Annotated in this window: 53 protein-coding genes (1 of these 53 running past the window's edge); 27 read left to right on the forward strand and 26 right to left on the reverse strand. The window is 66.8% G+C overall.

Going from position 1 to position 57,671, the window contains the following annotated elements; genetic code table 11:
- Positions 1 to 249: 249 nt before the first annotated feature.
- Positions 250 to 597, forward strand: a complete 348-nt coding sequence (locus QM806_RS29805; protein WP_283293783.1) for a hypothetical protein — start codon at positions 250 to 252, stop codon at positions 595 to 597.
- A 73-nt stretch (positions 598 to 670) separates the two neighbouring features.
- The gene (locus QM806_RS29810; RefSeq protein ID WP_218960726.1) at positions 671 to 1,678 is read left to right on the forward strand and encodes an Lrp/AsnC family transcriptional regulator; all 1,008 of its coding nucleotides are present in this window, start codon (positions 671 to 673) and stop codon (positions 1,676 to 1,678) included.
- A gap of 177 nt (positions 1,679 to 1,855) precedes the next feature.
- On the opposite strand, the gene QM806_RS29815 is transcribed toward QM806_RS29810, so the two are convergent.
- Positions 1,856 to 2,125, reverse strand: a complete 270-nt coding sequence (locus QM806_RS29815) for a hypothetical protein (protein ID WP_043793924.1) — start codon at positions 2,123 to 2,125, stop codon at positions 1,856 to 1,858.
- A gap of 98 nt (positions 2,126 to 2,223) precedes the next feature.
- A complete protein-coding gene (locus tag QM806_RS29820; protein ID WP_133985298.1) occupies positions 2,224 to 3,729 on the reverse strand; it encodes a PAS domain-containing sensor histidine kinase in 1,506 nt (501 codons plus the stop codon).
- Positions 3,730 to 3,927: 198 nt separating this feature from the next.
- Between QM806_RS29820 and QM806_RS29825 the strand changes: the two genes are divergently transcribed.
- The 7 genes from QM806_RS29825 to QM806_RS29855 are packed head-to-tail and all read left to right on the forward strand — an operon-like array spanning position 3,928 to position 9,570.
- Positions 3,928 to 5,088, forward strand: coding sequence for an acyl-CoA dehydrogenase family protein (locus QM806_RS29825; protein WP_005255969.1), 1,161 nt, complete (start codon positions 3,928 to 3,930; stop codon positions 5,086 to 5,088).
- A gap of 29 nt (positions 5,089 to 5,117) precedes the next feature.
- Entirely contained in the window at positions 5,118 to 5,495 is a 378-nt protein-coding gene (locus tag QM806_RS29830; RefSeq protein WP_005255968.1) for a hypothetical protein, read from the forward strand.
- Positions 5,496 to 5,500: 5 nt separating this feature from the next.
- Positions 5,501 to 6,001 carry a nuclear transport factor 2 family protein gene (locus QM806_RS29835; RefSeq protein WP_005255967.1) on the forward strand — a complete coding sequence of 167 codons (501 nt, stop codon included), beginning with the start codon at positions 5,501 to 5,503 and terminating at the stop codon, positions 5,999 to 6,001.
- A complete protein-coding gene (locus QM806_RS29840) occupies positions 6,001 to 7,290 on the forward strand; it encodes an aromatic ring-hydroxylating oxygenase subunit alpha (protein WP_005574578.1) in 1,290 nt (429 codons plus the stop codon). Before QM806_RS29835 ends, QM806_RS29840 begins: the two co-directional genes overlap by 1 nt.
- The gene (locus tag QM806_RS29845) at positions 7,280 to 7,783 is read left to right on the forward strand and encodes an aromatic-ring-hydroxylating dioxygenase subunit beta (protein WP_005255965.1); all 504 of its coding nucleotides are present in this window, start codon (positions 7,280 to 7,282) and stop codon (positions 7,781 to 7,783) included. The genes QM806_RS29840 and QM806_RS29845 overlap by 11 nt, the downstream gene beginning before the upstream one ends.
- 41 nt (positions 7,784 to 7,824) lie before the next feature.
- Complete coding sequence (locus QM806_RS29850) at positions 7,825 to 8,565, forward strand: SDR family NAD(P)-dependent oxidoreductase (protein ID WP_005255964.1); 741 nt, start codon at positions 7,825 to 7,827, stop codon at positions 8,563 to 8,565.
- 45 nt (positions 8,566 to 8,610) lie between these two features.
- Complete coding sequence (locus tag QM806_RS29855) at positions 8,611 to 9,570, forward strand: PDR/VanB family oxidoreductase (protein ID WP_005255963.1); 960 nt, start codon at positions 8,611 to 8,613, stop codon at positions 9,568 to 9,570.
- 16 nt (positions 9,571 to 9,586) lie between these two features.
- On the opposite strand, the gene QM806_RS29860 is transcribed toward QM806_RS29855, so the two are convergent.
- Entirely contained in the window at positions 9,587 to 10,207 is a 621-nt protein-coding gene (locus QM806_RS29860; RefSeq protein WP_005250795.1) for a response regulator transcription factor, read from the reverse strand.
- A gap of 223 nt (positions 10,208 to 10,430) precedes the next feature.
- Here QM806_RS29860 and hpaC point away from each other — a divergent pair, with 223 nt between their 5' ends.
- From hpaC to QM806_RS29880, 4 genes are read left to right on the forward strand one after another with little or no spacing between them, the layout of a single operon-like run.
- Positions 10,431 to 11,024 (forward strand): 4-hydroxyphenylacetate 3-monooxygenase, reductase component, encoded by a 594-nt coding sequence (hpaC, locus tag QM806_RS29865; protein WP_005574581.1) that lies wholly within the window; start codon positions 10,431 to 10,433, stop codon positions 11,022 to 11,024.
- Positions 11,025 to 11,026: 2 nt separating this feature from the next.
- Positions 11,027 to 11,320, forward strand: a complete 294-nt coding sequence (locus QM806_RS29870) for a DUF485 domain-containing protein (RefSeq protein WP_054245636.1) — start codon at positions 11,027 to 11,029, stop codon at positions 11,318 to 11,320.
- A 6-nt stretch (positions 11,321 to 11,326) separates the two neighbouring features.
- Complete coding sequence (locus QM806_RS29875) at positions 11,327 to 12,877, forward strand: solute symporter family protein (protein ID WP_283293789.1); 1,551 nt, start codon at positions 11,327 to 11,329, stop codon at positions 12,875 to 12,877.
- Positions 12,874 to 14,151 (forward strand): amidase, encoded by a 1,278-nt coding sequence (locus tag QM806_RS29880; protein WP_120660310.1) that lies wholly within the window; start codon positions 12,874 to 12,876, stop codon positions 14,149 to 14,151. Before QM806_RS29875 ends, QM806_RS29880 begins: the two co-directional genes overlap by 4 nt.
- 16 nt (positions 14,152 to 14,167) lie before the next feature.
- On the opposite strand, the gene QM806_RS29885 is transcribed toward QM806_RS29880, so the two are convergent.
- From QM806_RS29885 to QM806_RS29945, 13 genes are all read right to left on the reverse strand, one after another.
- Positions 14,168 to 14,827, reverse strand: coding sequence for an amidase family protein (locus QM806_RS29885; protein ID WP_064080432.1), 660 nt, complete (start codon positions 14,825 to 14,827; stop codon positions 14,168 to 14,170).
- A complete protein-coding gene (locus QM806_RS29890; RefSeq protein WP_005566108.1) occupies positions 14,794 to 15,012 on the reverse strand; it encodes a hypothetical protein in 219 nt (72 codons plus the stop codon). Before QM806_RS29890 ends, QM806_RS29885 begins: the two co-directional genes overlap by 34 nt.
- 70 nt (positions 15,013 to 15,082) lie before the next feature.
- On the reverse strand, positions 15,083 to 16,042 hold the full coding sequence (locus QM806_RS29895) for an AraC-like ligand-binding domain-containing protein (protein ID WP_283293791.1): 960 nt from the start codon (positions 16,040 to 16,042) through the stop codon (positions 15,083 to 15,085).
- Positions 16,043 to 16,053: 11 nt separating this feature from the next.
- Positions 16,054 to 17,352, reverse strand: a complete 1,299-nt coding sequence (gene paaK / locus QM806_RS29900) for a phenylacetate--CoA ligase PaaK (RefSeq protein WP_283293792.1) — start codon at positions 17,350 to 17,352, stop codon at positions 16,054 to 16,056.
- Between the two features lie 32 nt (positions 17,353 to 17,384).
- Complete coding sequence (gene paaE, locus QM806_RS29905; protein ID WP_283293793.1) at positions 17,385 to 18,482, reverse strand: 1,2-phenylacetyl-CoA epoxidase subunit PaaE; 1,098 nt, start codon at positions 18,480 to 18,482, stop codon at positions 17,385 to 17,387.
- Between the two features lie 2 nt (positions 18,483 to 18,484).
- Positions 18,485 to 18,994 carry a 1,2-phenylacetyl-CoA epoxidase subunit PaaD gene (gene paaD / locus QM806_RS29910; protein ID WP_005566102.1) on the reverse strand — a complete coding sequence of 170 codons (510 nt, stop codon included), beginning with the start codon at positions 18,992 to 18,994 and terminating at the stop codon, positions 18,485 to 18,487.
- Between the two features lies 1 nt (position 18,995).
- Positions 18,996 to 19,913: a 1,2-phenylacetyl-CoA epoxidase subunit PaaC gene (gene paaC, locus QM806_RS29915; protein WP_283293795.1), complete on the reverse strand. Its 918-nt coding sequence runs from the start codon at positions 19,911 to 19,913 to the stop codon at positions 18,996 to 18,998.
- Between the two features lie 8 nt (positions 19,914 to 19,921).
- Entirely contained in the window at positions 19,922 to 20,227 is a 306-nt protein-coding gene (paaB, locus tag QM806_RS29920; protein ID WP_009475635.1) for a 1,2-phenylacetyl-CoA epoxidase subunit PaaB, read from the reverse strand.
- Positions 20,224 to 21,177: a 1,2-phenylacetyl-CoA epoxidase subunit PaaA gene (gene paaA, locus QM806_RS29925; protein ID WP_005250773.1), complete on the reverse strand. Its 954-nt coding sequence runs from the start codon at positions 21,175 to 21,177 to the stop codon at positions 20,224 to 20,226. Before paaA ends, paaB begins: the two co-directional genes overlap by 4 nt.
- A gap of 86 nt (positions 21,178 to 21,263) precedes the next feature.
- Complete coding sequence (locus QM806_RS29930) at positions 21,264 to 22,055, reverse strand: enoyl-CoA hydratase-related protein (RefSeq protein WP_283293796.1); 792 nt, start codon at positions 22,053 to 22,055, stop codon at positions 21,264 to 21,266.
- Between the two features lie 40 nt (positions 22,056 to 22,095).
- Positions 22,096 to 22,950: a 3-hydroxyacyl-CoA dehydrogenase family protein gene (locus tag QM806_RS29935; RefSeq protein ID WP_283293797.1), complete on the reverse strand. Its 855-nt coding sequence runs from the start codon at positions 22,948 to 22,950 to the stop codon at positions 22,096 to 22,098.
- Complete coding sequence (locus tag QM806_RS29940; RefSeq protein ID WP_120660304.1) at positions 22,947 to 23,672, reverse strand: enoyl-CoA hydratase/isomerase family protein; 726 nt, start codon at positions 23,670 to 23,672, stop codon at positions 22,947 to 22,949. Before QM806_RS29940 ends, QM806_RS29935 begins: the two co-directional genes overlap by 4 nt.
- Positions 23,669 to 24,889 (reverse strand): thiolase family protein, encoded by a 1,221-nt coding sequence (locus tag QM806_RS29945; protein ID WP_005255947.1) that lies wholly within the window; start codon positions 24,887 to 24,889, stop codon positions 23,669 to 23,671. The genes QM806_RS29940 and QM806_RS29945 overlap by 4 nt, the downstream gene beginning before the upstream one ends.
- Positions 24,890 to 25,049: 160 nt before the next feature.
- Between QM806_RS29945 and paaZ the strand changes: the two genes are divergently transcribed.
- From paaZ to paaI, 3 genes are read left to right on the forward strand one after another with little or no spacing between them, the layout of a single operon-like run.
- Positions 25,050 to 27,089: a phenylacetic acid degradation bifunctional protein PaaZ gene (gene paaZ, locus QM806_RS29950; protein ID WP_283293799.1), complete on the forward strand. Its 2,040-nt coding sequence runs from the start codon at positions 25,050 to 25,052 to the stop codon at positions 27,087 to 27,089.
- Positions 27,086 to 27,403, forward strand: a complete 318-nt coding sequence (locus QM806_RS29955; protein WP_005565792.1) for an EthD family reductase — start codon at positions 27,086 to 27,088, stop codon at positions 27,401 to 27,403. The genes paaZ and QM806_RS29955 overlap by 4 nt, the downstream gene beginning before the upstream one ends.
- A gap of 7 nt (positions 27,404 to 27,410) precedes the next feature.
- Positions 27,411 to 27,824, forward strand: coding sequence for a hydroxyphenylacetyl-CoA thioesterase PaaI (gene paaI, locus QM806_RS29960; protein ID WP_005250762.1), 414 nt, complete (start codon positions 27,411 to 27,413; stop codon positions 27,822 to 27,824).
- A 44-nt stretch (positions 27,825 to 27,868) separates the two neighbouring features.
- Here paaI and QM806_RS29965 read toward each other — a convergent pair whose 3' ends face one another.
- The 4 genes from QM806_RS29965 to QM806_RS29980 all read right to left on the reverse strand — a co-directional run bounded on the left by QM806_RS29965 (position 27,869) and on the right by QM806_RS29980 (position 35,541).
- Positions 27,869 to 28,759, reverse strand: a complete 891-nt coding sequence (locus tag QM806_RS29965) for a Vgb family protein (protein WP_283293802.1) — start codon at positions 28,757 to 28,759, stop codon at positions 27,869 to 27,871.
- Positions 28,760 to 28,808: 49 nt separating this feature from the next.
- Positions 28,809 to 33,290 carry a PDDEXK-like endonuclease domain-containing protein gene (locus QM806_RS29970; protein ID WP_283293804.1) on the reverse strand — a complete coding sequence of 1,494 codons (4,482 nt, stop codon included), beginning with the start codon at positions 33,288 to 33,290 and terminating at the stop codon, positions 28,809 to 28,811.
- A gap of 315 nt (positions 33,291 to 33,605) precedes the next feature.
- A complete protein-coding gene (locus QM806_RS29975) occupies positions 33,606 to 34,358 on the reverse strand; it encodes a GntR family transcriptional regulator (protein ID WP_005250759.1) in 753 nt (250 codons plus the stop codon).
- 31 nt (positions 34,359 to 34,389) lie between these two features.
- Positions 34,390 to 35,541 (reverse strand): acyl-CoA dehydrogenase family protein, encoded by a 1,152-nt coding sequence (locus QM806_RS29980; protein WP_005565798.1) that lies wholly within the window; start codon positions 35,539 to 35,541, stop codon positions 34,390 to 34,392.
- A gap of 180 nt (positions 35,542 to 35,721) precedes the next feature.
- Between QM806_RS29980 and QM806_RS29985 the strand changes: the two genes are divergently transcribed.
- From QM806_RS29985 to QM806_RS29995, 3 genes are read left to right on the forward strand one after another with little or no spacing between them, the layout of a single operon-like run.
- Positions 35,722 to 36,570 (forward strand): HpcH/HpaI aldolase/citrate lyase family protein, encoded by an 849-nt coding sequence (locus tag QM806_RS29985; protein WP_182624357.1) that lies wholly within the window; start codon positions 35,722 to 35,724, stop codon positions 36,568 to 36,570.
- The gene (locus tag QM806_RS29990) at positions 36,567 to 37,574 is read left to right on the forward strand and encodes a MaoC family dehydratase (RefSeq protein WP_283293806.1); all 1,008 of its coding nucleotides are present in this window, start codon (positions 36,567 to 36,569) and stop codon (positions 37,572 to 37,574) included. The genes QM806_RS29985 and QM806_RS29990 overlap by 4 nt, the downstream gene beginning before the upstream one ends.
- A 25-nt stretch (positions 37,575 to 37,599) precedes the next feature.
- Complete coding sequence (locus QM806_RS29995) at positions 37,600 to 38,811, forward strand: CoA transferase (RefSeq protein WP_283293807.1); 1,212 nt, start codon at positions 37,600 to 37,602, stop codon at positions 38,809 to 38,811.
- A gap of 46 nt (positions 38,812 to 38,857) precedes the next feature.
- Here the strand turns inward: QM806_RS29995 and QM806_RS30000 are convergent, their stop codons facing one another.
- The 3 genes from QM806_RS30000 to QM806_RS30010 are packed head-to-tail and all read right to left on the reverse strand — an operon-like array spanning position 38,858 to position 42,845.
- Positions 38,858 to 40,045: a fumarylacetoacetate hydrolase family protein gene (locus tag QM806_RS30000; protein WP_182624355.1), complete on the reverse strand. Its 1,188-nt coding sequence runs from the start codon at positions 40,043 to 40,045 to the stop codon at positions 38,858 to 38,860.
- Positions 40,042 to 41,511 (reverse strand): aldehyde dehydrogenase (NADP(+)), encoded by a 1,470-nt coding sequence (locus QM806_RS30005; RefSeq protein WP_182624354.1) that lies wholly within the window; start codon positions 41,509 to 41,511, stop codon positions 40,042 to 40,044. The genes QM806_RS30000 and QM806_RS30005 overlap by 4 nt, the downstream gene beginning before the upstream one ends.
- The gene (locus QM806_RS30010) at positions 41,508 to 42,845 is read right to left on the reverse strand and encodes an enolase C-terminal domain-like protein (protein WP_210460965.1); all 1,338 of its coding nucleotides are present in this window, start codon (positions 42,843 to 42,845) and stop codon (positions 41,508 to 41,510) included. The genes QM806_RS30005 and QM806_RS30010 overlap by 4 nt, the downstream gene beginning before the upstream one ends.
- Before the next feature lie 183 nt (positions 42,846 to 43,028).
- Between QM806_RS30010 and QM806_RS30015 the strand changes: the two genes are divergently transcribed.
- Positions 43,029 to 43,766 (forward strand): GntR family transcriptional regulator, encoded by a 738-nt coding sequence (locus QM806_RS30015; protein WP_182624352.1) that lies wholly within the window; start codon positions 43,029 to 43,031, stop codon positions 43,764 to 43,766.
- A 201-nt stretch (positions 43,767 to 43,967) separates the two neighbouring features.
- Positions 43,968 to 45,302, forward strand: coding sequence for an MFS transporter (locus tag QM806_RS30020; RefSeq protein ID WP_210460964.1), 1,335 nt, complete (start codon positions 43,968 to 43,970; stop codon positions 45,300 to 45,302).
- Between the two features lie 326 nt (positions 45,303 to 45,628).
- Here QM806_RS30020 and QM806_RS30025 read toward each other — a convergent pair whose 3' ends face one another.
- A complete protein-coding gene (locus QM806_RS30025) occupies positions 45,629 to 46,729 on the reverse strand; it encodes a LacI family DNA-binding transcriptional regulator (protein WP_210460963.1) in 1,101 nt (366 codons plus the stop codon).
- 175 nt (positions 46,730 to 46,904) lie between these two features.
- Between QM806_RS30025 and QM806_RS30030 the strand changes: the two genes are divergently transcribed.
- The 6 genes from QM806_RS30030 to QM806_RS30055 all read left to right on the forward strand — a co-directional run bounded on the left by QM806_RS30030 (position 46,905) and on the right by QM806_RS30055 (position 56,468).
- The gene (locus tag QM806_RS30030) at positions 46,905 to 47,843 is read left to right on the forward strand and encodes a dihydrodipicolinate synthase family protein (protein ID WP_005565809.1); all 939 of its coding nucleotides are present in this window, start codon (positions 46,905 to 46,907) and stop codon (positions 47,841 to 47,843) included.
- A gap of 368 nt (positions 47,844 to 48,211) precedes the next feature.
- Positions 48,212 to 49,387 carry an Nramp family divalent metal transporter gene (locus QM806_RS30035; RefSeq protein ID WP_182624702.1) on the forward strand — a complete coding sequence of 392 codons (1,176 nt, stop codon included), beginning with the start codon at positions 48,212 to 48,214 and terminating at the stop codon, positions 49,385 to 49,387.
- Between the two features lie 88 nt (positions 49,388 to 49,475).
- Positions 49,476 to 49,754, forward strand: a complete 279-nt coding sequence (locus tag QM806_RS30040) for a YciI family protein (protein ID WP_283293814.1) — start codon at positions 49,476 to 49,478, stop codon at positions 49,752 to 49,754.
- 410 nt (positions 49,755 to 50,164) lie between these two features.
- On the forward strand, positions 50,165 to 53,665 hold the full coding sequence (locus QM806_RS30045; RefSeq protein WP_283293817.1) for a serine/threonine-protein kinase: 3,501 nt from the start codon (positions 50,165 to 50,167) through the stop codon (positions 53,663 to 53,665).
- A gap of 1,017 nt (positions 53,666 to 54,682) precedes the next feature.
- On the forward strand, positions 54,683 to 55,756 hold the full coding sequence (locus tag QM806_RS30050; RefSeq protein ID WP_005565823.1) for an alkene reductase: 1,074 nt from the start codon (positions 54,683 to 54,685) through the stop codon (positions 55,754 to 55,756).
- A gap of 328 nt (positions 55,757 to 56,084) precedes the next feature.
- The gene (locus QM806_RS30055) at positions 56,085 to 56,468 is read left to right on the forward strand and encodes a helix-turn-helix transcriptional regulator (protein WP_100229352.1); all 384 of its coding nucleotides are present in this window, start codon (positions 56,085 to 56,087) and stop codon (positions 56,466 to 56,468) included.
- Between the two features lie 166 nt (positions 56,469 to 56,634).
- On the opposite strand, the gene QM806_RS30060 is transcribed toward QM806_RS30055, so the two are convergent.
- The gene (locus tag QM806_RS30060; RefSeq protein WP_005565825.1) at positions 56,635 to 57,081 is read right to left on the reverse strand and encodes a cupin domain-containing protein; all 447 of its coding nucleotides are present in this window, start codon (positions 57,079 to 57,081) and stop codon (positions 56,635 to 56,637) included.
- Between the two features lie 105 nt (positions 57,082 to 57,186).
- Positions 57,187 to 57,671: the 3' portion of a MaoC/PaaZ C-terminal domain-containing protein gene (locus QM806_RS30065; RefSeq protein ID WP_052023967.1), read on the reverse strand. It continues 13 nt past the right edge of the window; the window shows 485 of its 498 coding nt (coding positions 14–498); its start codon lies off the right edge, out of view — the gene reads right to left on this strand; it ends in the stop codon at positions 57,187 to 57,189.

Below are 57,671 nucleotides of genomic sequence, written 5' to 3' on the forward strand. Positions count from 1 at the left end.
CGTTCGAGGCGCCGTCGGCGGCCAGCAACACGATCACCGCGCGCAGCACCACCTTCTGCGGGGTGTTGCCCGCCCGCACCCGCCGCTCGAGCTCGACACGGTCGACGTCGTCCAACGCGACCTGGAACGGACTGACCATCACCACAGCAGCACCATCAGGTCACATTCACCACACATGCGCCAACCTTCGCGTGCGACACCCCCTAGGTTGGTGACCGACACGGGTGGTCATCGGGCACGATGAACACTGTGCCGACACCACCGGAATCGACGAAGAACTCGCTGCGCCTTCGGTTGTTCGACCATGCTCGCGCCCGCTGGCCGCAACTGCGTGACGTCGACGCCCGATTTCGAGGATCCTTCGCCTACGTCGATGCGACACTGCCGGACGGCACCGTCCTACCGCTGATGCGGCTGCGTTACGAAAAATCGGCCCGCTCGTGGGGATTCGCGATCCACCTCGCCAGCAGCGGCAAGTACCAGGACTCGATCCTGCCCAGCGGCGACTTCGCAGGCACCCCCGAGGACGCCCTCGACTGCGCCTGCGGGCTCTACCTCGCCGACCCGACCGCCTGGCAACAACCCCCGACGAATTAACGAATCAGACCACTTAGGTCCGGAGCCGAACCAGGGCCGAGATTGGACGATTCTGAAAATATTCGCGACCGTGATGCAGAATGAGGCGGTGCTCGACGAGATCGACTACCAGATCGCTCACGCGCTGCAGATCGCCCCGCGCGCGCCGTGGGGCGCGGTGAGCGAGGCGTTGCAGGTCAGCCCCGTCACCGCCTCCCGGCGCTGGGACAGACTCGTGCAGGACGGTGTGGCATGGGTGATCGCGTACCCCGGGCCGTCGCTCCTCAACGCCCAGTGCAGCGCATTCGTCGACGTGACCTGCGAACCCACTCGACGCGAGCATGTGACCACGTTGCTGACGACGGTGCCGCAGGTCGCGAGCATTCAGGTCGTCGCGGGTGAACAAGACCTGTTCCTGACGGTGATGGTCGCTGACCTCCGTGCACTGTCCGAGTGGATCCGGAACGACCTCAGTCGCGTCGACGGTGTTCGCGGAATCCGAACGAAGATCGTGACGCGCATTTACGGTGAGAGCGTGCGGTGGCGACTCGGGTCGCTCAGCCCGATGCAACAGCACGTGCTCAGTCCGTACGTGCCCGACACAGGCACGATGACCCGGCCACCCAGGGCAGACGAGCAGAGGCTGATGACGGCCCTCGCTCCCGACGGGCGGCGGTCGGCCGTCGAACTCGCCGAGCAGATCGGTGTCAGCGCACCCACTGTGCGAAAGCGTCTCGACCGACTCGTGAGTGAGGGAATCCTCTCGGTCCGTTGCGAAGTCGCACACGTCCTCAACGGCTGGCCGGTCACCGCCACGATCTGGGCGCGCGTTCCCGCGAAGTGTCTCGACACGGTGGGACGTGATCTCGTCGAGTACCCTGAGGTCCGTGTCTGCTGCGGAGTGACGGGACGGTCCAATCTCGTGCTCACGGTATGGCTGCGCCACGTCGGCGATCTCCAGGTTTTCGAAACCCGCTTGGAGAGAGAGCAACCGGAGCTTTCGGTTGTCGAACGAGAGGTGACGTTGGAGACCGTGAAACGGCTGGGAGCAGTGCTCGATACCGGCGGTCGCCGCGTCGGCACGGTACCCATAGAGCCGTAACTGTTGCCGCAATCTCGGTCGGTGACGCGCTCCGCGTGAGCAGCGGCGGCGATGGCGATGGCGATGGCACAATCGACCCGCGCGACGCCGGGCGTGGAGGCAATGGAGGGGGCGCGCTGCGAATCGAGGCAGTCGTGCTCTACCGAGAGCATTCCCCGGTCTACCCGATCTGCCGATTCACTGAGCCCATGCCGCCTCGGCGATCCAGTACTCGCTTCCGTTGGCGCTGATTCCGCGTTGCCAGTCGGTGGTCCGTCTCAGGTTCGGCTCGACGCGCGCGGTAGCCGCGTCGGCGCCGTCCGGTCCGTCCTCCCGGGTCTGCCAGTGGACCCAGTTCACTTCGTTGCCGTCCTCGTCGTGCACAAAGAGGTCGACGTGGTGCCACCCGTAGCGGTGGGTGTCGGCGTAACAGGTCAGGAATGTCCGGTGATGATGCGAATAGTCCACGGGGTACCTCCGGGCCGCGGTGGTGTTTCCCACCACGCTAGAACCGGACCGCGCCCAACGGAATCCAAGAAACCTTTACCCGTGTGGGGGTCGGCCGCTCAGTGGTTCGGATCGGCGGGCAACGTGAACGTGAAGACGGCCCCGTGCGGATCGTTCTCGCGTGCGGTGAGTGTCCCACCCTGGCGGGTGATGATGCGGTGGCTCAGTGCGAGCCCGATTCCGTGACCCGTGGACTTCGAAGTGAACGCGCCGTCGAAGATTCGGCCGTCCGGGATGTGCGAGAGCCCCTTGCCGTGGTCCTCGACGCTCACGACGCCCTCCGTCTCGGTGACGTCGGTGCGTACCGTCACGATGCGGTCGGCTGCCGGCCATTCCGCCATCTCGTCGATCGCGTTGAAACAGAGGTTCAGGATGACCTGCCCGGTGAGCACACGTTCGCACACGACGGCAACCGTGTCGTGCGCACGGAGGTACTCGACGCGAACTCCCTTCTGCCGCGCCCGGATGTCGATGAAATACGCGCATTCGTCGACGATGTCGTTGAGATCGACGATCTGCTGTGACTCCTCGAGTTGCGTCACGTATTCACGCAGACTCCGGACGATCTGATTGGCCCGGTCGATCTGCTTGCGCGCCTCCCCCAGGCCCCAGCTCACCTCGTCGTGACCGGTCCGGCCGTCGTCGAGGCGGCTCTGCGTTCCGGCGATGAAATTGGTGGCGGCCGCGAGCGGCTGGGCCAACTCGTGAGCGATGGCCATCGCCATGTCGCCCATCGCGTTGTAGCGGGCCAGGTAATTGAGGTACTGCGAGTCCCGTTCGTGCTCCTGCTCGGTGCGGACGTGTTCGGTGACGTCGTGGAAGAGCAGCAGGTGGCCGCTCAGATCGTTCTCGATACCGATGTGCTGGCAGCTCCCCGCATGCCACCGGCGCTCCTCGGCTGACAGTTCCACCTCGTAGCGCAGGCTCTGGGAGCCCCCGTCTGCGGTCGTCAGTTGCAGGGCGCGCCGCACGCTCTCCCGTGACTGCCCCGCCCGGCAGAACTCCGTGAAGCGTTCGCCGACAAGCGATGCCACCGGAACCTTCAGCAGCTGCGACGCCGCCTCACTCGCGTACGTGATACGGCTGTCGTCGTCCAGGACGAGGATTCCTTCGGCCATGTTCCGCAGGAACGCGGCCAGGCGGGCCTCGGTGCGGGTGAGGTCGGCCTCGGTGCGGGTGAGGTCGCGACGCATCGACGTTTCCTGCTCGATGTCGCGGAACTGCACCATCACCACGGTCCGGGCGCTCAACTCGACCCGGATCGCGATCGCCTCCGTCAGGATTTCTCGCCCGCTCTTCGCGCGATACGTCCATTCGATGACCGCCGCCCCGTTGTCGACAGCCTCCTGCAGCCACCGCCGTCCCACCGACCGGCGGTACCGCTTCGCCGGGGAACTCATGTCGGGCGCCTTGAGCGGTTTGAGTTCCTCGACCGTGAACTCGAGCAGTTCGGACGCAGCCCGGTTCGCCCAGAGGATGTCCTTGGTGGCCGCATCATGGACCAGGACGCAGTAGCGAAGGGACTCGACGAGTCGTTCGTAGTCGGACGGCGCGAGATCGGACAATGCGGCCTCCTTCGGCTCACCTCGAGTCTACTGAGCGGACGGACCGCGGACACGATAGGGAAATCCTTTACTCCGAGGCGACATCTCTGCACGTCCGCGGGAGGAAGCACCGATTGAGTGATGCCCGCCACCGCAATAGCGTGAATTCGACACGAAAAACGCATCACCCCTTCTACTTCGCGTCGATCGGAGTATTTGATGACCAACGCACCGACCCTCGACACGACGGACGCCTCCGCGAACGGGACGCTGTCCTTCGAGGACGTCCTCGAGCACGTCGCAATGCGGCGGGAAGAGTTCGCTCGCCAGAAGTTCGTGCCTCGCGACATGATCGACGAGTTCAAGCAGATCGGCATCTACCGCGCGGCGACCCCCCGCCGATTCGGCGGCGACGCGCTGCCCCCGAGCGAGTTTCTGCGGATGATCGAACGCATCTCCGCGGTGGACGCGTCGGCGGGCTGGGTTGCGAGCTTCGGCTCCGCCCTCGTCTACCTGGCGGCACTGCCGCTCGCGACACAGGCGGAGTTGTACAAGGACAGCCCGGACCTCGTCTTCGCCGGCGGACTGTTCCCGGTCCAACCCGCCGAACAGGTGCCGGGTGGTCTGAAGATCACCGGGCAGTGGAAGTTCGCCAGCGGATGCAAGGGTGCCGACATTCTCGGTGTCGGAATCCGCGGCGGCGACTCCACAGCCGGAAAACCCCGCACCGCCCTGCTGTGGCCGAAGGACGTCGAGATCGTCGAGAACTGGGACGTGGTCGGCCTGTCGGGTACCGGAAGCCACGAACTGAAGGTCGACGGCGTCGTCGTCCCCGAGGATTGGACGTTCATCCGGGGCGGAACCCCGACCGTCGACGAACCCCTCTACCGCTACCCCTCCATCGCGTACGCCGCCCAGGTCCTGGCCGTCGTCAATCTCGGAGTGGGCCGCGCCGCGCTCGACTACGCGATCAAGGTCGGTGCGGGACGCACGGGAATCACCGGAGCACCCAAGCTCGCCGATCGCGCCTACTACCGCATCGACCTGGCCAAGGCCGAGGCGACGCTGAGGTCCGCCCGTGCCTTCTTCTACGAGGTCACCGACGAGGCGTACGCCACGGTGGTGGCCGGTAAGCCCGTCCCGGACAAGCTTGCGGCGCTTCTTCGCCTGTCCTCGACGCACGTGGCCAAGGCGGGCGCCTCCGCCGTGCACACCGCATTCCAGTTGTCGGGCACCGGGGCGATCTACGACGGCAACGCGATGCAGCGGTATATGCGCGAGGCCCTGGTCCCGCCGCAGCATGCCTTCCTCGGCGACGGCATCTACGACAGCGCCGGTGCGGTGCTCATGGACATCCCGCCGTTCCCCGGCTTCATCTGACCACCCCGTTTCAATCGAGGAGACCAATCGTGAGTGACACCAAGACCGCACCGCTGCGAGTCCTGTTCTGCATCGGCATCAATCAGAACTTCTTCGACCTCCCGACCGGCCAGGGCGGGCTGGTGTGGAAGGCGTTCTCCGGGATGATGGACGCGGTGGCCGAGACACCGGGCGTCCGGGTGATCGGCGACATCGACGACGACAGCCACCTGGTCGGACCGTCGGACGGCTGGCCCTGGACCTGCTACATCCTCGCCGACGTCGACACCCAGGAGACCGTCAAGGCCGTCTGCAACCTCTTCCGCACCACCCCGGTCGGCGAGTACACGCTGTGGCGATACGCGAAGATCGAAGCCCGCATCGGCCGTGCGCTCACCGTCCGCGAAGACGTCGACCTCGGCGTGTGAGGAAAATGCACTCTGCGACCGCGACCGAGCGCATCGAGAGCCGCGAGGCCGTTCACCGCGTGATGTGCCGCTACATGGAACTGTGCGATGTTCCCTCCGTGGAGTTTTCGGTCGAGGAACTCGCCTCGCTGTTCACGCCCGACGCGGTGTGGGAAGGGATCGGCGCCGAGTACGCGCGCAAGTTCGGCACACGTCGGGGCCGGCCGGAGATCGTCGGAATGCTCACCGCGTACCTTCCACCAAACTCCCATTTTCGGGGAAATGTGCACCTGCTCGGGAGTGAGCAGATCGACGTGGACGGCCCCGCGGCGCGGGGGCGGTGGATCATGCAGCAGCTGTCGCGATACGAGGACGAATCGGCCGAACTGCTCGTCGCACGCATCACCGCCGAGTGTGAAGTGCGGGGCGGTATCGCCCGAATCAAGCACTTCACGACCGAGAAGCTGTTCGTCACTCGGCTCGACGAGGCGACACGACTGCTCGAATCGAATGGAAAGAGAACGTGATGACCACTTCCCTGGATCCCACCACCACTACAGACACCAACTTTGCAGCCCTCGCCACGGACGACCGCGTGGACGGATCGCTGTACACCGACCCCGACATGTTCGAGGCGGAACTCGAAAGGATCTTCTACCGCACCTGGGTTTGGGTTGCCCACGAGAGCGAGATCCCCGAGGCCGGAAGCTACAAGATGGCGACCATCGGCCGGCAACCGGTGATCGTCAACCGCGACCGCAAGGGGAACTTCAATGTCCTGCTGAACCGGTGCCGCCACCGCGGGGCCAGCGTCTGCGAGGTCCCCAAGGGCAAGGCGAACGGGTTCACCTGCCCCTATCACAGCTGGTCGTACGCCCTCGACGGGCGACTGCGCGGAATCCCGTACCCCGATGGTTACGACGAGGACCTCGACAAGAAGGACCTGCCCCTGCAGAGCCTGCGGGTGGAGTCCTACGCCGGGATGATCTTCGCCAGCTTCAACCCCGACGTCGAACCCCTCGACGACTTCCTCGGCGACGCGAAGGTATGGATCGACCTGTTCATGAAGCAGGGCGCCGGATACCCCATCAAGACGCAGGGCGAACATTGCTTCCGCTTCCGCGGAAACTGGAAGATCCAGTTGGAGAACACCACCGACGGATACCACTTCCCGATCGTGCACCGATCCTGGATGTCCTCCGTCGACGCCGAGACCGCCGACATGCTCTCCTTCATGACCGACGACAACGCCGTGACCCACGCTCTCGGAAACGGCCACAGCGTCGCCATCATGGTCCCGGAGCACGTCGACCTGGACCACGACGACGGCACCGAGAAGATTCAGGCCCGTTTCGACCACATCGTCGAAGAACTGTCGAAGACGATGCCCGCCGACAAGGTCCGCCGCATCGTCCGCTCCATGCACGGCGCCGGGTTCAACCTCAACATCTTCCCCAACGTCGCGATGTCGATGTCGTTCTTCCGGGTCCTGCGCCCGATCTCGGTCGACGAGACCGAGATCCGGCACATCGCCCTCGGCATGGACGGCGGACCGGAGATCGTCAACCGCGAACGCCTCCGCATCCACGAACATTTCCAGGGCCCGTTCGGGTTCGGCAGCCCCGACGATTCCGAGGCCTGGGACCGGGTACAACGCGGATCCCGCGGCGCACCCGGAATGCCGATCATGGTGAACCGCGGTCTCAATCGTGAAGCGCTCGACAGCGACGGACACCGCACCTCGCACGTCACCGACGAGACCGGCATGCGCGAGGCCTACGCAATGTGGAAGAGGATGATGACCGATGAGGACTGATCTGATGACCGCCCAACTCGCCGACACCCGGGTACTGCAGGCGATCGAACTCATCTGGCACGAAGCGGCCCTCCTCGACGCCAAGGACTACCAGGCGTGGGACGCCCTCTGGACCGACGAAGGCCGGTACATCATTCCCATCGACCCGGACACCGACGACTTCGACGGATCCCTGAACATGGTCAACGACGACACTCGCATGCGGCGCATGCGTATCGAACGCCTGACCTCCGGATACTCGATGTCCGCGCTCGCCGCCGCCCGGACGGTCCGCACCGTCTCGCGGTTCACGGTCGAGGAGCGGACCGAGGACTCGATCACCGTGAGGTCCGCGCAAATCCTCGTGGGTTTCAAGCGCGACGATCAGCAGACCCTCGCCGCCGACGTCACGCACCGCATCCGCTACACCGAGAGGGGACCGCGGTTGGATCTCAAGGTCATCCGGCTGGTGAACTCGCAGGCAGCGGTCAACGCCTCCGGCTACCTGCTCTGACCAGCATTTTCCGAACCTCATCGATCGAACAGGAGCTCGACGTGGATTCTGTCGCAGTAGTCACCGGCGGCGGACGCGGCCTCGGTGCCGCGATCGCACACCAATTGCACGACCGCGGATACCGCGTCGCGGTCGCGGACATCGACAGCGGTGCCGCGAAAGAGACCGCGGCGGACCTGGATCCGGACGGCGACACGGCCATCGGCGTGGAGTTGGACGTCCGGAAGCGGAAGAGTTTCGAAGCCGTACGTGACCGGCTGATCCAGGAGTGGGGCGGCATCGACGTCCTCGTCAACAACGCCGGCCGGTCGCAGACGGGCACGCTGATGGACATCGCACCGGAGGAATTCTCCGACATCGTCGAGATCAACCTCAACGGCGCCTTTCTCGGCTGCCAGGTGTTCGGAAGCTATTTCGCCGAGAAGCGATACGGCAGAATCGTCAACATCGCGTCGCTGGCGGGACAGAACGGTGGCACGGCGACCGGCGCGCACTACGCCGCGGCCAAGGGCGGCGTCGGCACACTGACCAAGGTCTTCGCACGCGAACTCGCCCCGTCGGGTGTCACGGTGAACGCCGTCTCCCCTGGTCCTCTGGATCTACCGGTGGTGCGTGAGACGGTGCCCGCGGACAAGCTGGCCGCCATCCTCACCACGATTCCGGTGGGCACCCTGGGCTCGCCCGACTTCATAGCCGAGACCGTCGCCCTGCTCGCATCGCCGACGGCCGCGTCGGTCACGGGAGCCTGCTGGGACGTCAACGGCGGCCTGTACATGCGCTGACCCCGCTCCAGGGCGACGGGTCGCAGCACCGGAGGAAAAATCACCATGAGCATGTTCACTGTCACTGTTGCGGACATTGTCGAGGAAACGCCGGACATCAAATCGTTCCGGCTTGTTCGGACGGACGGTTCACCGTTCGACCCGTACCCTGCCGGCGCCCACATCGACATCCTCGGCCCCACCGAGGTCCTCACCCAGTACTCGCTGTGCAGTCCGCCGCACGAGTCCGAATCCTATGTGGTCGCCGTCAAACGCGAGACCGGACCCCGCGGCGGCTCGGCCGCACTGCACGATCGTGTGACGATCGGCAGCGAGTTGCAGATCAGCCGGCCGCGCACACTGCTCACGCTCGCCGAGGGCGCCGATCGGCACATCCTCGTGGCGGCGGGGATCGGGCTGACCCCGATGCTGAGTCTGGCGTTCGCGTTGCACCGGCAGGGACAACAGTTCGACCTGCACTACTTCGCGCGGACGAGGGCGCAGGCCGCGTTCGTCGAACTGCTGGAGAGCGCGGATCTCCGCCGGGACGTGCACCTGCACTTCGGCCTGACGAGGGACGACCAGCTCTCCGCCCTCGAGAAGATCCTGGCGGACGCGTCCGCCGCCACGCACGTCTACACCTGTGGCCCCGAAGGTTTCATGGATCGGGTGCGAGGGTTGGCGGAACCCGCTGTCGGGGAGGACGCGGTCCACTTCGAACACTTCGAGGCGGCGACGCCTACCGCGACCGGATCGGACACGGCGTTCGAGTTGGAACTCGACACGGGCGAGGTGTTCGAAGTGCCTGCCGGGAAGTCCATCGCCGACGTACTCGAAGAGAACGACATCGAGATCGACACGTCGTGCCGGGAAGGTATCTGCGGCACGTGCGTCCTGGAAGTGCTGGAGGGCGAGCCCGACCACCGCGACAATTGCCTCACCAAGAGTGAGAGAAAGGCGGGAGACAGAATTGCCGCGTGTGTGTCGCGCGCGAAATCCGGGCGACTACTCGTCGAACTTCCCTGAAGAGAACTGAATTATTTCAGGTGACGGCAATTCCGGCCTGCAGAATATCGCGTACGAGAACCGCGATGCTTTCCGCTCCGGTCTTTTCCTTGATACGGGTGCGATGCACGTCGACCGTCTTCACGCTGATTCCCAGCTCTTTCGCAATGTTCTTGCTCGGCAATCCGTCGAGGACGAGTGCGAGGATTTCCTTTTCTCGCACCGTCAGCGCGTCTATTCGTCCCTGCAATTCCGTTCTCGTCCGACGTTCGCCGAACCGTTGACGCGCAACCCGGAGCGCGTCCTGAATGACGTCGAGCATGTGCTGCGGATCGTAGGGCTTCTCGATGAATGTCAGCGCACCCCGCTGGAGGGCCCGCACCGACATCTTGATGTCACCGTGCGCCGACACGAAGATGATCGGGATCGGGGATTCGTCGGCGAGGAGTGCCTCCTGGAGTTGGAATCCCCCGACTTCCGGCATGCGGACGTCCAGTACGAGGCAGGCCGGGATGTCGCGGCGGTACTCGTCCAGGAACGACTGAACGGAGAAGTAGTACTCCGACGTGATGTTGACCGAATCGAGTAGCCATGCAAGCGATGCGCACAACTCCTGATCGTCGTCGACGATGTAAACCCGTGTTTCTTGCTGATCCATCGAATCCTGCCTCGCACAGATGGCTTGCTTCCTCGTCCAGTCAACACCGACCGTAACGGAAGCGGTAGGCAACTGAAGGAATCCCCTACTCGGATACGCGACTTACTGCGCGAAAGTAGCGTCGCCGCCAATGTTCCAGCGCACGACGCGCGTCATATCCTTCTTGCAGGAACGCCGGCGCAACGTGGTGACACGACTTCCTGTTCCAACTCATGGAGACGAAATGCCCGAACTCACAACCATGCAATCGATCTTCCGCACCGCCATGGCGAATCTGCCGGCCGCGGTCAACATCGTGACGACCGACGGCCCTGCCGGGCGCTGCGGAATGACGGTGACCGCCGTCTGCTCGGTGACCGACTCCCCGCCCACCGCACTCGTGTGCGTGAATCAGAACAGCGCCATGCACAACGTATTCCGGAACAACGGCCGAGTCGGTATCAACGTGCTCTCCGGCGACGACGAAGAACTGGCCATGCATTTCGCGGGCGCAACCCAAGTCGCGATGGCGGACCGGTTCCAGTGGGACATCTGGGAAGAAGACACCGACGACGGTGTTCCGATCCTGCGCGCCGCACACGTGGTGCTCGCCGGCCGGATCGCGGACAGCAAGACCGTGGGTTCGCATTCGGTGATGTTCGTCGAACTGGACCGCGTGCAGACGCGCGAACACGGCGACAGCCTCGTCTACTTCCAACGCAAATTCCACCGTTTGTCGGTTCCGGTCGAGTCCCCCGACTGGCTGTTCTACGACGAATGGTCCGATCCGATCACCGTGACGCCCGCCCTCGTTCCCGCCGCAGCCGGAGGTAAATAGCCATGGTCACCTCGTCACCGCCCGAACAAGTCCCACAGAATTCCGACCTGCAGGTGCTCGCAGACACGCGTGCCGCCTTGACGTTTCGTCTCAGCGCCCTGGTCCTCGCACTGTTCCTGCCCCTGCCGATCCTCGGTGGTTTCACCTCGCTGCTGGACGGCGTCGTCTTCAGCGGTGTCACCGTGGCGTGGCTCTACGCGGTCGCGCAATTCGTCGTCGCCATCGTCGTGGCCCGGTACTACATGGCGCGGGCAGCCGAACTCGACTCCCGGACCGCCTCGCCGGCGAAAGGATAACGCGCCATGAACCTCGTCTCAGCATCGCTTTTCGCGGCCCTCGTCGCTGTCACCCTGATGATCACCGCATGGGCTTCGAAGAGGAACAAGTCCGCCGCCGATCACTACGTCGCAGGCGGCAGCCTCACCGGCAGGCAGAACGGTGTCGCCATCGCCGGCGACTTCATCTCTGCCGCCTCGTTTCTCGGAGTCACCGGTGCGATCGCGCTGACCGGTTTCAACGGGTTCTACCTCGCGGTCTTCGTGCCCGTCGCGTTCGTCCTCGCGATGCTGCTGATCGCGGAACCCCTGCGCAACCTCGGCCGCTTCACGCTGGCGGATGTCCTCGCCACCCGGTTCCCCGGCAAGGACGTGCGGTCGATGATGGCGATCAGCACGGTGGTGATCAGCGTGGTCTATCTCGTGTCGCAGCTGGTCGGTGCCGCGCTTCTGGTGTCGTTGCTGTTCGACCTCGACTACGCCGTGGCCGTGTTGATCATCGGAACACTCACCACCGCGTACACGTTGGTGGGTGGAATGCTCGCCACCAGCTGGATCCAGATCATCAAGACCGGTCTCCTCATGGTCTGCGCCGTCGTGCTGTTCGTTCTCGTGCTGGTGCGCTTCGACTTCAATCCCTTCGGCCCGTTCAGCACCGCGCTCGCCGAGTTCGGGCAATCATTCGTCGCGCCGCAGCGCACGTCCGGTACCGCGTCGTTCGACCAGTTGTCGCAGACCGTCGGGCTCGTGCTCGGCGTGCTCGGCCTGCCGCACGTGATGATCCGCTTCCTCACCGTTCCGGACGCGAAGCAGGCGAGAACGTCCGCCTACACGGCGATTTGGATCTTCTTCGCCTTCTACCTGCTGGTTCCCGTGCTCGGTTACGGCGCCGCCAAGCTGGTCGGTGTCGAGGTGATCAGGTCCGAGAATCGGGGCGGCAACCTCGCGGTCGCGCAGCTCGCCGAGACAGTCGGCGGCGGAGTCCTGCTGGCGTTCGTCGCGGCCGTGGCGTTCGTGACCATTCTGGCCGCGCTGTCCGGCCTGGTGATCGCCACCTCCGGTGCGATCGCACACGACCTGTACGGGCAGGTGATCAGGAACGGATCGGTGTCGGCGAAGGCTCAGCACCGCGCGGCCCGCGTCGCGACGGTGGCCACCTGCGTCATCGGTGTCGCCATCGCATTCGCGGCGCAGAAGCAGAACGTCGCGTTCCTCGCGTCACTGGGCATGTCCATCGCAGCATGTGCGAACCTGCCGGCACTGCTTCTGACCATGTACTGGAAGCGCATGACGGCGCGCGCCGTCATCTCCGGCATCGTGGTCGGGCTCGTCCTGTCGGTCACCGTCATCCTGCTCAGCCCGGTCGTGCAGGGACCGGACTCCATCCTCGGATTCTCGAACCCGGCACTTGCCGTGGCACCCCTCTCGCTGGCGGTGTCCGTCATCGTCGCGCTGGTGTCGGCACCGTCCGGGGAGACGAAAGCACGAGCCGATCGCCTCTTCTCGGTGATGCGCACCCGAGCACTCACCGGGCAGACCGAGACGACGAACGACGACACGATGGTGGCGATGCAATGAAGACGGAACTACGGTCACCGAGCCCACTCCGGGACCTGGCCGAGCAGCTGGCGACGGGCGCGACAACGCCGATCGACGTGGCGGAGGCGGCACTCGCACGGATCGCGGACCTCGAGCCGGATATCCACGCCTGGGCCCACCTCGATGCCGACTCGGTGCGGTCCGCGGCCGCCCGGATCCAGGACAGCGGCCCGGACGGCGCGCTCTGGGGCGTGCCCGTCTGCGTCAAGGATCTCATCGACGTCGCCGGTATGCCGACGCGCTGTGGCAGTGAGCTGCGGAGCACGGAACCGGCGACGACGGACGCCGACTGTGTGGCACGGTCGCGCGCACTCGGCGCGCTCCCGTTCGGCAAGACCGTCACCACCGAGTTCGGGTATTTCAAGCCCGGCCCGACCCGCAATCCCCGCGCCCTGGGTCACACCCCCGGCGGGTCGTCGAGCGGCTCGGCGGCAGCGGTGGCCGCGGGCATGGTGCCGCTGGCGTTCGGCACGCAGACCGCGGGGTCGCTGACGAGGCCCGCGTCGTTCTGCGGAGTCGCAGGTTTCGTCACCGCCCACGGCGAATTTCCGACCGCGGGCATCACCGGGCTGAGTCCCAGTCTCGACACGGTGGGGCTGCTGGCACGAACCGTGCCCGATCTCCACTTCGCGTGGACCGCACTGCGCGACGGCACGCGGGCGCCCGTTCTCGAGCCTTCCGCTCCGCGCCTGCTTCGCCTCTGGAGTGGGTTCGAGCTCGGCGAGGTGTCCCGAGAGATGACGGCGGCGCTCAGGACTACCGCTGATTCCGCCGAGTCGGCGGGGATCGGGTGCCGTGAGTTGGACGCCGCCGCAAAGATTGTGGCACTGACGGAACACCACCACACCGTGATGGCGTACGAGGCGACCAGGGAACGCGCCGCAGAGGCCGCGCAGACCGACAAGATCAGCACACCCCTCGCCGAACTGTTCGCCGCGGGGGCAGCGACCGCAGAGGCCGACTACCGTGCCGCCCTCGCCGGAATCCGCGAGACCCGACAGCTGCTGCTCTCGACGTTGGACGAGGACGAAGCAATCCTCGGGCCCGCGGCTCTCGGCGCCGCTCCACCCGGGCACGACGCGACCGGAACGCCCATCCTGAGCCGACCGTGGCAAGCCATGGGTCTGCCGGTGGTCACCATCCCCGGGAAGTGTGACAGCACGGGTCTTCCCCTCGGATTACAGCTGATCGGGCGTCCCGGCGCCGAGCACCGCTTGTTCGAAACAGCAGCGTGGCTGGAAGCCGTACTCTGACAACGACAGAAGGTCGTCAGTCGACGAAGATCGACGGTTGGCGATCCTTCCACGGCGCAGCCTGCTCCAACTGCGCGGCCACCTGCAGCAGCAGATCCTCTCTGCCGGTGGCCGCGACGAGCTGGACGCCAATGGGGAGGCCCTCCCTGCTCAGCGCGAGCGGCAGGCTGACCGCGGGATACCCGGACACGTTGAACGGTGCCGTGAACGGTCCGAACTCGAAGATGCGGCGTAGCCACGAGCGCAGGATCGCCGCACCCGTGGCGATCGCAGTGAGTGTCGACGCCTCGACGACGTCCTCCGCGTCGAATTGCGGGCGCGTCTCGGTCACAGTGTGGCCGATCCATTCGAGGATCTTGCCTGCGGCGATCGTGGCCGCCGATACCTGCATCTCGACCGAACTCCCGCCCCACGGCTCGGTCGTCAGGGCCACCCGCAGACGGCCGGGATCGGCGCGCATCGTGTCGGCGTAGCGACCGGACTGCGCCGGGGCGGTGTACTTTTCACCGACCGGCGGGGCGGCGACGGCGTCCAGCAAATGGGCCGTGTCGCGGATGGTCCGGGTGAGGGCGAACTCGTAGATGTGCCCGAACCCCGCCTCACCGACCAGTGGGCCGCAGGGGATTCGGCCGCGGCTCGGTTTCAGGCCGACGAGCCCGCAGCACGAGGCAGGCACCCGGAGCGAACCGGCGCCGTCGTTGCCGTGCGCATCGTCAGTGCGCCGAGGTCGGCATCGGCCTGCGCGATCGCGACGCGCGCAACGGCTTCGACCTCCGTTGCCGTCACCTCACCGGCCCGGATCAGCTCACTCAGACCGACGGCGTCGAGCCCGGTGTACTCGCGCAGTTCCAGCGGTCCCACTCCTCAGGTCGCGACGACCGATTCAGTGTGACCCGGAGGGCCGTGCGGCGCGACCGAATTTCTGCCGCCGTCACGCAGTGATCGACAGCAGTTCCTGTTCGCGGAAGGCTCGCGGCGAGACCCCGTACGTCTCCTTGAACAGCCGCGAGAAATGCGACGAGTTGACGAGACCGTATCGGGCACAGATGGTTCCGATGCTGTCGCCGCGGAATCGGACGTCCTTGAGATCGCGGCGGCACTTCTCGAGCCTGCGGTGGCGGATCCACCCGGCCACCGTGTGTCCGTCCGCCTCGAACATCTTCTGCAGGTGCCGCGTCGATACGTGGTGGTGGGACGCCACCGTCGCGGTGTCGAGTGTGGGGTCGTGCAGGTGCGCGTCGATGAACGACCTCACACGTAGCAGCAACGACGCGCCGGGAGCGGTGGCGTCGGCGGGCGCCTCCGATTGCACCGCGGCACTGAGCAGGTCGAGCACCGCATCCTCGACGAGGGGGGTCGTCGGCATGGTGCCGGTGACGACGGAGTGGTGGAGGTTCGTCAGGAACGGCGAGACGAGCGCGCCCATGCCGGTGCTGCCGTGGATGCGGCGCGCGGAGACGGTGCCCAGTTCCCGCGAGGCGATGCGCAGTAGTTCGCGGGGAAACATCAGCACGAACATGCTGAACTCGCCCGCGAAGTGAAGGTCGTACGGCTTGCTGGTGTCGTAGACGGCGAAGTCGCCGGGCCCGAGCACGGCCTCTCGATCGTCCTGGACGATGACGCCGCTGCCCGACAGTTGCAGGCCCACCTTCACCAGGCCGGGGTCGGACCGCTTGATCGACGTGCGGGTCCGGCGGACGTCGACCGCGTGCCCCCCGACCTCGCTGAGCTGCAACCCGCCGAGCGCGGTGGTGCGCAGGGTCCCGGTGAAGCGCCCCGGCCCGTCCTCCGCCGTGGACGCCACGGCGAGCGGGACGAACGCCATGGAGACGGCCTGACGCCAGTGCTCGAACTGCCCGTCGTCACGCGCGGGCCCACCACCGAGACGCACCTTCGATCACCTCACAGAGCGGAGCGGTTGTCGATCAGTCGACGTGCCTTACCGAGTGAGCGTTCGAGGTCGCCGGGAGCGACGACGTCGACCTTCACGCTCACGCCGATCCTATTCTTCACCAGCTTCTGCAGTTCACCCGCGGCCCGTGCGTGGTCGTCGGTCACGGCATCCGGACGCGATTCCACCCGCACGGTCAGCTCGTCCATGCGGCCCGGGCGGTCGAGGATGCACTGGAACTGGGGTGCCAGCGCCGGCACCGCGAGGATCAGTTCCTCGATCTGGGTGGGGAACAGATTCACCCCGCGCAGGATGATCATGTCGTCGGTGCGTCCGGTGACCTTCTGCATCCGCCGCACCGACCGCGCCGTTCCCGGCAGCAGCCGCGTGAGGTCGCGGGTGCGGTACCGGATGATCGGCATGGCCTCCTTGGTCAGCGACGTGAAGACGAGTTCGCCCTCCTCACCGTCGGGCAGCACCTCCCCGGTGACCGGGTCGATGATCTCCGGGTAGAAGTGGTCCTCCCAGATGTGCAGGCCGTCCTTGGTCTCGACGCATTCCATCGCGACACCCGGACCCATCACCTCGGACAGTCCGTAGATGTCGACGGCGTCCATGTTCAGGTGCTTCTCGAGTTCGCAACGCATCTCCTCGGTCCACGGCTCCGCTCCGAACACACCGGTCCGCAGCGACGTCTTCGACGGATCGATGCCCTTCGTGATCATCGCGTCGACGATCGTGAGCATGTACGACGGGGTCACCATGATCGCGTCCGGCTCGAAGTCCTCGATCAGCTGGATCTGGCGGTCCGTCATGCCACCGGACATCGGGATCACCGTGCAGCCCAGCCGCTCCGCACCGTAGTGCGCGCCGAGGCCACCGGTGAACAGGCCGTACCCGTATGCGATGTGCACCTTGTCCGTCGGCTTCACGCCACCCGCCCGCAGGCTCCGCGCGACCAGATCGGCCCAGTTGTTCAGGTCGCCCGTGGTGTACCCGACGACCGTCGGACGTCCCGTGGTCCCGGAGGACGCGTGGATGCGCGAGACCTTTTCCTGCGGCACCGCGAACATCCCGAACGGATAGTTCGCCCGCAGGTCCGCCTTCGCCGTGAACGGGAACTTCGCCAGATCGGACACGTCCTTCAGGTCGCTCGGGTGGACACCGGCGTCGTCGAACGCCTGCCGGTAATGCGGAACGTTGGTGTACGCGTGGAGAAGTGACCACTGCAGGCGTTCGAGTTGCAGCGATGAGATCCGGTCGCGCGTGGCGAACTCGATGTCCTGCGAGGGGGTGGCGATACTGGTCATTCTAGTCTCCGGGGTGGGCGGGCTGGGTATGGTCAGGCGTCGAAATCGACGGTCACGTTGTCGCTGACCGGGAAGGTCTGGCACGTCAGCACGAAGCCGGAGTCGACCTCGTAGTCCTCGAGCGCGTAGTTGCGGCGCATGTCCACGTCACCGCACGTGATCTTGGCGCGGCACGTTCCGCAGACGCCGCCCTTGCAGGCGAACGGAAGGTCCGAGCGGTACTTCTCGGCGGCGTCGAGGATCGATTCGTCCCGCGGCAACGTCGCGGTGGTCGAGCGACCGTCGAGAACCAGGGTCACTTCACTGCTCGGCCCGGTGACGCCGGGCTCGCGGTGGGTTTCCATGGGCGGGGGCACGTCGTCGACGAAGAACAGCTCGTGATGCACGCGGCTCTTGTCGATCTGCAAGTCGCCGAGAACCGTCTCGGCGTCGGTGACCATCCCGTACGGTCCGCACAGCCAGAAGTGATCGATGTCGGCCACGGGGACCACGGCGTCGAAGATGGCCCGAAGCCGGTCGGCGTCGAGACGGCCGGTGAACAGCTCGACCTCGCGGGGCTCGCGGGACAGGACATGGATGATGTCGAAGCGCGACCCGTACGCGTCCTTGAGGTCGGCGATCTCCTCGGCGAACATCACCGAGCGGGTGCGCCGGTTGCCGTACAGGAGAACGACTTCGGCCTCGGGATTCGCCAGCATCGATGCGGCGATCGACAGCATCGGCGTGATGCCCGATCCGGCGGCGATCAGCACGTGGCGACCACCGGCCGCGGGATCGGCGACGAACGTTCCGCTCGGGCCCTGCACCTCGATCCGGTCGCCGGGGCGGACGTCGCGCACGAGCCACGTCGAGAACAGACCGTCGGACACCTCGCGCACGCCGACCCGCGGCGCGGAACCGGCGGGGGCGCAAATGGAGTAGGAGCGGCGGTGTTCGACACCGTCGATCGTCCGCCGCAGCGTGAGTGACTGTCCGGGGCCGAACGCGAACTCGTCGGCGAGCTCGGCCGGAACGTCGAACGTGACCGCGACCGCGTCGTCGCACAGGGATTCGACGTCGGCGACGGTGAGGGTATGGAATGCCCTGTTGCGCAACGCCGCACCAGGCTTCGGGGAGACCGCTGTGGTCATGGTCAGATTTCCTTCACGTGATCGAAGGGTTCGAGGCAGTCCAGGCACCGGTAGAGCGCCTTGCACAGCGTCGCCCCGAATTCCGAGTCGAGCCGCGTGTTCGCCGAGTGGCACTTGGGGCATGCCACGGGTCGCGGCTTGACGGTGAGGGTCAACGGCACCGGGCCCGATGCGCGTCGCGGCGCGGGACCGGGAGTCGAGTAACCGTTCTCGCGGAGCTTGCGCCTGCCGTTCTCGCTGATCCAGTCCGTGCTCCACGGCGGCGACAGGACGGTCCTGACCTCGACGCTGCCGAACCCGGCGTCCTGCAGGGTGTGCTCGATGTCGTCCCGCATGGTGGCCATCGCGGGGCAACCGGAATAGGTGGGGGTGATGGTCACGACCACCGACCCGTCGGCGTATTCCTCGACGTCGCGCAGCACACCGAGATCGGCGAGCGTGAGCATCGGCATCTCGGGGTCGAGCACGGATTCGGCGAGGCGACGGGCGTCGCTGCGCACGGCGGTGGTCATGTCACCACACTCCTTCGGGATGCGCCCGGGCCACGCTCTGCATCTCGGCGAGCAGCAGTCCGAGCGCCTCGGTGTGCAGCCCCTGCCTGCCTGCCCGACCGCCGACGGTGCCGACTGTCCGGCCGGTCGGGGCGGTGAGCTCGGCGGCGTGCAGCACCTGCTCGAGCACCGAATCGAATTCCTCGCGCACGTCCCGCGGGTCGACGCCCACCCCCACCGCCGCGAGCGCAAGCTCCTCGGTGGTCGGGACGAACAGTTCCTCGACGTACGGCCACACGCGGGTAAGCGCCGCTGCCATCCTGGTCTTCGACTCCTCCGTGCCGCAGCCGAGCGTCACAACCCAGCGGGCCGCGTAGTCGCGGTGGTAGGTGAGTTCCTTGACGCCCTTCACCGCGACCGCCGCGAGGACCGGGTCCCGGGACGTGCGGAGACGGTCGAACAGTGCGAGGCGCCACGTCGAGAACACCAGCAGTCGCGTGATCGACTGAGCGAAGTCGCCATTGTCGAGTTCGGCCAGCCGGGTGTTGCGGAACCGATTCTCGTCCCGGAAGAACGCGAGCGCGTCCTCGGCGGGAATCGGGCTCGTGTCGGAGATGTACGGCACCACCGACACGTCCGCCGCGGCCGCACGGGCGAGCAGCAGTCGCGCCTGACCGAGCAGGTCGAGCCCGACGTTCGCGAGCGCAACCTCCTCCTCGAGTTCCGGTGCGCGCGTGCTCCACTCGGCGAGACGCTGTGAGCTGATCAGTGCATCGTCACCGAGCATCAGGCAGTAGCCCGCCAGCGCGGAGAGGTCGACGTCCTCCGGAACCGTGGTGTCGACACCCGCGAGGGGGTCGTCGAAGCAGGTGCCGAACGCCCACTGGCCGTGGCTGTCTTCGTCGACGAGGCCTTCGTAAGCATTGTCGTGGTCGGTCATCGCCAGCCTCACATGTGGGGAACGTTGTCGGGGATCTCGTAGAACGTGGGGTGCCGGTACACCTTGTCGCCGCTGGGCGCGAAGTAGGGATCCTTCTCCGACGGGCTGGACGCCACGATCGAACTGGACCGCACCACCCAGATGCTCACGCCCTCGTTGCGGCGGGTGTAGACGTCCCGGGCGTGCCGGACGGCCATCTCGTCGTCGGCGGCGTGCAGGGATCCGACATGAACGTGGTTGAGTCCGCGCTTGCCGCGCAGGAACACCTCGTACAGGGGCCAGTCCGCGCGCACTGCGTTGTCGTCCGTGCTCATCGTGCGTTCTCCTTGCTGCTCTCGCGGCGAGCGAAGGCCGTCGCGGCCTCCCGCACCCACGCCCCGTTCTCGTGTGCTGCCCGCCGGTTGGCGACGCGCTCGACGCTCGATGCGCCGTTGCCCTTGATCACCTGCATGAACTCGCTCCAGTCGGGCTCGCCGAAGTCGTGAGCGCCGCGCTCGGCGTTCCACTTCAGGTCCGGATCCGGGAACGTCACGCCGAGCACCTCGGCCTGCGGGATGGACATGTCGACGAACCGCTGACGAAGTTCGTCGTTGGTGTGCCGCTTGATGCGCCACTTCATGGACTGCTCGGAGTTGGGCGATTGGTCGTCCGGCGGTCCGAACATCATCAGCGCCGGCCACCACCAGCGGTTCACCGACTCCTGCACCATCTCGCGCTGGGCGTCGGTGCCGCGCATCATCGTCATCAGCAGTTCGAAACCCTGACGCTGGTGGAAGGACTCCTCCTTGCACACCCGGATCATCGCCCGCGCGTACGGCCCGAAGGAGCTGCGGCACAACGGGACCTGGTTGCAGATCGCGGCGCCGTCGACGAGCCAGCCGATCACGCCGACGTCGGCGTAGGTCAGCGTCGGGTAGTTGAAGATCGAGGAGTACTTCTGCTTGCCCTCGATCAGCTTCTCGGTGAGGTCGGCGCGGTCGGCTCCGAGCGTCTCGGCCGCCGAGTACAGGTACAGGCCGTGTCCGGCCTCGTCCTGGACCTTCGCCATGAGGATCGCCTTGCGACGCAGCGACGGCGCACGGGTGAGCCAGTTGCCCTCCGGCTGCATGCCGATGATCTCCGAATGCGCGTGCTGCGCGATCTGCCGGATCAGCGTCTTGCGGTAGCCGTCGGGCATCCAGTCCCGCGGCTCGACCCTCTGGTCGGCTGCGATGGTGTCATCGAAGAGCTCTTGCAGCTCATCGGAAGCGTGTGACGTGGTCATATGTCCTACCTCTATTACCGAATGATCGGTTGGTATCAAGTATGCATGTCAGCCCCCGCCCACACAAGGGCGGGAGCCGAATTACGTCAGTGGCCTTCGAAGGCGGGCGTGCGCTTCGCGAGGAACGCGTCGACCGCGCTGCGGTGATCCTTCGACCGGCCGAGCTGCTCCGCGGCCCCGCGCTCCCGCTCGAGCGCCTCCGACAGTCCGGTGGACGACGCCGAGACCAGAGCCTTGACCTGCGCGTACGCGGCCGTGGGACCGTCAGCGAGCTTCCGCGCCAGCGCGGTGGCCGCAGCCCCGAGTTCGGCGTCGGGCACCACTCGGTGCACCAGCCCCCAGTCCAGCGCCTGCGCCGCCGTGAACCGGTCGCCGAGCATCATCAGCCCGGTCGCCCGGCTCGCTCCCAACGCCTGCACCAGGGTGTGACTCAGCCCGGAGTCGCCGGCCAGCGCGATCCCCGTGAACGCCGTGGCGAACTTCGCGCCCTCCCCCGCGATCCGGATGTCGGCGGCCAGGGCGATGCCCAGCCCCGCCCCGACGCAGGCCCCACCGACCGCGACGACGACCGGGACGCGGACCCCGGCCAGCACCCGGAGCAGCGGGTTGTAGTGCTCGGCGACGGTGTCCATCGCGTGCGCAGCGTCCGCCTCGAGGCCGGCCACGTGCTCGGCCAGGTCCTGGCCGACGCAGAAGTTCTTGCCCTCCGCCTGCAGCAGCAGGGCACGCACGCCGTCGTCGGCGGCGACCTTCTCCACCGCCGCCAGCAACTGTTCCTTCACCGCGCGGTCCAGGGCGTTGGACGCGCCCGCGCGGCGCAGGGTGATGGTGGCCAGTCCCGCGTCCACGGAAAGTCCGACCACGTCGTCAGTGCTCATGAGAATGTGCCTCCTGCTGGTTGTGGTGTGCGTGGCCCGGTCAGGACCAGGTGAAGAACCCCTGGCCGGTCTTGCGGCCGAGTTCCCCGCCCGCGACCTTCTCGCGCAGCAACGCCGGCGGCGCGAACCGGTCGCCGAGCGTCTTCGCGAGGTGCTCGGCGATCGCGAGCCGGACGTCCAGTCCGACCAGATCGGTGGACCGCAGCGGTCCCATCGGGTGGCGATAGCCCAGTTCCATGGCCCGGTCGATGGACTCGGCGTCGGCGACGCCTTCCTCGAGCATCCGGATCGCCTCGAGCCCGAGGCACACGCCGAGACGGCTGGTCGCGAAGCCGGGGGAATCATTGACCAGCACCTCGGTCTTACCGAGCTGGGCGACCCACTCCCGGACCTTCTCGACGACGCCGGCGTCGGTGGCGGGGGCGCGGACGATCTCGACGAGCGTCGACGCCGGAACCGGGTTGAAGAAATGCATGCCGATCAGCCGCGCCGGGTCGTTCAGCGCCGCCCCCAGGCCGGCGATGGAAATAGAACTGGTGTTGCTGGCGATCACCGTCGACGAGTCGACCGTCTTCTCGACGAGCGAGAGCACGGACAGCTTGAGGTCCACCAACTCCGGCACCGCCTCGACCACCAGATCCAGGGCCGGCGGAAGCGCATCGGGGGCGGCCACCGTGGACACCCGTCCGAGGATCGTCGCGGGATCGACGTCGCCGAGCTTGCCGCGTTCGTGCGCGCGGTCCAGTCCGTCGGACACCCGCTTCAGGGCCGCCTCCCGGTCGCCGCTCTCGGCGATGGTGACGGTGGAGCCGAGGGTGGCGAAGACCTGCGCGATACCCGCGCCCATCCGGCCGCCGCCGACCACTCCGACGTTCTTCGGTGCTGTGCTCGTCATTTCTTCTCCAGAAAGGCAGTCATGCGGTCGTGTTTGTCGCGGCTCTCGAACAGCACCGCCTGGGCGATGTCGTCGGCGAACGGGTGCGAGCCCGGCGCGTCGACGATCATCTTCGTGAGCTTGAGCGCCAGCGGCGCCGAGCGCGTGATGCGGTCGATGACCTTGTGCGCTGCATCGATGTGCTCGCCGGGTGCGACGACACTCATCACCAGCCCGCTGCGCAGCGCGTCCTGCGCGTCGAGGTTCCGGCCGCCGAGCAGGACCTGCTTGGCGACGGACGTGCCGACCAGTTCGGGCAGCCGGTAACTGGCCCCGGCCGCGGCCATGATGCCCAGCCCCGGCTCGGGGTTCCCGAAGACCGCGGTCTCGGTGGCGATGCGGATGTCGCACGCGTAGGACAGTTCGGCGCCGCCGCCGAGCGCGTACCCGCTCACCGCCGCGACGGTGGGCAGCGGCAGCTTCGCGATGCGGTCGAACAGATTGCGGTTGATGCCGGCGAACGCCTCGTCGCGGCCGCGTTCGCGTAGTTCGGCGATGTCGGCGCCGCCGGCGAAGTGGTCGCCCTCGCCGGTCAGCAGCATCGGCTTCGGCGTCGCTTCCAGCGACGCGCACACCTGGTGCAGTTCGCCGATCATCTCCGCGTTGATCGCGTTGCGCTGCGCGGGACGGTGCAGCGTGACCACCATCCGGTCGTCGCGGTCCTCGATTTTCAGTGTGTTCACGGCGCCTCGATCAGCATCGCGACGCCCTGGCCGACGCCCACGCACAGCGTGGCGAGCCCGCGGCGGGCGCCTTCGCGTTCCATCCGGCCGAGCAGCGTCAGAAGGATCCGCGCACCCGAGCAGCCCAGTGGGTGGCCGAGTGCGATGGCGCCGCCGTCGGCGTTGACGATCGACTCGTCGAGCTTCAGTTGCCGGATCACCCCGAGCGACTGCGCCGCGAACGCTTCGTTGAGTTCGGCGGCGCCGAGGTCGGAGATCGACCAGTTGGCGCGGGCGAGGGCCTTGCGGGTGGCCGGGACCGGGCCCAGACCCATGACGTTGGGGGCGATGCCCGCGCTGGCGCTGGTGACGATGCGGCCGCGGACGGTCAGGCCGTACTTCTCCACCGCCGCCTCGCTCGCGACGACCAGTGCCGCGGCGCCGTCCGAGAGGGAGGACGACGAGCCGGCGGTCACGATGCCGTCCTTGCGGAACACCGGTTTCAGCGAGCCCAGTTTCTCCAGAGTGGTTCCTCGCCTGGGGGTTTCGTCGGCGGTCAGTTCACCGTCGCGCACCGGCACGGGCACGATCTCGCGCCCGAAGCGGCCGGCGTCGACCGCCGCGATCGCCCGCTCCTGGCTCCGCAGCGCGAAGGCGTCGCTCTCGGCGCGGGTGATGCCCTCGAGCGCGGCGACCTCCTCGGCCGTCTCGCCCATCGACAACGTCACCTTGCGGACGTCCGGTCCGGACCCGGCCGGAACGTCCCGGTCGGTGGCGGTGAATCGCGGGTTCGTGAAGCGCCAGCCGAGCGAGGTGTCGGCCACCTCTCCGGGGCGTGCCCACGGGGTGCCGGGCTTGGCCATCACCCAGGGTGCGCGGGTCATCGATTCGACGCCGCCGGCGATGACGATGTCGGCCTCGCCGCTGCGGATGGTGTGCGCGGCGGAGGCGACGGCGGTCAGACCGCTCGCGCACAGGCGGTTCACCGTGTAGCCGGGAACGCTGTCGGGCAGGCCCGCGAGCAGCACGGCCATGCGGGCGACGTCGCGGTTGTCCTCGCCTGCCTGGTTGGCGGCGCCGAGGATCACCTCGTCGACGGCGTCGCCCGGGATTCCGGCCCGGCGCGCGGCCTCGGCCACGACGAGACCGGCAAGGTCGTCGGGGCGCACTCCTGCGAGCGCTCCGCCGTATCGCCCCTGCGGGGTACGGGCTCCGTCCACCAGAAACACTTCGGCCACAGTCTTCTCCTTCACGGGGGTGCCCGTCTATTAATAACCGAATCTTCGGTCGGTACGCAAGAGGAGGTAGCGCACGAAAAGTTGCGATCCTCCCTTGACAACCAGCTGAGGAAGCGACGATTCTGTTAACCGACCGAACGTACGGTGAAATGGAGTTGTCGTGAGCAAGTTACTGGAAAGCTACGCCGCCGGACGCTGGTACACCGCGCCGGACGAGGGAACGCCGCTGCTGAGCGCGGTCGACAGCTCCGAGGTGGCGCGCATCTCCGCGACCGGACTCGACCTCGGCGAGATGGTGACCTACGCCCGCGAGGTGGGCGGACCGGCGCTCGCGAAGCTGACCTTCCACGAGCGCGCCGCCGCCCTCAAGGCGCTCGCCCTCACCCTCATGGCCGGCAAGGACGAGTTCTACGCCCTCTCCACCTCGACCGGCGCCACCAAGCGCGACTCCGGCGTCGACATCGACGGCGGCTTCGGCACCCTTCTCAGCTACGCCAGCAAGGCCAGGCGGGAACTGCCCAACGACACCGTCTACCTCGACGGCGCCTTCGAGCAGCTGGGCAAGAAGGGCACGTTCCTCGGCCAGCACGTCTACACCTCGCGCCGCGGCGTGGCCGTCCAGATCAACGCGTTCAACTTCCCGGTGTGGGGCTTCCTCGAGAAGCTCGCCCCCGCATTCATCGCCGGCGTCCCGTCGATCGTCAAGCCCGCGAGCCAGTCGGCCTATCTCACCGAGCTCGTGTTCCGTCGCATCATCGAATCCGGGCTGCTGCCCGAGGGTTCGGTCCAGCTGCTGTCGGGGAGCGCCCGCGGGCTGCTCGACCACCTCGGCGGGCAGGACTCCGTGGCATTCACCGGATCTGCCGACACCGCGGCCACCCTGCGGGCGCATCCGAACGTCGTCGGTGAGGGCGTCCACTTCAACGCCGAGGCCGATTCGCTCAACGCGTCGATCCTCGGCTCCGACGTCGAGCCCGGCAGCGAGGAATTCGACCTCTACGTCAAGCAGCTCGTCACCGAGATGACGGTGAAGGCCGGCCAGAAGTGCACCGCCATCCGGCGCGCCTTCGTGCCGACCGCACTGATGGACGACGTCATCGCCGCGGCCGAGGCCCGGCTGTCGCGCGTCGTGGTCGGCGCCCCCGACGCCGAAGGCGTCACGATGGGTGCCCTCGCCAGCCTCGAACAGCGCGACGAGGTCCTGAAATCGCTGCGCGGCCTGACCAAGACGGCGCAGATCGTGGTCGGCGACCCGGAGAACTTCGAGGTCGTCGGCGCCGACAAGGCGACGGGCGCATTCCTGCCGCCGATCCTGCTGCGCTCCGACGACAAGGACGCCACCGAACCCCACGACATCGAGGCCTTCGGCCCCGTCAGCACCGTCATCGGATACGAAAGCACCGACGAGGTCATCGAACTCGCCGCCCGCGGCAAGGGCAGCCTCGTCGCCTCCCTCGTCACCTGCGATTCCGCACTCGCCCGCGACATCGTGCTGGGCCTCGCCCCGTTCCACGGCCGCGTCCTCGTCCTCAACCGCGACGACGCGAAGGAATCCACCGGCCACGGCTCACCCCTGCCCGTCCTCGTGCACGGCGGCCCCGGACGCGCAGGCGGCGGTGAGGAACTCGGTGGCATCCGCGGCATTCTGCACCACATGCAGCGCACCGCGGTCCAGGCCACCCCCGACATCCTGACCGCGGTCGGAAACAAGTGGGTCACCGGTTCGCAGCGCAACGACGACGGCATCCACCCGTTCCGGAAGAACCTCGCACAGTTGCGGATCGGCGACACCATCGTCGGCGGCCCCCGCCAGGTCACGCTCGCCGACATCGACCACTTCGCCGAGTTCACCGGCGACACGTTCTACGCCCACACCGACCCCGAGGCCGCGGCCGCGAACCCCCTGTTCGGTGGCATCGTCGCGCACGGATACCTCGTCGTATCCCTCGCCGCCGGCCTGTTCGTCGAACCGAATCCCGGTCCCGTCCTCGCCAACTTCGGCGTCGACAACCTCCGGTTCCTCACCCCCGTCAAGGCCGACGACAGCCTCACCGTCACGCTCACCGCGAAGCTCATCACCCCGCGCAGCAGCGCCGACTACGGTGAAGTCCGTTGGGATGCAGTCGTCGTCAACCAGGACGGCGATCCCGTCGCAACGTACGACGTTCTCACCCTCGTCGCCAAAGGAGAAAACGCATGAGCTTCAAGGTCGCCGTCTGCTACGGCCAGCCCGATGACCCCGAGGCGTTCGACGCCTACTACCGCGACACCCACATGCCGCTGGCCCGCAAGGTTCCCGGCCTGTCCGACTTCACCTGGGGCAAGTGCAGTGCCCTCGACGGCGGGACGCCGCCGTACTACGCGGTCGCGAGCCTGGTCTTCCCCGACGCCGCCACCATGAAGTCCGGGTTGCAGTCCGAGGAGATGAAGCAGGCGGGCAAGGACGTCCGCAACTTCGCCACCGGCGGCGTCACCATGTACGTCCAAGAAGAAGAATCCGTCTACAACCAGTAGGAGAACCATGACTGTCGACGCATCCGCGGAATGCCGTATCGCGCGGAAGATGTTCGAGGCCGACAACGCGTCCCAGGCGCTCGGCATCGAGATCCTCGAGCTCAGCCCCGGCCACGCGGTCGCGTCGATGGTCGTGGGTGAGACCATGGTCAACGGCCACGGCATCACCCACGGCGGGTTCGTGTTCACCCTCGCCGACACCGCATTCGCGATGGCGTGCAACGGATACGACTCACCCGCCGTCGCCGCCCGCGCCGACATCCGATTCCTGACCGCCACCCGCCTCGGCGACACCCTCGTCGCCGAGGCCGTGGAACGGGCCCGATTCGGGCGCAACGGCATCTACGACGTCACCGTCCGGCGCGGCGACGACGTCATCGCCGAGTTCCGCGGCGACAGTCGTGCGCAGCCGCGCCCGTGAGCATGTGCGCTTCGCGCCTGTGAGTACTTATTAACCGCGGGACGTTAACAAGTACTCACGGGTGCGAAGCACACAACACGTCCGATCTCCAGCGCGACCCAGACCGCACCGTCCGGTCCCACGGCGATCCCGTGCGGCTCCGAAGACGGTGTCGGCAGGTCGTATTCGGTGATGTCGCCGCCCGGCCCGATGTGTCCGATGCGGTTTGCGCCCCATTCGGTGAACCAGCAACCGCCGTCGGGGTCGGCGACGACGGCGTGAGGTCGAGCGGAGCGGTCCGGGAGTGCGAACTCGTCGATCCGGCCCTGGACGGAGATCCGGCCGATCTGCCCGGCGCCGATCTCGACGAACCACAGCGCGTCGTCGGTCCCGCGGGTGATCCCCACCGGTCCGGCGGCGGGCGTGGGCAGCGAATGCACCGCGACGTTGCCGTCGACGTCGATACGGCCGATCGCGTTCGCCTGGTTGAGCGTGAACCACAGTGCGTCGTCCGGACCCGACGTGATCGCCGAAGGGAACCCGCCGTCCGTGGGCAGAGGAAACTCGGTGATCTGCCCGTCAGTGGTGATCCGCCCGATCCGGTCGGCATTCGTCTCGGTGAACCACAGTGCGTCGTCCGGGCCGGCGACGATCCCGAACGGGCCGCTGTCCGGGGTCGGGGTCGGGAAGGAATCGATCGCACCGTCCGACGTCAGCCGCCCGATCCGGTGGTCGCGGAATCGCGTGAACCACAAGGCGTCGTCCGGACCCGACGTGATGATGGTGGGCCCACACTCCGCGGTGTCGAGCGGATACGTCGCGACTTCGCCGTCGACGGTGAGGCGCGCGATGCGACCGGCGTGGACGAGCGTCACCCACAAGGCCTGGTCGGGCCCGGCCGTGATCGCATACGGCCCCGACGTCTCGTCGGAGACGGTGAACTCCTGGATTCTCATGCGCTCCGCACCTGTGAGTACTTGTTAACAACGGGACGTTAATAAGTACTCACGGGCGCGCAGCGCCTATCGGGGCCGCGTGCTTTCCGCGTTCGGAGGCGGCGGCGTCGCGCGCTGCCCGCTCGGTGGCGGCCGCTTCGATGGCGATCGCGTGATCCACCGCGTGCGGCGCGATGCCCAGGTTGTCCAGCGTGTCCCACAGACTCGACAGAGCGGCCTTCGGGTCGAGGTAGTACTCCGACTCGCGGACGCGCCAGAACGTCCAGCCGCACCGTTTGAGTTCCTGCTCGCGTTCGAGGTCCGCGATCCGTTGTTCCGGGGTGGTCGAGAACGCGTCACCGTCGCATTCGACGGCGAGTCTCATGGTGCCACCGGTGACGACGAGGTCGATGCGCCGATTGTTCACCTCGACTTGGGAATTGACGTGATAGCCGCGTTCGGCGATGTCGTTGAACACCCGCTGCTCGAGCAGGTTGTCGAACGGGGGGATCCGGACGTCGCGGTCGACGTCCTGCGGCATGGGGTCGGCCGGTGCCGGCGACGTCGACATCATGTAGCTGAGCAGGGAGTTGCGCAGGTCGGCCCGCTTCAGTTCGTCGACGGTCACGGAGTGGAACAGCCACAGCTGGTCCTGCGCCCGTGACGCCGCGACGTTGAACCGTCGCTTGTACTGGTTCGCCGTCAGCGGTGCGAAGTTCTGCTCGGGTCCCACGACCATCGACAGGAAGACGACGCTCCGTTCGTCGCCCTGGAAGTCGGGCGGCGTCCCGACCCGCAGTCGCCGCTGCTCCCATTGTTCGATGCCGATGCGCTTGACGAGTTCGGTTCGAATGGCGTCGACCTGGGACTGCCCCTGCAGCACGACGATTCCGAACGTCTTCCCGTCGTAGCGGGGGTCGACGAGGCATTCGATGAGCTGGTCGACGAGGGCGGCGGCCTCGACGTGGTTGGTCAGCGTCGCGTCCTTGCCCGCCACGGTGGCGTCGGATACGTACGTATGTTTCAGCGGCGGAAGCCGATCCGCGCCGAACTGCCGCACCGGGACCAGCGGCAGTTCGCCGTAGAACTGGGTGCTCGACCAGTTGATGATCTCGGGCATCGAGCGGAAGTGCTCGCGGAGCCGGACCACCTGCCCGAAGCTGGTGCGCAGGATCGAGAACAGGCTCGACCGCGGCGTGAGCGTGGCCTGCACGTACTCCGGAAGGTCCGGCAGGTAGGCGTCGAGCCGGGTGAACACGTCGTCGAGGGTTCCGGTGGTGGGGATGTCGGCGGGTGCGCACTGTTTGTCGTCTCCGACGACGATCACCCGCGGTGCCAGCCACAGCAGGAACAGGTTGGTGATGTCGGCCTGGCTCGCCTCGTCGACGATGACGACGTCGAAGCTGCCCGGCACGGGCGGGATCGACGCGAGGACCTGCTGCAGCGGCATCACCCACGCGGGCACCGCGCCCTGCGCCTCGCCCATCGCGGATCGTGCTGCGCTGCGGTACTTCTCGGCGTATTTACCGGCACCTGCACCGATGCTCGAGATGTGCTCGCGGTACGTCTGCAGCGCCCGCACCTGATCCGCCGTCAGATGTTCGAGGCAGTCGCGCCAGGCGGTGGCCGCCGCGAGCCGCGCCGTCAGATGCGCGAGATCCGCGTCGACGGCATTGAGTTCGGCTTCCAGTTCCTGCTCACGACCGGCACGGTGCTGTTCGGTGACCCATTGGCGGGCACGGCGCCACGCCCAGGCCTCCGACATCTGCCAGCTCATCTCGTCCCACTCGGTGAGCGCCGCCGTTCTGCGCACCAGTTCGTACAGCGCCGGGGCGACGGGTGAGAGTTTGTCGGACAGTTCGTCGAACAGTCGCTGATCCTGCTGTTCGACGCGGGCGATCGCGTAGCGGCTGAGGGCATCCGAGAGGGCCGCGTTGTCGGCCTGATCGAGCGCCGCCACCAGGGCGGTGCCTTCCGGCGACGGTCCCGCGTCGACCTCGGTGGAGACGGCCGAGACGATGGCGTCGAGTTCCGCACGGGCACTGTCCACGTCGGCACGCGTGGTGATCGCCTCGGCGGCCCCGGCCACCGCGACGGCATCCGCGAGAGTGCGGATCCGCGGCGCGTTCGGGGACAGTGCGAACAGTTCGCGGGCCAGCGCGTCGCGGGAGACGAGGAGGGCGCGCACCCGAGCCACCCGGCCGACGATCATGTTGAGGCTGTCGACCTGGACGGCACGGGATCCGTTCATGTCGACCGGAATCCGGAGGTCCGCCAGCAGGGTGGCGGCGGTCTGCGCGGCGTCGTGGGCGCGCAGGTGCTCGGTCACGAGCCGCACCGTGGCGGCGGTCGTGGCGGGTGCGCCGTCGACGGTGGCATCGAGGCCGAGTTCTTCGACGGCCTTCTGCTCTTCGCTGCGACGGAAACGTGCCTTCCACTCGACGGCGCCGGATTCCATCGCGACGGCGAGTGCACCGACCGCCTGCAGTGCGGGTCGGGTCATGACGGCGCACTGGACGTCGTGCGCACCGATGTAGCGGTCGGCGGCCGCGGCCGCCTCGACGATCGCGGGCAGGGCGTCCAGCCGACCCCACAGGTGCGTCGCACGGCCGGAGAGGACCGTGTCGGCGAGGCCCTGGAACTGGCCGTCGAGGTCGAGGACGTCGTGAGCGCGGGCCTGCAGTTCCTTGCAGTGCCGGCGAACGGTGTACGCGGTCTCGGGGTCGACGCCCCCGAGGACCTCGAGCAGATGCGCCGACTGCGGGGTGTCGATGGGGATACTGGTCGACGCCCGCGAGCAGAGTCGTTCGAGTTCGGCCCGGTTGGGCAGCAGCGAGTCGAGCACGGGAAGCGTCTGACGGGACCGCCGCGCCCGTTCGGGGGATGCGGTCACCGAGAGGCGGCGCAGCGTCTCGACCTCGGTGCCGGTGAGGGGCGGCTGCTCGCTCAGCAGCGGACCGGGAAGCCACTCGAAGGCATCCTGCAGACCCATGACCTTGCGGACGATGGTGGCGGCGGTGCCCTCGTAGCCGTCCGCGACAGCGTCGTGGAGGTAGGTCTCCGACTCGCGCAGCGCCTTCACCTGCTCGAGCACGACCGCCCGCTTCTGCACGGCCTCGTCCCGCTGGGCACGGAGATCGGCGATCTTCTGGCCCTCGCTGTGCGGGTTGAACGACGACTTCCGTTCGGCGATCGTCGCGACGCTGCGGGTGAGCTCGTCCGAGCCGCCGCGGGAGAGATCGGTGATGGAGACGCACAGTTCCTGCATCTCGGGCGGGAGCTTGTCCCTCAGCACCCGAAGCGCCTGCGCCTTCTCGCTCGTGACGAGCACCCGCTGGCCGCGCGCGAGCAACGCCGACACCAGGTTGGCGATCGTGTGGGTCTTGCCCGTGCCGGGCGGGCCCTCGACCACCACTCCGCTGTCGCCGCCGAGCCGCTCGATGATCTGCGACTGCTCGGCGTTGGCCGGGAGCGGGAAGAGCGGGTCCTCGGCGAGCGTCGACGAGGTGGCGGCGCCGGTGCGCTCGAGCCACGACAGCCGGTCTGCCGGCTCGATCGCCTCGACCAGCTGCGCGAGCCCGAGGGGAACGGTCGCGCCGTCGCGTTCGAGGTGGGAGATCATCTGCTCGTAATACTCGACCAGCGCGAACGCACTGCGCTTCCGCAGGACCAGGGCCGGCGACAGCGTGAGGGTGCCGTCGGCGTCGGCGTCGGGTGGCCGGACGCCGTCCCGCACCGTGACAGGCGTCATCAGCGACTTCGGTGCCCACTCCGCGAGCAGTGCGCGAACGCCGTCGCTCAGCGGCGACGCGGCCGTGTCCTGCAGTTGCTTCTGCAGCGGCATCGCGTGCGCGCTGTCGTAAATGTCCAGTCCGGTGAACAGCTGGGAGTCCTCGAGCCGGGGCTGCGAGCCCGCGATCAGCCGCACCAGCAGGTCGCCGGTCCGGGGGTCGCGGTGGATGCTCGCGGACTGGGTGACCAGGTGGGTCTGGGCGCCGTCGACCGGACCGGCGCCCGCCAGGGTCAGCAGACCGGACGCGAGAACAAGTTCGATCGACTCGGGGCGGGCGTTCAGCTCCTGCAGCATCCGCTGCAACGACTGGTACAGATCGGCGTGCGGGCGACGCTCCCGGTCGGCCTTCGCCCACGCCTGCCAGCGCGGCACGTAGGCGTCGAACGCCTGCCGGACGTCATACGCGCGACGCACGTCGTATTCCTCGTCGGAGTCCTCTGCGTAGGCGTCGGACGCGTTCAGTTCGAGATCGGAACGCGAGCTGTCGGAGCGGGCCGACGCATCCACCCAGCCGGCCAGGACCGTGGGCAGTTCCGGCGGATCCTCGACACCGATGAGGGGCACGCGCAGGACGATGTCACCCTGCGCGGCGTCGGAATCGAGTTGGATCGTCCGGCCGTCCTGATGCAGCCATTCGACCTGTTCGTGCTGGTCGACGCGGAGGACCGGCTTCGTGCGAGCCCTGACGATCTCACGCAAAAACTGCAGCAGGCGCTGGACGCGGCCTGCGAGCTCGGCGTCGTTTTCGGGACTCGACAATGTAAACCTCTGCGAATTCTCGGTGATGACGTGCGCTTGCCCCCGCAGTGCACACTATCGGGTCGAGGGGGTGAACTTCGAGGCGTCATCCCCTGGCAGAGGGACTGGACGGTCGCTCGAGGTGCCGCACGGACCTCGATTCGTACCGGCCGGTCTCTACTGTTCACCCGTGCCGGCGGTGAAGTCCCCGGTCTGCTTGCGCATCGGTTCGTTCGCCTCGAACACGTCGCGGAGTTCGGGACGGAACGGCAGCAGTGCCGGGATGGGGCGTGGAAACGTCGGTCGAGCGCGAGGACGGCAGAAGGACGCGGCCGCTCAGCGTCCGCCGCGTCGCAGGGTCACGCGATAGGTGTAGTGCTCGGGCAGGAAGTAGCTGACCGCCAACTCGACGGTCCGCCCTTCCGAATCGGAATAGAGGCGGTCCACCCGCAGCATCGAATGGCCTTCGGGGCAGCCGAGTTCGCGGGCCACGTCCGCGGGGGCGGGTGCGACCGTGATCGATTGCGCCGCCTCGATGATGGGGCTGCGCAGGTGCGGCTCCAGCAGACCGATGATCGTGTACGCACTGACGGCGCCCTCGGACATCTCGGGTGCGTCGACGACGAGCCGGGCGATCTCGTCGGGAAGGTACACGGTGGTCAGCACGAACGGGGTGTCGTCGTGGCGTCGCCGGAACACGACCGTGTGGACGAGGTCGGTGTCGAGGCGGAGCCTGCTCGCGGCCTCGATGTCGACCCGGCGGCGCAGCGGGGAGACCACCTCCATGGTGGTGTCGGTGGACAGATTCATCAGATCCTCGATCGACCCCAGCTGACGCAGGTATCGGCCGTCGGACTCGGCTGCGAACGTCCCGCGGCCCGGGACCCGGTAGACGATGCCCTCGGCTACCAGGTCCTGGAATGCGCGTCGCACGGTCTGCCGGCTCACGCCGTGCTGTTCCGCGAGCTCGAATTCGGTAGGGAGCTTGAGGCCGCCGCGGTACTTGCCCGCGGCTATGTGTTCACGGAGCTGCTTCGACACCAGCTGGTACGCCGGCTCCGTCTCTCGTTCTCGTTCCCTACCGTTCATCGCGCACCGATCCTACGTGCAGGTTGCCGGACTACAGACCGCCCCGCGACACGAGTTGCGAGACGATGACGTTGCGCTGGATCTCGTTGGTGCCCTCGCCGACGATCATCAGTGGGGCGTCCCGGAAGTACCGCTCGACGTCGTACTCGGTGGAATAGCCGTAGCCGCCGTGGATGCGCACCGCGTTGAGGGCGATGTCCATCGCGACTTCGGACGCGTACAGCTTGGCCATGCCGGCCTCCATGTCGCACCGATCACCGCTGTCGTACTGCTCGGCCGCATGCCAGGTCAGCTGCCGTGCCGCCGTCAGCTTGGTTGCCATGTCGGCCAGGTAGTTGCCGATCGACTGGTGCTTCCAGATCGGCTTGCCGAAGCTCTCCCGCTGCTGCGCGTAGGCGAGGGAGTCCTCGAGCGCCGCCGTGGCCACGCCCAGCGCCCGGCAGGCCACCTGGATGCGTCCGGTCTCGAGGCCCTTCATCATCTGCGCGAACCCCTTGCCCGGGGTGCCGCCGAGGATCGCCGTGGCGGGGGTGCGGTAACCGTCGAACGACAGCTCGCACGTCTCGACGCCCTTGTAGCCGAGCTTCGGTAGATCCCGCGACACCGTCAGACCGGGACCGTGTTCGACCAGGACGATCGAGATGCCCTTGTGCTTGGGGGTCGCGCTCGGATCGGTCTTGCAGAGCAGCGCGATCAGGCCGGATCGGCGGGCGTTGGAGATCCACGTCTTCGAACCGGTGATCACCAGATCGTCGCCGTCGGTCTTGGCGTTGGTGGACATGGCCTGCAGATCCGAACCGCCGCCGGGCTCGGTCAGCGCCATGGTGGCCCGGATCTCGCCGGTTGCCATCTTCGGCAGGTACTGCTGCTTCTGCTCCTCGGTGCCGTACAGCGACAGCAGCTTCGCGACGACGGTGTGCCCGCCCATGGCTCCGGCCAGGCTCATCCACCCGCGGGCCAGTTCCTGGGTCACCTGCGCGTAACAGGGCATCGACACCGGAGATCCGCCGTACTCCTCCGGGACCGCCAGACCGTAGATCCCGATCTGCTTCATCTGCTCGATCCACTTCTCGGGGTACTCGTTGGCGTGTTCCACCGCCTGCACCGTCGGCTTCACGTCGCGGTCGATGAAGGCGCGCACCGTCTCGACCAGGTACGCCTCTTCCTCGTTCAGCTTGCCCATCACTCCACCTCGCACTCGCACAACATTTGTACGGCCATACTCCGATAATGTCTGCCTAAAGTCAACGATCGGTCTTGACATGAGGGCTGCGCCGCTGCCAGCATCAGCAGCGCAGCCCTACCGGGCTGGCCGTACATATCCAGCCCGAACCGGGCTCCCGGACCCTAGGAATGAAGCATCGTGCAGAACCTCACCCGCAGGCGCGCCGTTCTGGTGGCCCCCGGATCCGACGAACGCAAGGCCGTCAAGGCGCTCGGGTCGACCGCCGACGAGGTGGTCCTCGACCTCGAGGACGCCGTCGCACCGGCCAGGAAGGCCGACGCCCGCGACCTCGTGCGCCGTCTCGTGCGCGAGTCCGACGGCTCCCGGGCCGTCTCGGTCCGCATCAACGCGCTCACCACACCGTGGGCCGAGGACGACCTGGCCCTGTGTGCGTCCCTCGGCGCCGCGCTCACGAGCATCGTGGTTCCCAAGGCGGAGACCGCGCAGGATCTGGCGCACGCCGATCAGGCTCTCGCCGGCACCGACATCGGGTTGCAGGCTCTCGTCGAAACTCCGGTCGGGGTGCAGAACATCGGCGACATCACCCGGTCCGTCGCCCGGCTCGAGTCCGTCATCATCGGCTACGCCGATCTCGGGGCGGCCCTCGGCCGTTCCCGCTCCGCCCTCCCCGAGCACTGGCTCGCGATCCAGGACGGCGTCCTCGTCGCCGCCCGCGCCGCCGGCATCCAGGCGATCGACGGCCCATTCCTCGGAATCGCCGACGACGACGCGTTCCGCCACTCGGCAGCATGGACCAGCGCACTCGGATTCGACGGGAAATGGGTCATCCATCCCGTCCAGGTCGATTCGGCCGCTTCGGCGTTCACCCCCACCGACACCGCAGTCGAGGACGCGCGTCGCGTGATCGACGCACTCGCCGCCGCCGAGGCCGCGGGCAGCGGGGCCGCGCAACTCGACGGGCAGATGCTCGACGAGGCCGTCGCGGTGGCCGCACGTCGGGTCCTCGCCCAGGTAGGTGCACAGTGACGATCACGCAGACCTACGTCGGTGGACCGTACTTCGACGAACTCGAGGTGGGGCAGGTGTTCGACACCGCCCCCGCCGTCACCCTGACCAGCGGCCTCGCCGCCGCCCATCAAGCCATCCTCGGCGACCGCCTGCGGCTGCCCCTCGACGCGCACCTGTCCCGGACCGTCACCGGATCTGCCGAGGCCGTGGCGAATCCCGGTCTCGTCTGCGACGTCGCCATCGGGCAGTCCACGCTCGCCACGCACCACGTGAAGGCCAACCTGTTCTACCGCGGCCTCCGCTTCCACCACTTCCCCCACATCGGCGACACCCTGTACACCCGCACCGAAGTGGTGGGCCTACGCGAAAATTCGGCGAAGCCGGGACGCAAGCCCACCGGGCTGGCGGCACTCCGGATGACGTCCACCGACCAGGACGGCCGCACCGTCCTCGACTTCTACCGCTGCGCGATGCTCCCGTTGAGCGAGAACCCCGACGACGACCGCGTCCGCAAGTCCGACGACCTGTCCGCGATCGGTCCGCAGACCGAGCAGGCCCTCGCCGCCCCCGAGGGCTGGGACCTCGCCCGCTACCGCGACACGGTTCCCGGACAGCACTTCTCGACCGACCTCGCCGGCTCGGTCCTGCGGAGCAGCGGCGACGTGGTGTCGAGCGCCCCCGAACTGGCGCGCCTCACCCTCAACATCGCGGCCACCCATCACGACGAACGGGTCGGTGCGGACGGACGGCTCGTCTACGGCGGGCACACCATCGGCATCGCGCTCGGGCAGGCCACGCGCGCGCTGCCCAACCTCGTCACGGTCCTGGGCTGGAAGTCCTGCGACCACACCGGTCCCGTCCACGAGGGCGACACCCTCACCAGCGAACTCGAGATCGAGAGCGCCGAGGCGTTGCCCGGCGGTGGCGGCGTAGTGCATCTGCGTTCACTCGTGTTCGCGCACAACGCCGCAGCGTCCGACGTTCCCGTCCTCGACTGGCGTTTCACCGCCCTCATGGCCTGACCTCCACCATCAAGGAGCTTCTCTCGTGACTGCCCACACTCCCCTTGCCGGACTTCGGATCGTCGAGGTCTCCAGCTTCATCGCGTCCCCCCTGTGCGGGCTGACGCTGTCTCAGCTGGGGGCCGAGGTGATCCGGGTCGACCCCGTCGGCGGCTCCGCCTGCTACAAGCGCTGGCCGGTCACGAGTGACGGCGAGAGCATCTACTGGACCGGACTCAACCGCGGGAAGCGGTCCGTGGCCGTCGACATGCGCAGCCCCGAGGGGCAGGAACTCGTGCAGCAACTGGTCACGGCCCCCGGTGCGGGTGGCGGAATCCTCGTCACCAACGCCGGTGGCCGTGACTGGCTCACCCACGACACGCTCAGAGCCCTGCGCTCCGACGTCATCACCCTCGAAGTTCTCGGTGGCACCGACGGTTCCCCCGCCGTCGACTACACCGTCAATGCGGGACTCGGCTTCCCGTCCATCACCGGTCCCACCGATCATGCCGGCGTCGTCAACCACGTCCTGCCCGCGTGGGACGTGATGTGTGGGCTGTACGCCGCGCTGGCCGTTGCCGCCGCCGTCCGGCACCGCGACGCCACCGGGGAGGGCACCCACATCCGCCTGCCGCTCGAGGACGTCGCGCTCGCCACCGCCGGCACGCTCGGTTACCTCACCGAAGTCCAGATCAACGGCACCGGCAGGCCGGCGACCGGAAACTCGGTCTACGGCACGTACGGAACGGATTTCACCACCAGCGACGGCGAACGGTTCATGATCGTCGCCCTCACCCCGCGTCACTTCCGTGACCTGGTCGCCGTCACCGGAACCACGGCCGCCGTGGAAGCACTCGCCACCGCACTCGACGTGGACTTCGCGCGCGAAACCGATCGCTTCACCCACCGCGACGTCCTCACGGCCCTGTTCGCCCGCTGGTTCCGCGAGCACACCGCAACCGAAGTGGCCGAGGCACTCTCGAAGACGTCCGTGCTCGCCGAGCGCTACCGCACCTTCGAGGAAGTGGTGAAGTCCGGGGAACTCGAGAAGAACCCGATGTTCACTCCCCTCGACCAGCCGCGCATCGGCACCTACCTCGCGTCCGGGCATCCCGCGTCGTTCGACGGCCACCACGCCACCGTCGCACCCGCCTCCGCAGTCGGCGACGACACCGGCAGCGTGCTCCGCGACCTCCTCGGCAGCTCCGACTCCGACATCGCCAAACTCCTCGACAGCGGCATCGTCGGGGGGAAGTAAGCGTCGGGCAGACCGAGGCGTCTGCCCCGGTCTGCTGCGATCTCGGCTACACGGCGGCGGTGGTGGCCGCCGCCGGATGGGGTGCCGATTGGGTGTGGAGGTAAACGAACAGCTGGCGTAGCCCGAACGACCAGTCCGGCAAGGTCGCGGTGGCGCCGACCTCGTTGATCAGTGAACCGAGATGTTGGCTGCTGATGGTGACGACGTCGCCGGCCTTGTGCGTGAAGCCTTGCCCTGGCAGGTCGCGATCAACGGTCGGAGCGAAAAGGGTTCCGGTGTAGAGAGCGAAACCGTCGGGGTACTGGTGGTGATCACCGGTGGTGGCCGAGACCAGTTCCTCGAACGGGCGGCTGATCCGGGCGAGGCTGTTCGTGCCCTCCATCGTGAATCCGTCCGTGCCGTTGACGCGAAGCCGAATCTCTTCCGACCGCACGGTCTCGAGAGTGAACTGCTCATCGAAGAGCCTGACGAACGGCCCGAGCGCACTCGAGGCGTTGTTGTCCTTCGCCTTCCCGAGAAGCAATGCGCTGCGGCCTTCGACGTCCCGCAGGTTCACGTCGTTTCCGAGTGTGGCTCCGACGATGCTGCCGACCGAGTTCACGATCAGGACCAGCTCGGGCTCCGGGTTGTTCCATGACGAGAACGAGGGGATGCCGATCTTCGAACCCAAACCCACCGACGACAGCACCGGCGCCTTCGTGAACACCTCTGGATCGGGTCCGATCCCCACCTCGAGGTACTGCGACCACAGTCCCTCCTCGAGGAGGATGCGCTTGGTCGCGGCCGCCTCGGGCGATCCCGGCCGCAGCGTGGAGATGCTGCCCCCGATCGCCTGCCCGATCAGCGCCCGGACCTCCGCCGCGCGGTCCGGATTGCCCGCAGCCCGTTCCTCGATGACCCGCTCGATCATGCTCTCGACGAACGTGACGCCGCACGCCTTGACCACCTGCAGGTCGACCGGAGCGAGGAGACGGGCTCGGCTCGGATCCCGCGCGAGGGACGCATCTATCAGGTCGGCGAGGTGCCAGCGCGGAGTGGTTGTCGCGTCGTCGACATCGCTGACGACGGTGGGTGATTCGAGTAGTTCGGAGACGGTCGCAGCGATCGTGGTCAGGTCGAAGACGCTCCCGTCGCGGATCGCGACCACCCGAGGCCCGCCCGTCTCGATGTCCCACACCCTTCCGATCAACCGGGCCTGGTCGACGTCCCGCGGCAACACCTGGTCGAGAGTCATCGCTGGATCCCCTTCCGCTCCGGACGGCGCCACTCGCCGTCGACCCGCTGTGCAATTCCCCATGGGTTTCCGTCCTGCAACGGTTCGGGCAGCCGCGCCGAGGGGAACGACTGGTACGCGACCGGACGGAGGAACCGACCGACCGCCGCGGTGCCCACGGACGTGGTCGTCGAGGTGGTTGCCGGATACGGCCCACCGTGGTGCTGTGCGTAGCTGACCGTCACACCGGTGGGCCAGCCGTTCCACAGCACCCGGCCACTGATGTCGGCGAGGACGGCGGCCAGTTCGCTGACATCGTCGTCATCATCGGCCTGCAGTGTCGTGGTGAGCTGGCCTTCCAGAAGCCGAGCGAGCCCTACGAGTTCAGCCGTGTCACCGTATTCGACTACGAGGCTTGCGGGACCGAACATCTCCTGCCGCACCAGTTCCGGGTTCGCCCGAACGTGCGCTGCGGTCGTACCGAGTACGGTCGGGGCGGGCGGCGTCGCACAGTTCCCGTCGACGACCGCGTCGACGCCGGGCTCGCCCCTGACCGCGGTCACCGCCGCGCGGTATCCGTCGTGGAGGCGATCGTTGAGAAGCCGGGTCGGCTCGAAACCCTCGAGGGCACGGGACAGGACCGACGCGACGGCACCGATGTCGCCGGCCGGCACGAACAACAGACCTGGCTTGGTGCAGAACTGCCCCATGCCGAGAGTGAAGGACTGCGCGTAGCCGGTAAGGATGTCGTCGCGGCGGCTCCTCCACGCGCTCTCCGTGACGAAAACCGCGTTGACTCCGCCGAGTTCGCCATAGAAGGGAATGGGTTCCGGACGCGCCGAAGCCCGGTCGAAGAGTGCGCGGCCGCCGGTGGTGGAACCGGTGAATCCGATGGCCTTGACCAGCGGGTGATCCACGAGAGCCTCGGCTGCGGGACGCCCCGTCACGAGTGCGAAGATTCCGCTGGGTGCTCCTGCGGTCTCGAGGGCGGTGACCACGACCTCAGCTGTGCGCGCGGCCAGATCGAGGTGCCCGTCGTGCGCCTTATGGACGACGGCGCATCCGGCGGCCAGCGCCGAGGCGCTGTCACCACCCATGACGCTGAACGCGAAGGGGAAATTCGATGCTCCGAAAACACCGACGACGCCCAGCGGCACATTGACGCGGCGGATGTCGGGACGCGGGCCCACCCCCCATGTGTCGTCGGCGTGGTCGATGGTGGCGTCGAGGTGCTCGCCGCGCCGGATCTCGTCGGCGAACAGGCGGAGCTGGAAAGTGGTGCGCCGCAGTTCGCCCTGAAGCCGAACAGTTCCGAGATGGGTTTCGCCGACAGCGATGTCGATCAAGGCCGGCGCATCGCTCTCCAGGCCGTCCGCGACGGCCTCGAGCCAACTCGCGCGGGTGTCCGGCGTGACGGTTCGTGCCTTCTCGAAGGCTGCGTGGGCCGCTTCTACCGTCCGATCCAGATTCTCGATACTCGTGGTCACGACGCCACTTCCACTTCGGTCGCGGTGGTTGCTGCGCGGCCGTTCACCTCGTGCCAGCCGGCACCGTCGGGGAACACCCAGTGGTCCTTCGATGCCGTGAGCATCTCTGCACCGATTCCCGGCAGCGTGGGTGCGGCGTAGCGGCCACCTACGATTCGGACGGGTTCGGCGAAGTGCTCGTGCAGGTGATCGACGTACTCGATCATGCGTCCCTCCTGTGAACCGCTGACGGCCGCGTAGTCGAAGAACGAGAAGTGCTGGACGAGTTCGCACAGCCCGACACCACCGGCGTGCGGGCAGACCGGTACCCCGTAGCGCGCGGCCAGCAGCATCGTCGCGATGTTCTCGTTGACCCCCGCGACCCGCGTGGAGTCGAGTTGGAGGACGTCGATCGCCTGGGCCTGTAGCAGCTGTTTGAATACGATGCGGTTCGCGACGGCCTCTCCCGTGGCGACGCGCGTCGGCGAAACACCCTTGCGGATGTCGGCGTGGCCGAGGATGTCGTCGGTGCTGGTCGGTTCCTCGATCCAGTACGGTTCGAACGGTGCGAGCCGGTTGACCCATTCGATGGCCTCGGCGACCTCCCATCGCTGGTTGGCGTCGATCGCGATCGGCAGATCGCCGACGGCCTCACGTGCGAGGGCGAGGCGACGAAGATCGTCCTCGACACTCCCGCCGACCTTGAGCTTGATCATGGAGAAGCCTTCCGCGGCCGCCTCCCTGCTGAGCCGCACGAGCTTCTCGTCGCTGTAACCCAACCACCCGGGCGACGTCGTGTAGGCGGGGTATCCGTCGGCCTGCAACGCGGCGATACGGTCGTCCTTGCCTGCGCTTGCGCGCTGGAGGATGTCGAGTGCCTGCGCGGGATCGAGTGCGTTTCGGATGTGTGTGAAGTCCACGACGTCGACGATCTCCTCCGGGGCCATCGTGCTGAGCAGCAGCCAGAGCGGCTTGCCTTCGCGTCGAGCGCGAATGTCCCACAGCGCGTTGATCAATGCTCCGCAGGCCATCTGACTGACGCCCTTCTCCGGGCCGAGCCACCGCAGCTGCGAGTCGTGAACCAAACTCTTGGATGCGGCGCCGAGATCGAAGATCAGTGCCTCGACGTTCCGGCCGATCAGCAACTGCGCATAGGTGTCGATGGCGTGGGTGATGACGTCGTTACCGCGACCGCAGGTAAAGACGAAGCCGTGCCCCTCCTCGCCGTCGTCCGTGCGGATCGTGACGTAAGCGGCGGAGTAGTCGGGGTCGACGTTGACGGCATCCGAGCCGTCGAGTTCGAGCGACGTCGGGAACCGGACGTCCGCGGTGGTGATGGAAGCGATGCGAGACATGGGCACTCACCTTCAAGGATCGTATAGGAATTTCCGTAATCATATAGGGCGCGCGCCGGGCGTCAACCCCCATTGCACTGCTGGTCGACATGCAGCGGGTTCGCGGCGTATACAGTCGGCAGGTCGATATGCCCGTGACCTGCACAGCACTGTCGCGGCCCAGAGGAGCAGAGAGAGGTAGCCATGCCCCGGCGAAACGCGCCCGATGCTCCGAAGGCCACACCGAAAGTGGCGGCGGGCGAGGTCTATTCAGCCCTCCGAGACTCCATCGTGGCCAGCGAGATACCGCCGGGCACCCGAATGAACATCGACGCCATCGCGCGCGATCTCGGGGTCTCACAGACGCCGGTGCGTGAGGCATTGCAGCGACTCGAGGGCGACAACCTGGTGGTCTACAGCCCGGGCCGCGGGTACAGCACCACTCCGTTACTCGAATTGCCTGAACTCCGATCGCTCTTCGAGTTCCGCCTACTCGTAGAGCCGTGGGCCGCACGATCAGCGGCAGTAGATCGCCTCGCGAACCCCAGCGACCGCCTCGATCGAGAGTTGGACGCCTTCGAGCGCCGGGTCGACCTGGGCGGAGATCTACGCCAGGACCTCGTCGCCCACGACACCCTCTTCCACGACACCGTCCTCGGCGCCGCCGGCAATCGCGTGGTCCAGCAGGCGTTCGTCCAGACGCATTGCCACCTGCACATCTTCCGGCTCTACCCCGCAGATGTCGACGGAACGGTCACCGTCACCGAACATCGCCGAGTATGGGAAGCAATCCGCAACTGCGAACCGGAAGCGGCCGAGCAGGCCATGGCCAACCACATCCGGAACTCCTTCACGAGATTCGCGCAGGCCTTCGACGGCACACTCCCGGCCCTCGACCCGGCGGCGACGAAGCCGTCGTCCGCGACGCGCATCGTCCGTTAGACGCCACTCCCCGAAGGACCCGTTGCCCGCGGGTCCAGCTTGGACGGGCGTCACCTCCACCCTTGACAGTGATGGCGATCACCTGATTCCATGCTCCCTATACGATCACGACGGTTCCTATACGATTCCGCTCCAATCGACACCTTCCACGCCTCGGCACTCGATATCCGAGGCCACAATGGTCAGGTCAGGGAGACCCACATGAGTACTGCAGTAGGAAGTGCATCCGATGTGACAGCGCCACGGACCATGACGCGAATGCGCTGGGCCGTCATCTGGCTCGCCTTCGTCGGACTCAGCATCAACTATCTCGACCGCTCGAGCCTGAGCGTTGCTCTGCCATTCATGGGCGAGGACTTCCACCTCACCGGCACCCAACAAGGCTTGATCTTCGCGGCCTTCTTCTGGGCCTACGACGTGTGCCAACTCGCCGCAGGGTGGTACGTCGACAAGGTCGGGCCACGACGGTCGTTCACCATCGCCGCCCTGTGGTGGTCGGTCTGCACCATGGCCACCTCACTGGCACGCGGATTCGGCTCACTGTTCGCGGTCCGCTTCCTGCTCGGTGTGGGCGAGAGCCCGGCCCCGAGCACGTCCGCCAAGGTCGTCGCCACCTGGTTCCCGAAAAGCGAGCGTGCATTCGCGACGAGCATCTGGGATTCCGGCTCTCGCGTCGGCGCCGTGATCGCGCTGCCGATCGTCACGCTCGTCATCTCGATCACCACCTGGCACGGCGTGTTCATCATCATCGGCGCACTCGGTGTCGTCTGGGCCTTCGCCTGGTGGAAGATCTACCGCAGCCCGCAGGAGCACCCCCGGGTCGACGCCGCCGAACTCGCATACATCGAGGACGGCGGTGCCCGCACCGCCGGCAACGACGATGCCGCAGCCGCGAAGCTGCCGTGGCGGTCCCTCTTCCGCTACCGCACGATCCTGAGCATGATGTTCGGCTTCTTCTGCCTGAACAGCGCAATCTACTTCTTCATTACCTTCTTCCCCAGCTACCTCGTCAGCGAACGCGGATTCGACCTCCTCAAACTCGGCATGTTCGGCGCCCTGCCGGGTGTGTGCGCCGTCGCGTGTGGCTGGCTCGGCGGTCTGGCCGCCGATCGGGCAGTACTCCGGGGGCACTCGATCACCCGTGTCCGCAAGACCCAGATCGCCGGAGGGCTGACCGGCGGCTCCGTCATCATGTTCGCAGCGGTCGTCCCCGAAGCCTGGATGGCGTTGGCACTCTTGTCACTTGCCTACTCGAGCCTGACCATCGCTGCGACCGGAATCTGGTCCCTTCCTGCGGACGTCGCACCGAGCTCGAACCACGTCGGGTCCATCGGGGGAATCCAGAACTTCGCCTCGAACCTCGCCGGTATCTTCACCCCAGTCGTCATCGGAGTTCTCGTCGACCGGACCGGATCCTACATCGCCCCGCTCGCCGTCATCGGAGCGGTCGCACTCCTCGGCGCCGCGAACTATCTGTTCATCATGGGCAAAGTGGAACCGCTGAAAGTCGAAGACACCATCACATCTCGGCACTGACCGTCGGTTCGATCGAGACACTCGTGCAGACGACCTGAAACAACAATGTCCCCCGGCACCGAAAGGTCCGGGGGACATGACGTTTACCGGTCTGACCTTGGCCGCCGACGCGCCGCTTCGGCTGACAGCTCGCCCAATGTCACACCAGTGCAGTCAGACTGAACCAGTGTGGCATTGGGCGAGACGAACACAGACAAGGCCAGCTCAGTGCGCCATGGAATCGGTCGCTACCACACTTTCGAGGAAGTCGTGAAACCCCGCGCTCGTTCGAACGTACCGGTCGGGGCTTGCCGTCGGCCCGCGTCCGTACGGCCTTGCTCCGACCTCTACGAGCGTCCTTCACTTCTCGTGACACCTGCCGCGGCCGGCGGGCCTGCCGCGGTCGTGGCCCGGTGCGATCCGGACGAGCGCCGTGGGATCAGGGTGGGCATCGCGCGCCGGATCGGATCGTCGACGGGGATGGTGGTGGCGAGCATCAGATCGAGCGCGGTGGCGGCGATCTGGTCGAACGGGGTGCGCACCGAGGTGAGGGGGACCGGAAGACGTTGCGACAGTGGGATGTCGTTGTAGCCGACCAGGGCGACGTCGTCGCCGACGGTCAGCGAGCATCGGTGCGCGGCGGCCACGACTCCGAGCGCGAGGTTGTCGTTGGCGGCGAAGACGGCGGTCGGACGGGACGCTGAGCGGAAGAGCCGGTTCCCGGCCTCCTCGCCGTCCTCGATGCCGAACGTCGTTTCGACGATCCACTCGGGCACTTCCGCGATTCCCGCTTCCCGGAGCGCCTTTCGTGCCCCGGCCAGACGCCCCACTGCGGTCGACGTGAACAGCGGGCCCGACAGGACGGCGATGTCGGTGTGCCCGAGATCGATCAGATGGCGGGTGGCGAGATAGCCGCCCGCCTCGTCGTCGCCGACCGAGGACGGACTGATCCCGTCGGTCCTGAGCACCAGCGCGTGGGGCACGCCGCGCTCCCGGAGCTCGCGCGGCAAGGGGTCGTCGCGCCGGCTCGAGGCGACGATCAGGCCGTCCACGTTCCGGGCGAGCAGAGTCCTCGCCGCATCGGACTCGTCGGCAGGATTGTCCCCCGTCGTCGCGACGACCGTGAAGTAGCCGAGGCGGGTCGCGGCGCGGCTGATCGCCTCGTACATCAAGGCCATGACGGTGTCGCTCAATCGTGGCACGAGGACACCGATCGTCGCGGTCTGCCCGCGGCGCAGGCTCGACGCGAAGGTGTTGCGCCGGTAGCCCAGCTGATCGGCCACCGCCCGCACTCGTTCGGCGGTCGCGGAGCGGGACGGCGGCACGCGATCGTCGAGCACCCGGCTGACGGTCGAGGTGCTCACACCCGCCGCGTCCGCCACTTCACGCAGCGTCACGACGTGCTTACCGTCCCGCGCCCGCTGGGGCGCGCTCCCATTGGCTTCCATGGTCTTCCTCTCTACCGCCTCGGCCCGGCCCTCCGCGCGTGAGGTAAGGCCTGATCACATCCGATTCGGAACGTGACCCTTGACACAGACACGATCGTATCGCACGATGAAATCGTTCACGGGAACGTTCCCGGGAACGTTTGCACAACGTCTCCTTCGATGGAAAAGAGCGATCATGAGCACACTCGACCTCCGCGGCCTCACCCCGGCGCCGGTGACACCCTTCACCCGTGACGGCGCCGTCGACTACGACGCCATCCAGCGCCTCGGCTCGTGGCTCGGCAGCGTCGACGGCGTCAAGGGCCTGGTCGTACTCGGCCACGCCGGCGAGGGCACCTTCCTCACCCAGGACGAGCAGGTTCGCGTCATCGCCGCTTTCAAGGACTCCGTCGACGGCCGGCTGCCGATCATCGCCGGCATCACCGGCGAAGGCACCGCCGTCTCCGTGGAGGAGGCTCGCCGCGCGGTCGACGCGGGCGCCTCGGCCGGCCTGGTGTACCCCTCCCACGGATGGCTGCGGTTCGGTTACCAGGACGGCGCCCCGCAGGATCGGTACAAGGCGATCCACGAAGGGTCCGGGCTGCCGCTGATCCTGTTCCAGTACCCCGACGCCACCAAGGCCACGTACAACCTGGACACCCAGCTCGAGATCGCCGCCCAGCCCGGTGTGTTCGCCACCAAGAACGGTGTGCGGAACATGCGCCGCTGGGACCGTGAGATCCCGGTCCTGCGCCGTGAGAACCCCGACCTGCAGATCCTGAGCTGCCACGACGAGTACCTTCTGCACACCATCTTCGACGTCGACGGCCTGCTGGTCGGCTACGGCGGACTCGCACCCGAGCCGCTGGTCGAACTCATTGCGGCAGGCAAGGCCAAGGACTACCCCGCGGCCCGAGCGATCCACGACCGCCTCCTGCCGGTGACGGCGAACGTCTACCACCGCGGCTCGCACATGGAAGGCACCGTCGCCCTCAAGGAAGGCCTCGTCGCCCGCGGAATCCTCGAACACGCCACCGTGCGCTCACCGTTGCTGCCACTGGCCGAGGGTGCCGGTGCCGAAATCGCCGCTGCGCTGCAGTCGGCCGAGCTGACCTCGGTCGTCGCCCACGCCTGACCCCGCTCGACCCGTCACCTCGGATTCACCGAATCCGCCGCACGCGGTGCCACCGCGCCGCGCGCCGGTTCTGCCGCCCGGCCCGGACACCCCGGGCCGGCCGGCACCGCCCGCAGCAGACCCGGCCCACCCACTCCCGGCCGCGGGTTCCGTTCGCCCTTCCGAGCCGGCAGCGTCGGATGCCCCATCGTCAGTTGCGCCACACTCCTCGTCTGCGGTTCGAACACCAGAAAGTAGGCTCATCGATGAGTCAGCCATCTCGCACATCAGCCGATCCCGTCGGAGGCGGTTCAGTGGTCGCAGGCACCCCTCCGCCGCCCGGAGGTCGCGTCCGGCCCCAGCGCCGGTACTGGGTTCGGACCCTGGCCATGGCCGGTCCCGCATTCATCGCCGGAGCGTGGCAGTTCGGGCCCGGCAACCTCGCCAGTGCCGTCCAGGCCGGCAGCGAGTACAGCTACTCCCTGATCTGGGTGATCGCCGTCTCGACGATCTTCATGCTGGTCTACGCCGACATGAGCGTCCGCCTCGGCATCCGCACCCCCGTGTCCATGATCAGCTCGGTCAAGGACGTCCTGGGCCGACGCGTCGGCGTCTCCGCCGGCGTCGGAGTCTTCATCATCACCCTGTGTTTCTCCGTGGGCAACGCCGTCGGATCCGGCCTGGGACTGTCGATGGTCTTCGGCGGGTCCCCGATAGTGTGGTCCGCCGTCTGCACAGTCTTCGTCGGACTGATCCTGCTGTTCCGCAACGTCTATCGAACCGTCGAGCGCGTTCTGCTGGTGATCGTCGCCCTCCTCGCGGCCACCTTCGTCTTCAGCGCCGTCATCGCCCAGCCCGACTGGTTCCAGGCCGTGCACGGACTCGTCCCGAGCATCCCGCCGGGTGGACAACTGCTCGTCGTCGCCCTCGTCGGCACCAACTTCTCCCTCAACGCAGCTTTCTTCACTTCCTACGGCACCCACGAACGTAAGCGCACGGCAGCCGAATACCGGCAAACCACCATCGCCGACACCATCCCGGGCATCGTGGCACCCGGCATCATGACCTCGCTCGTGATCATCGTTGCCGCCGCCGTCCTCGGCCGGCAGAACACCGAAGCAACCACCCTCGCAGGGCTGGCCAAGATCTTCGAACCCATCGCCGGCCCGATCGGATCGACGATCTTCGCGCTCGGGCTCTCCGGGGCCGCGTTCTCCGCGATGGTCGCCAACGCCACCGCCGGAGGCACCATGCTCTCCGACGCGCTCGGAAAAGGACCGTCCCCCAGCACACCGACAGCCAAACGCACCAGCGCCGTGATCCTCGGCTTCGGACTCCTGATCACGATCCTGTTCACGAAATCCCCTGTCCAGCTGATCATCTTCGCCCAGGCGTTGACCGTGCTGATCGCACCGTTCCTCGGGCTCCTGCTCTTCGTGATGAGCAACAACCGTCAGCTGATGGGCAACCTCCGCAACACCTGGTGGAAGAACATCGTCGGCGCTCTGGGATTCCTCTCGATCCTGTCCCTGTCCGGCCTGCTGATCTACGAACTGCTCGGCTGACACCGACATGAAGCGGCACACTGCGCACCGCAGTGTGCCGCTCGACTGCTGCATCCCCCCCTGAGGCAACCCCGAGGAATCAGAAACCATGCCGCTCTTCGTCGTCGACTACACCTACTCAGCCCACACCGCCGCAGGCCGTGACACGTACCGATCGGCACACCGAGCATTTCTCTCCGAACTGGTCGACCGCCAGACAGTCATCGCCTGCGGTCCGTACGCCGATGACAGCGGTGCCTTCATCCTCGTCGAGTCCGATACGACCGACACGGTCGCACAGCTCTTCACGCACGATCCCTTCGTCATCCACGGCCTGGTACCGGACCATCGCATCGTCGAGTGGACGCCGGTGATGGGCCGTCTCTAGAACGACGATGAAGCAGGTCAGGATTCGGAATCGTATTGCTCAACCACCCACGAGCAGCGCGGAGGTCTGCACGAGTCCCGCGAGCCGCCAAAGGAAACCTAAATCGATGTGGGCACAACGACTCCCGATTTCTTATAGTCCGGTCGGGAATAGCTCAGCCGCCCTGGTCGGCATCACCGAGGGTTGCGGCGGCACCGCAGCCGTGGGAAACAGTGCGAGCGCTACTCGATCTTGCCTCGACGGACCAGCGACCTCGACCTGGGCCCCCGGCTAACCGCGTGAGCCGCTCGAATTAACTATTCACCGACGATTCGAGAGTTCGGATCGGGGTTATGCTCGCATTAACGCTGGAGAGGTGATGTGCATGACACCGCGATTGCGGACACCGAGGCACGGGATCGAGGTCGGCCGTGGCCGAATACGATCCAACGGCGACACAGCGTGAACTGACCCCGGATATCGCCACGGAGTTGGCCGCGGCGGGGTTCGACGATGCCCGGGAGGTCGGTCGGGGTGGCTTCGGCGTCGTCTACCGCTGCCTGCAGCCATCCCTCGACCGCACCGTCGCAGTGAAGGTTCTCACCGCCGATCTGGATCCGGACAACCTCGAGCGGTTCATTCGTGAGCAACGGGCTATGGGCCGGCTGTCCGGGCACCCGAACATCGCCAACATTCTGCAGGTCGGCGCCACCACCAGCGGGCAACCGTACATTGTGATGCACTACCACCCGCACGGTTCGCTGGCGACACGGATCCACCGCACGGGCCCGATCGAGTGGCGGGAGGCGGTTCGACTCGGTGTGAAGATCTCGGGCGCGCTCGAGACCGCGCACCGGATCGGCACCGTACATCGGGACGTCAAGCCCGCGAACATCCTGCTGACGGACTACGGGGAACCGCAGTTGACCGATTTCGGGATCGCACGCATCGCGGGTGGCTTCGAGACCTCGACGCGCGCGGTGGTCGGCTCACCGGCGTTCACCGCACCCGAGGTGCTCGGGGGCCGGCCCCCCACCCCGGCGTCGGACGTGTACGGCCTCGGAGCGACGCTGTTTTGCGCGATCACCGGGCATGCCGCGTTCGAGCGACGCAGCGGCGAGCAGGTGATGGCCCAATTCCTGCGGATCACCTCTCACCCGGTGCCGGAATTGCGTGGGGAGGACATACCCGCCGACGTATGTGCCGCGATCGAGAGGGCGATGTCCCGGGAGCCAGACGATCGTGCGTCGACTGCCGCCGAGTTCGGGGAGGAACTGCGCGAAGCCCAACTTCGCAACGGCCTGCCCGCCGACGAGATGGCCCTACCCACCGACCTCGGAACGCAGACCCAGGACGAACATCGCCGCGGCGCCTCGACCAGGACTGCGTCGGGCAGGTCCGGCCCGATGACGACGGCCGGCCGGAACGATGCAGCGACGACAGGGACGCCGCCCGCCCCCTCCACCCGATTCCGCCCGCCCACGCCGACCCGGCAACTGGTCGAGCGTAGACAACTCATCGACTCCCTACGCGCTGGACAGCGGCGCCGGTTGACGGTCATTCACGCGCCGGCCGGATTCGGCAAGAGCACCCTCGCCGCCCAATGGGGTGAAGTGCTGACAGAGGAGAGTGTGGCGGTCGCATGGCTGACGGTCGATCACGATGACAACAACGTGGTGTGGTTTCTCTCGCATCTGGTCGAGGCGATCAGACGGGTCCGCCCGACCCTGGCGCGCGACCTCGGGCAGGCGCTCGACGAGCACGGCGACGAGGCCGAGCAGTACGTCCTGTCTTCACTGATCAACGAGATCCACGCCCGCGGTGAGCGGGTGGCGATCGTGATCGACGACTGGCACCGGGTCACCGACGCCGGGACATGCGGAGCCATGGGATTCCTACTCGACAACGGCTGCCACCACCTCCAGGTCGTCGTGGCAAGCCGCACCCGGTCCGGCCTTCCGATGAGTAGAATGCGCGTGCGTGATGAACTCGTCGAAATCGACTACACAGCCTTACGTTTCGATGAGAATGAGACACGATCCTTCCTGGTCGACCTGGGCGGACTGGAGCTGGAGCAAGAGGATATCGCGGACCTGCGGGACTCGACCGACGGGTGGGTGGCGGCGCTGCAATTGGCGTACCTGTCACTGCGCGGACGCGACGACCCCACCGAACTGATCGGGCACATATCGGGTCGGCATCACGCCATCGGCGAGTTCCTCGCCGAGAACGTGCTCGACACGTTGGAACCGGAGATCCTCGATTTTCTGCTGGCGACGTCGGTTACCGAACGGATCAGCGGGAGCCTTGCGGGCGCGCTGGCGCACGTGTCACGCGGGCAGGCGCTACTCGAAATAATCGAGGAGCGGGATCTGTTCCTGCGACGGGTGGACGAGGACGGAGTGTGGTTCCGGTACAACCACGTGTTCGCCGAGTTCCTGCAACGACGACTCGAGCGTGATCAACCCGAGCGGATCGACGAACTTCACCGCACGGCATCGACCTGGTTCGCCGATCACGAGTTGCTCGGCGAGGCCGTCGATCACGCACTCATGGCTGGGGATCAGGTCCGGGCGGTCGAGCTCGTCGAGCGCGATGGGATGCACCTGATCGAGTACTCGCACATGACGACCCTCCTCGGGATGGTCGCGAAACTCCCTCCCGCGCTGACGGAGTCACGTCCGTGGTTGCAACTCGCCGTAGCCTGGGCCAATATCATGCTGCACCGGGCCGAACCTGCACAGAGAGCACTCGACCTCGTCGAATCAACGCTCGATCGTGTTCCCTCCACCGATGAGGTCGCCGATCTGAGAGTAGAGGTCGCCGTGATGCGGGGCGTTATTCGGTTCCGGGCGGACCGAATCGACGGCGCGGACGAGTTGGTCCAGGCATGCCTGCCGCGGCTGGACACGTTGCGGCCGTGGGTTGTGTCGAGCGCCGCGAACATGGCAACCTACCGCGCGACATACCAGTTCGATTTCGACGAAGCACGCCGATTGCAGGAATGGGCCTTCGCATTTCATGCGCGAACCAACGGTCCGTACCTGGTGATGCACGGGCACTGTTTCGCCGGCCTCGCCGCCTACGAGCAACTCGATGTCGCCGCGGCGGAAAGCAGCTTCCGGGCTGGCGTCCGTGTGGCAAGGAAGATGGGTGGTACGCACTCGGAGGCCGCGCGCCTGGCCGATTCTCTCCTCGGCGCGTTGTTGTACGAACAGGGCGAGATCGACGAAGCCGAACAGTTGCTCGACGAAGGCTATGAGCTTGGGGGCGAGGGCGGTCTCGTGGAGTTCAAGATCCCTCGGTATGTCCTCGGGGCGCGTATCAAGGCCCTGCGGGGCGACCGAATAGCGGCAGCGCAGCGACTCGATGAGGGGGCGAGGATCGCTGTGACACTGTCTCTTCCGCGATTGCGAGCAAACGTCGAGAATGAACGGATCAGGCTGGGGCTTCCCCTGAGCTCCGATATCGCGGTCTCGCCGCCCGCAGAATATTGCTCTCGTCGACGACCGGTGGACGGAATCGAGGCACTGACGGCGCAGGTCGAAGAGGCAACAGCCACCAGACGGCTGCTCGACGAGCATTCACCGGACCAGGCCGACCTCGCCTGCACATGGGCACAGGAGTGGACGAACCGACTCGAAGGCCGCGGCGCACACAGGCTGTTGATGCAGGCCAGAAGGTTACTCGTGGCCTGTTTGTCCGCCTCGGGCCGCGTCGACGAAGCCAAGGAACTGCTCACCTCGATCGCAGCACAATGCGCCGAGCTGGGCCTCGTACGTCATCTTCCCGATGGTGGACCACACATCGTCTCGCTCATCGCGGCGCTGCGGGACGATCAGGTCGCCGGGCGGTGGCGTAGAGACTGGGCATCGGTCCCTGCCACTTTCCTCGCGGACCTGGTGACTGCAGAGGCGCCGCACAGGATCTGATGAGTTACCGCCAGCGACGCGCTCTGGCCGCTACCCAGGCACGCTTCGGCAGGGAAGCGTTATCGCTGATCACGGCACGAGCCCTCACCGTGACATGTTGACTCCTGTTTGGGAACTGGACGGGGCACTGCCGATGGGATGGGGAGGCGGTCCCACCGGGCTGTGGCCTCGGACGCTGAGATGTGCGCGAAGGGTCGATCTTCGAGCGGATCGTGATGTTGGATGTTGCGGCGGTATCCGGCTCGTGACTTCAGCTGCGAATCTCCTCGAGGGCGCACAGCTTGTCGATAGGGTCTGGAACATGGTGACTCGTCACTTCTCGCGTGTCCGCAGTTGTTGACTCTGAAACGATCACGGATCCTCCTCGCCTAGGCGATACCTATCCGGTCCGGTGGGAGCGCTGGGCTGGATCTACTGCGAGCCGTCCGTGTTTGCTACGGATACGTCGCGCAGCCAGAAGGGCGGCCGACGATTCGACCGGCGCGTCGGGAACGACCAAGTAGATACGACGAACGTAGTAAAGCCTACAAACGCTCGTTCGTTGGATGAAACGTAGATCATAGTTCAGGTGGGCGCAAGAGTTGCGGACGCCGAACGCGCACCCGTCGGCGCCGATCGCGCCACATCGCCACGGGCCGTGACACGAACCCGGCGGCGCGCCCCCCTGTGAGGGTTGACACATCGGACTCTCCCGCTAATACTTACGAACGTCCGTACGTTTGTTGCACGGGAGAGGGACTTCGATCGGAGACGATCACACGCGGTGGCACCAGAAGAGTTCAGTCGAGACATCAACCCCACCTGAGCATTAACGATATCTGTCGATTCGTCTTACTGCGTCGATGAGACTGAGCTCCCGGGGCTCGACCGACGATTACACACCCGAATTTCACGCGCACCAGACAAACACCGATAACGCGGTCGACACCTAGCCACGCAAAGGGCACTACTGGTGCCGATGCAAGCCAGGCGGTGACCGGGCCGACAAACATTTCCACCCTAAGGAGTTCTCAGGTCATGTTGTTCGAGACATACAAATTGGGTCCACTCGAGCTGTCGAATCGAGTCGTCATGGCACCCATGACGCGGGTTCGCGCCTCCGAGACGGGACTGCCATCCCAGAGTGCCGCGCTCTACTACGCGCAACGCGCCAGCGCGGGGCTCATTGTGAGCGAGGGAATCTCGCCGTCGAAGCAGGGACAGTCCGAGCCGAACATTCCTGGTCTCTACAACGATGAGCAGGAGGCGGCCTGGCGCCCGATCACCCAGTCTGTTCACGATGCCGGCGGCCGGATCTTCGCCCAGCTCATGCACGGCGGCCGCGTGGGGCACCCGGAGATCAACGGAATGCAGCCGCTCGGAGCCTCGCCCATCGCCGCCCACGGCACCATCTTCAACTCCGGTGGTCGGCTCGCGTTCGTCACTCCCGTCGAGATGACCGTCGAGCAGATTCAAGAGCAGATCAACGTGTTTGTCGCGGCGGCCGAGCGCGCGATCGCTGCCGGCTTCGACGGCGTCGAGATCCACGGCGCCAACGGCTACCTGATCCAGCAGTTCCTGTCCGACAACAGCAATCAGCGCACCGACCAGTACGGCGGGTCGCACGAGAACCGGGTACGCTTCGCGGTCGAGGTCGCTACCGCCGTCAGTACCGCCATCGGCGCCGACCGGGTGGGGATCAGATTCTCGCCCGGCGGAAAGTTCCACGACATGAACGAAAGCGATCCCGAAGGCCTGTACACAACCCTTCTCAACGCCCTGAATCCGCTGGGATTGGCGTACCTTCACATCCTCGAGACTGCATCGGACGACGTCAACGACCGGATCCGGGAAATCTGGACCGGCCCGCTGATCGTGAACCCGGCAATTGTCGGAAGTGCAGACTTCGTCGACAAGGCGAATGCCGATCGATGGTTGGCACGCGGCGGCGACCTGATCGCATTCGGTCGGTACTTCATCTCCAATCCGGACTTGGTGCGTCGCCTGCGCGATGGTCTCGAACTGACCATGCCCGATCTCGACACCTTCTACTCGGGCGGCGACAAGGGTTACATCGACTACCCGGAGTGGTCGGACAGCGCCGTGGGCTGACACCCTTGGGCGGGCCGGGCCGGAGTTCCTCCGGCCCGGCCGGATTCCGGGTCTCGGCGAGTAGCTCGACTGAGGTGGTGAAATCGGCGCAACTGCTTCGGCGGCGTCGCGCTCGAACCCGTCCTCGGAACCGCTTCTTTCAGTGAAGTTGCTACGGTGCCCGACACTCGCTTACACTTACGAGTGTTTGTTCGCTTTAGCCTATGACCCTACCTGGCGGTTGGCAAAGATCCCCTGCCGGCCAACCATTTCAGGCCGAGTTTCAGCAGGTCTCGAAATCCGCGTCGGGACGTCCATGGCTCGGTGGGACCCGGAGGTTGGGGAATCGATGACGATGTACGCCGAGCTGGGCCGAATCCTCGACGTGCTTCGCTCTCAGCACGTGACCGACCGGGCGGCACGTCTTCGCGCCGCATCGGCGCTGGAGAGGGTCCTCCTCTCCGACGTCCACGCTAATCCGTGTGTTCACGCCGGTCTCACGGCCCGCGCGGATACCGCATGCCCTTCGGATCACGACCAGCCGTTGACCGGTCGCGAGCACGAGATATTGGGCATGATCGCCGATGGTGCGTCGAACGCCGAAATCGGTCGTGACCTGTACATTTCGAGGAACACGGTCCGGTTTCACGTCAGCAATATCCTGCGCAAGATGTCGGTGAACAATCGCACTGCGGCGGTCGGGAAGATGACAACCGGCACCGCCGCGCGCTGACACTTCTCCCCAGGTTGCCCCCGTCTCGGCACACCGAACGGCCGATATGCGTTCCGCCTCCCGACACACCGAAGCCCCCCAGCCGTGATTCGACCGGAGGACTTCCGTGGGTGGAAAGATTGAGCCGCAGCGAAAGATGCCTGCGGATGAGGCGATGACGGGAAAGTCAGTGCGCCTCGGCGTGAGTACCGACCCGGACATATCCGGCGAGGGTGGTGTCGTCGACCTCGGGCAGGTTGACGACGATGTTCTCGGGCGTGCGGGTGGTGAGCCAGATGAGTTCGTCGGTGGTGCTCATGTTGGCTTCGACGTGCGGCATGAAGGGTGGGACGAAGACGAAGTCCCCTTCGGACATGTCGATGTACTCGCTGAAGTTCTCGCCGAAGTAGATTCGCGCCTTGCCGGTGAGAACGTAGCCGCCGGTTTCGGCCTCACCGTGATGATGCGGCAGTGACCGATATCCGGGCTCGTTGAAGACCTTCCCGAACCAGATCTTCGTCGCCGGCGTGTGCTGGACGCTGACCCCGGAGACACGCACGGCACCACCGGATTGGCCCGTGTTCTGCGCTTCCTCTCCCTTGCGAGTTACTACCGGCTTGTCGTGCTCAGCCATGCTCGATTCCTTTCAAAGAACAAACGTTCGCCTGTAGGCGAGGGTACGAGCGCACCCTCGATCGCACAAGAGTGCGCGACGGTCACGCTCCGACGACTGCACGCGTCAGCGAAGCGGCTCGGGGCGCCGGCGGATCATGAAGCTGCTCCGGAAGGTCATCACGGCTTCGCCTCGCTGATTGAGAGCGCTGTAGGCGAAGGACCAGATGCCCTGGTCGGGCTTCTTCGTCGGGCGGGCGGCAATGAGCTCGGCTTCGGGATGCAGGGTGTCGCCGATGAGCACGGGACGCAAGGCGCGCACCTCGTCGAGGCCGAGCCAGGCGACGACGTTGTTGAAGTAGCCGGTCTGAGTCGCCAGCCCCAGGGCGAGCGAGAGCGTGAACGGCCCGTGCGCGATCCGCTGCCCGAACTGGGTGCCGGCGGCGTACTCCTCGTCGAGGTGCAGCGAGACGATGTCGCAGGTCAGGCCGGCCCACTGCACCAGGTGCGCATCGGTGACGGTCATACCGGGACCCCGGAGTACGTCCCCCAGGTCGAGGTCCTCCCACCAGCGATCAGGCTGCCCGATCACTCGTGTGGCAGTACTGACGT

It is taken from the genome of Rhodococcus sp. IEGM 1351 (assembly GCF_030056875.1).
Taxonomy (GTDB): Bacteria; Actinomycetota; Actinomycetes; order Mycobacteriales; family Mycobacteriaceae; genus Rhodococcus_F; species Rhodococcus_F opacus.

Bases quoted from the DNA above. Each gene is read 5' to 3' on its own strand.
- QM806_RS29810 (WP_218960726.1), top strand. From the start codon at position 671: ATGCAGAATGAGGCGGTGCTCGACGAGATCGACTACCAGATCGCTCAC.
- QM806_RS29825 (WP_005255969.1), top strand. From the start codon at position 3,928: ATGACCAACGCACCGACCCTCGACACGACGGACGCCTCCGCGAACGGG.
- QM806_RS29835 (WP_005255967.1), top strand. From the start codon at position 5,501: ATGCACTCTGCGACCGCGACCGAGCGCATCGAGAGCCGCGAGGCCGTT.
- QM806_RS29840 (WP_005574578.1), top strand. From the start codon at position 6,001: ATGACCACTTCCCTGGATCCCACCACCACTACAGACACCAACTTTGCA.
- QM806_RS29845 (WP_005255965.1), top strand. From the start codon at position 7,280: ATGAGGACTGATCTGATGACCGCCCAACTCGCCGACACCCGGGTACTG.
- QM806_RS29855 (WP_005255963.1), top strand. From the start codon at position 8,611: ATGAGCATGTTCACTGTCACTGTTGCGGACATTGTCGAGGAAACGCCG.
- QM806_RS29860 (WP_005250795.1), bottom strand. From the start codon at position 10,207: ATGGATCAGCAAGAAACACGGGTTTACATCGTCGACGACGATCAGGAG.
- hpaC (WP_005574581.1), top strand. From the start codon at position 10,431: ATGCCCGAACTCACAACCATGCAATCGATCTTCCGCACCGCCATGGCG.
- QM806_RS29870 (WP_054245636.1), top strand. From the start codon at position 11,027: ATGGTCACCTCGTCACCGCCCGAACAAGTCCCACAGAATTCCGACCTG.
- QM806_RS29875 (WP_283293789.1), top strand. From the start codon at position 11,327: ATGAACCTCGTCTCAGCATCGCTTTTCGCGGCCCTCGTCGCTGTCACC.
- QM806_RS29880 (WP_120660310.1), top strand. From the start codon at position 12,874: ATGAAGACGGAACTACGGTCACCGAGCCCACTCCGGGACCTGGCCGAG.
- paaK (WP_283293792.1), bottom strand. From the start codon at position 17,352: ATGACCAGTATCGCCACCCCCTCGCAGGACATCGAGTTCGCCACGCGC.
- paaE (WP_283293793.1), bottom strand. From the start codon at position 18,482: ATGACCACAGCGGTCTCCCCGAAGCCTGGTGCGGCGTTGCGCAACAGG.
- paaD (WP_005566102.1), bottom strand. From the start codon at position 18,994: ATGACCACCGCCGTGCGCAGCGACGCCCGTCGCCTCGCCGAATCCGTG.
- paaC (WP_283293795.1), bottom strand. From the start codon at position 19,913: ATGACCGACCACGACAATGCTTACGAAGGCCTCGTCGACGAAGACAGC.
- paaB (WP_009475635.1), bottom strand. From the start codon at position 20,227: ATGAGCACGGACGACAACGCAGTGCGCGCGGACTGGCCCCTGTACGAG.
- paaA (WP_005250773.1), bottom strand. From the start codon at position 21,177: ATGACCACGTCACACGCTTCCGATGAGCTGCAAGAGCTCTTCGATGAC.
- QM806_RS29930 (WP_283293796.1), bottom strand. From the start codon at position 22,055: ATGAGCACTGACGACGTGGTCGGACTTTCCGTGGACGCGGGACTGGCC.
- QM806_RS29935 (WP_283293797.1), bottom strand. From the start codon at position 22,950: ATGACGAGCACAGCACCGAAGAACGTCGGAGTGGTCGGCGGCGGCCGG.
- QM806_RS29955 (WP_005565792.1), top strand. From the start codon at position 27,086: ATGAGCTTCAAGGTCGCCGTCTGCTACGGCCAGCCCGATGACCCCGAG.
- paaI (WP_005250762.1), top strand. From the start codon at position 27,411: ATGACTGTCGACGCATCCGCGGAATGCCGTATCGCGCGGAAGATGTTC.
- QM806_RS29965 (WP_283293802.1), bottom strand. From the start codon at position 28,759: ATGAGAATCCAGGAGTTCACCGTCTCCGACGAGACGTCGGGGCCGTAT.
- QM806_RS29975 (WP_005250759.1), bottom strand. From the start codon at position 34,358: ATGAACGGTAGGGAACGAGAACGAGAGACGGAGCCGGCGTACCAGCTG.
- QM806_RS29980 (WP_005565798.1), bottom strand. From the start codon at position 35,541: ATGGGCAAGCTGAACGAGGAAGAGGCGTACCTGGTCGAGACGGTGCGC.
- QM806_RS30000 (WP_182624355.1), bottom strand. From the start codon at position 40,045: ATGACTCTCGACCAGGTGTTGCCGCGGGACGTCGACCAGGCCCGGTTG.
- QM806_RS30010 (WP_210460965.1), bottom strand. From the start codon at position 42,845: ATGTCTCGCATCGCTTCCATCACCACCGCGGACGTCCGGTTCCCGACG.
- QM806_RS30015 (WP_182624352.1), top strand. From the start codon at position 43,029: ATGCCCCGGCGAAACGCGCCCGATGCTCCGAAGGCCACACCGAAAGTG.
- QM806_RS30020 (WP_210460964.1), top strand. From the start codon at position 43,968: ATGAGTACTGCAGTAGGAAGTGCATCCGATGTGACAGCGCCACGGACC.
- QM806_RS30025 (WP_210460963.1), bottom strand. From the start codon at position 46,729: ATGGAAGCCAATGGGAGCGCGCCCCAGCGGGCGCGGGACGGTAAGCAC.
- QM806_RS30030 (WP_005565809.1), top strand. From the start codon at position 46,905: ATGAGCACACTCGACCTCCGCGGCCTCACCCCGGCGCCGGTGACACCC.
- QM806_RS30035 (WP_182624702.1), top strand. From the start codon at position 48,212: ATGGCCGGTCCCGCATTCATCGCCGGAGCGTGGCAGTTCGGGCCCGGC.
- QM806_RS30040 (WP_283293814.1), top strand. From the start codon at position 49,476: ATGCCGCTCTTCGTCGTCGACTACACCTACTCAGCCCACACCGCCGCA.
- QM806_RS30050 (WP_005565823.1), top strand. From the start codon at position 54,683: ATGTTGTTCGAGACATACAAATTGGGTCCACTCGAGCTGTCGAATCGA.
- QM806_RS30055 (WP_100229352.1), top strand. From the start codon at position 56,085: ATGACGATGTACGCCGAGCTGGGCCGAATCCTCGACGTGCTTCGCTCT.
- QM806_RS30060 (WP_005565825.1), bottom strand. From the start codon at position 57,081: ATGGCTGAGCACGACAAGCCGGTAGTAACTCGCAAGGGAGAGGAAGCG.